The sequence below is a fragment of the Roseivivax isoporae LMG 25204 genome, from assembly GCF_000521865.1.
Taxonomy (GTDB): domain Bacteria; phylum Pseudomonadota; class Alphaproteobacteria; order Rhodobacterales; family Rhodobacteraceae; genus Roseivivax; species Roseivivax isoporae.
The window spans coordinates 1-55,148 of the sequence record NZ_JAME01000005.1 but is presented as its reverse complement, the minus strand read 5'-3'; the positions used below and the strand labels follow the sequence as shown (position 1 = coordinate 55,148).

Here is a 55,148-nt window from a genome sequence, read left to right as displayed (position 1 = left end):
AAGTCGCTGATCCTGATGTGGCAGCGGCATCCCTCGCTCAGCTACCTGTTCTCGGGGCTCTTCATCGGGCCGACCAGCCAGGCGCCGCGGATCGACGAGGCGCGCCACGACAGCCTCTACGAGCTCGAGATCGCGCTGGCCAACATCCCCGCGCCCGACTCGGGCCCGCCGCCGCGGCCCTGGCTCGTCGACCGGCTGCTGCGCAACATCCTGATCGACGTGACCGGCAACACGCACCGCGCCGAGATCTGCATCGACAAGCTCTACTCGCCGGACGGGCCGACCGGCCGGCTCGGCCTCGTGGAGTTCCGCGGCTTCGAGATGCCGCCCGATCCGAAGATGAGCCTCGCGCAGCAGGTTCTGCTGCGCGCCATCATCGCCCGGTGCTGGCAGGCGCCGGTGTCGGGACGGCCGGTGCGCTGGGGGACAGAGCTGCACGACCGCTTCATGCTGCCCTACTATCTCTGGCAGGATTTCCTCGACGTCCTGCGCGATCTCGGCGCGCACGGCTTCGCGCTCGATCCCCTCTGGTTCGAGGCGCAGGCCGAGTTCCGCTTCCCGTTCTGCGGGCAGGTCGACTACGAGGGCACCCATCTCGAGCTGCGGCAGGCGCTCGAGCCGTGGCATGTCCTGGGCGAGCGCGGCGCGATCGGGGGGACGGTGCGTTACACCGACAGCTCTGTCGAGCGGCTGCAGGTGCAGCTGACGACGCAGAACCCCGGTCGCTACGCGGTGACCTGCAACGGGCGGCAGGTGCCGCTGCGACCGACCGTCACCTCGGGCGTCGCCGTCGCCGGCGTGCGCTTCAAGGCGTGGCAGCCCGCCGAGGCGCTGCACCCGACGGTGCCGGTACACGCGCCGCTGACCTTCGACGTCTACGACACCTGGACGGGCCGGGCGCTCGGCGGCTGCCGCTACCACGTGGCGCATCCCGGCGGGCGCAGCTACGAGACCTTCCCGATCAACGGCAACGAGGCCGAGGCGCGCAGGCTCGCCCGGTTCGAACCGCACGGCCACGTCCCGGGAACCTACCGGCCGGGCACCGAGACGCCGCATCCCGAGTTTCCCATGACGCTGGACCTGCGCCGGCCGGCGGGGATGTGACGCCATGGACGACGGGACCGGCTCATCGCGCGACGTCGCGGCGCTGATCGCCGACTATGCCGTTCCGCCCGGGGTGGCGGACGAGATGATCGGGCCGGACGGCCGGGTGCGCGCGGTCTGGCAGCCCTTCCTCGACCGTTTCGCCCGGCTCTCGCCCGAGGACGTCGCGCGCCGTTTCGCCCGCGGCGACCGCTACCTGCGCGATGCCGGCGTGTTCTTCCGCCAGTACCGCGACGACGGGCCGGCAGAGCGTGACTGGCCCCTGTCGCACGTGCCGGTCCTGCTGCCAGAGAGCGAATGGACCGACATCTCGGCCGCGCTGGTCGAGCGCGCGGAACTGCTCGAGCGCGTGGTCGCGGACCTCTACGGTCCCGGCGACCTCGTGCGCGACGGGTTCCTGCCGCCCGAACTCGTGGCGCAGAACCCGGCATGGCTGCGGCCCATGGTGGGGGCGCGGCCGCCCTCGGGCCACTACCTGCACTTCGTGGCCTTCGAGCTCGGCCGCTCGCCGGACGGGTCGTGGTTCGTCCTCGGCGACCGGACCGAGGCGCCGTCCGGCGCGGGCTTCGCGCTCGAGAACCGGGTGGCGACCATGCGCGCCTTCTCGGACCCGTTCGAGCACGGCACGATCCACCGCCTCGCGGGGTTCTTCCGGTCGTTCCGCTCGGCGCTGCAGCGGTCGGCCGCGTCGCTCGAGGGGCGGATGGCCATCCTGACGCCGGGCCTCGGGACCGAGACCTATTTCGAACACGCCTACATCGCGCGCTATCTCGGCCTCATGCTGCTCGAGGGAGAGGACCTGCGCGTCGTCGACGGCCGCGTGATGGTGCGCACGGTGGCGGGGCTGAAGCCCGTCTCGGTGCTGTGGCGGCGGCTCGATTCGGCCTTCGCCGATCCGCTCGAGCTCGACGGCGGCTCGCAGCTCGGCACGCCGGGGCTCGCGGGGGCGATCCGCGGCGGCCACGTGGCGATGGCGAACGCGCTGGGCTCGGGCATCGTGCAGACGCGGGCTTTCCTCGCCTTCCTGCCGCGCATCGCGCGGGCGCTGCAGGGCAAGCCCCTGGCGCTGCCCAACATCGCCACGTGGTGGTGCGGCCAGCAGGCCGAGCGCGACTACGTGGCGGAGAACCTGTCACGCATGATGGTGGGTCCGGCGCTGAGCCAGGACCTGCCGTTCGAGACCACCGACGACACGGTGATCGCGGGCCGCTTCCAGGACGGGCGCGACCTCGACCCGCGCGCCTGGGTCCGGGCGCGGGCGGGCGATCTCGTGGGACAGGAGGCGGTCGCGCTGTCGACGACGCCGGTGCACGAGGATGGGGCGTTCCGCCCGCGGCCGGTGATGCTGCGCGTCTTCGCCGCGCGCACCGCCGAGGGCTGGCGCGTCATGCCGGGGGGCTACGCGCGCATCGGGCCCTCCGAGGACGCCACCGCCCTGGCGCTGCGGCGGGGCGGGCGTGTCGCCGACGTCTGGATCGTGTCAGACCGCGACGTCCCGCCCGAGACGCTGGCCGCGCCGCAGGAGACGTTCCAGCGCGCCTCGGACAGCCTGCTGCCGAGCCGCGCGGCCGACAACCTCTACTGGCTCGGCCGCTACGTGGAGCGAGCCGAGAACCTGATCCGCCTCGTGCGCGCCTACAACCTGCGCCTCGCCGAGACCGGGCGCGAGGACGACCCGCGGGTGGCGCGGGCGGGCGCGCACCTGCGCCGTCTCGGCGTGCCCTCCGAGATCGGGGTTCCGGGGGCCGTGACGCAGTCGCTCGACAGCGCGATCCGCTGCGCCGCCAAGGTGCGCGACCGCTTTTCCATCGACGGCTGGACCGCGCTGCAGGTCCTGCGCGAGGAACTGGGCGACATCGCCGCGCGGGTGCAGCCCGGCGACGAGGCGAGCCGCGCGCTGGGCCAGCTCCTGCGCGGGGCGGCGGGATTCTCCGGCCTCGTGCACGACAACATGTACCGCTTCGCCGGCTGGCGGTTCCTGTCGATCGGGCGCGCGATGGAGAGGGCGCAGAACATGACCGGGATCCTGCGCGACTTCGCCAGCCCGGAGGCGCCCGAGGGCAGTTTCGACATCGCCATCGAGGTCGGCGACAGCGTGATGACCCACCGCCGCCGCTACCAGATCGAGACCAATCGCAACACGGTGATCGACCTGCTGGCGCTCGACCACCGCAACCCGCGGTCGGTGCGCTACCAGGTCAGCCGGATCCTGTCGCTCGTCTCGGAACTGCCGGGGGCCGAGGTCAACGGGGAGCTGTCGCATGTCATGCGCGCGGCGCTGCGGATCGAGACGCGGCTCGCCACCGCCGAGCCCGAGGAACTCGACGCCAAGGGGCTCGCCGCGCTGCAGACCAGCCTCGTGGAACTGTCGGAGCGGCTGACCGCCGCCTACCTGGTGTAGATCATGCGCTACGACCTGACTCTCGGCATTGCCTACGACTACGCCCAGCCGGCGCCGCTCATGCGCAACCTGCTGCGGGTGATGCCGCGGCAGATCGCGGGCGTGCAGCAGGTGCTCGAGGCGCGCATCTCCGTGTTGCCCGATCCCGACGTGATGACCGACCGGCGCGATTTCTTCGGCAACGTGCTGACGGAGGTGGTGCACCAGCGCCCCGCGAAGCGGCTCGAGATCGAGGTGCGCGCGCGCGTCGACCGCACCGAGCCGGCCGCGAGCCTTGACCTGACGCCGCTCCTCGACCGGCTGCCGGCCGAGATCGCGGGCCAGCGCGGGCTCGAGCCGCACCGGCCGCACCATTTCCTCGGCGCCTCCCCGCGGGTCGAGCCCGATGCCGCGATCTCGGATTTCGCGCGCGACTGCCTGCCGCCGGGCGAGCCGGTGCTCGCGGCGGTGCGCGCGGTCGGCCGGGCGCTGCACGGTCACATGCGCTTCGATTCGGGCGCCACCGACGTCAACACCGCGCCGAGCGAGGCCTTCGCCGCGCGGCACGGCGTCTGCCAGGACTTCACCCACATCATGATCGCGGCGCTGCGCAGCCTCGGGATCCCCGCGGGCTACGTCTCGGGGTTCCTGCGCACGCGACCGCCGCCGGGCCGCCCGCGGCTCGAGGGGGCGGATGCGATGCACGCCTGGCTGCGGGCCTGGTGCGGGACCGAGACGGGCTGGGTCGAATACGACCCGACCAACGACCTGATCGTCGGCGCCGAGCACATCGCGGTCGCGGTCGGACGCGACTATTCCGACGTGGCGCCGGTCAAGGGCGCGGTGCGTTCGGCCGGCGGCGCTGCGACGCGCCACACCGTCGACCTCGTGCCGCTCGACTGACCGGACGGGGGAGCCCGCGGGCTCTGGCCAAGCCCGGCGCTTTCGCCCAGACTATGCCCCGCACGCATGCCGCCCGGCCGCGGGCCACGGTCCCGGGCAGGCCAGCGACAGGGCAGGACAGGAGCACGCTCCCATGGCGCATCTCATCTTCAGCGACACCTTGTGCAGCCTCGGCGAGGGGCCGCTCTGGCACCCGTGGGAGGAGGCGCTCTACTGGTTCGACATCCTCGGGTGCCGGCTCTACCGCCGCGACCAGAAGGGCGAGCAGTCCTGGGAGTTCGACCGGCACGTGTCGGCGGCGGGCTGGCTCGACAAGGGGCGCCTGCTGATCGCGTCCGAGACCGACCTCTTCACCTTCGACACCGCGACCGGCGCGGAGGAGCGCGTCGTCGCGCTGGAGGCGGACGTGCCCGAGACGCGGTCGAACGACGGACGCGCCGATCCCTGGGGCGGGTTCTGGATCGGGACCATGGCCAAGGACGCCTCGCCGGGGCTCGGGTCGATCTACCGGCTTTACCGCGGCGAGCTGCGCAAGCTCTTCGGCGAGCTGACCATCACGAACGCCATCTGCTTTGCCCCGGGCGGGGCCTATGCCTATTTCGCCGACACGCCCGAGATGAAGATCCACCGCGTGGCGCTGGACGCGGACGGCTGGCCGGCGGAGGACCCCAAGGTGTTCGTCGACCTGTCGGGCGAACGGCTCCGGCCCGACGGCGCGGTGGTGGACACGCAGGGCAATCTCTGGAACGCGCAATGGGGATCGGGGCGCGTCGCCTGCTACAGCCCTGACGGACGGTTCATGACCGCGGCGGGTTTCGCTGCAGGCCAGATCTCGTGCCCGGCCTTCGGCGGCCCGGACTACACCACGCTCTTCGCCACCTCCGCCGCCGACGGGGCAGGGGCCGACGACCCGCTGGCGGGCGCGACGTTCTCGATCCCCATGGGGTTCACAGGGCAGCGCGAGCACCAGGTGAAGCTCTGACGTCATGGCGCGCTGCGACATCCTCGTGATCGGCGGCGGGATCGCCGGCATCGGTGCGGCCGCCGAGGCGGCGGACGACGCGCGCGTCTGCGTGCTCGAGGCCGAGGCGCGGCCGGGGATGCACGCGACCGGGCGGTCGGCGGCGATCTTCATCCGCAATTACGGCAACGCGGTGCTGCGGGCGCTCAATGCCGCGTCGGAACCCGTCTTCGAGGCGCCGGGCGAACTGACCGACGGCCCGCTCCTGTCGCCACGGGGCGAGCTCCTGCTCGCGGACGAAGACGAGCTCGACGCGCTCGCGGAGTACGCGGAGGGGTCGGACGGCCTCGAGCGGCTGACCGGGGACGAGGCGGCCCGTCTCGTGCCGATCCTGCGCCCCGAGCGGATCGCGGCCGCGCTCTACGAGGCCGCGGCGCGGGACATCGACGTGGACCGGCTGTTGCAGGGCTACGTGCGGCGGCTGAAGGCGCGCGGCGGCACGATCGAGGGCGGCACGCCGGTCACCGCGATCACGCGGGCGGGCGGCGTTTGGCGCGTCGAGACCCCGCGCGGCACGTGGCAGGCGCCGGTCGTGGTGAACGCCGCGGGGGGCTGGGCCGACACGCTCGCCGAGACCGCGGGCGTTCCGCGGATCGGCCTCGTGCCCTGCCGGAGGTCGGCGGCCCTGCTGCCGGCGCCCGGGGGGCACGATATCGGTTCCTGGCCGGTCTTCGCCGCGGTCTCCGAGACCTGGTATGCCAAGCCCGATGCCGGGCGCCTGATGGTGTCGCCTGCCGACGAGGATCCGGTCGCACCGCACGACGTCTGGCCCGACGACATGGTGCTGGCGGAGGGGCTCGACCGCTACGCGCGGGCGGTGAGCGAACCCGTGACGCGAGTCCTGCGGTCCTGGGCGGGCATGCGCACCTTTGCGTCCGACCGCACGCCGGTCGTGGGCTTCGACGGGGCGGCGGAGGGGTTCTTCTGGCTCGCGGGGCAGGGAGGCTACGGCATCCAGACCGCGCCCGCGCTCAGCGCGCTGGCGGGTGCGCTGCTGACCGGTCGGCAGCCGGCGCTAGATCCCGCCACGGTCGCGGCGCTGGCGCCCGGCCGCCTGCGGGCCGCCGCCTAGCGCTTCAGGTCCCGCAGGACGACGTTGGTCTGCGCCGCGCGCACCGCGGGCAGCGCGAACAGGAACTCCTCGAGAAAGCGGTTGTAGGCCGCGATGTCGGTCGTCCTGACCCGCAGGTGATAGTCCGCCTGCCCGGTCGTCGCGTAGCATTCGCGCACCTCCGGACGCGCGGCCACTCCGGAGAGGAACCCCTTGAGCGCGCCCGGGTCGTGCCGGGTCAGCTGCACGTGCACGATCGCGTGAAAAGCCTGTCCCATCGCCTCGGGGTTCAGCACGGCGCCGTAACGCTCGATGACGCCCGCTTCCTCGAAGGCGCGGATGCGCCGCCAGCAGGCGGAGGTGGACATGCCCACCGCCGCGGCGAGCTCCGCGTGGCTCGCGCGGCAATCGCGCTCGATCAGCGCGAGAAGGCGGCGGTCGCGCTCGTCCAGTTCCATGCGGAGTCCTGTTTCAATTCTGCGGAGATCTGCGAAACCTCATACCGCCTCCGGGCGCCATGTGTCAAAAATCTGGAACGGCGCCGCGTCCGTCCCATGTCAGTATGGAGCGGAGGAGGAGCCGCCATGTCCGACCCGGGCCACGATTTCCGCAGCTATGCCCTGTCCGACCGCTACGAGATGACGGAGGGGCGGGTGTTCCTGACAGGCACCCAGGCGCTGGTGCGCATCATGTTCGACCAGGCGCGGCGCGACCGCGCGGCGGGGCTGAACACGGCGGGGTTCGTGTCCGGCTACCGTGGCTCGCCGCTGGGGGCGCTCGACCTCGAGTTCTGGCGCGAGAGCCGGCGCTGCGCCGAGAACGGGATCACCTTCCTGCCGGCGGTCAACGAGGACCTGGGCGCGACGGCGGTCCTCGGCGCGCAGCAGGCGGTGCTCGACCCGGCCTGCGAGGTCGAGGGCGTGTTCTCCATGTGGTACGGCAAGGGCCCCGGCGTCGACCGGTCGGGCGACGCGCTGCGCCACGGCAATGCCTACGGCTCGTCCGCGAAAGGCGGCGTGCTGGTGGTGGCGGGGGACGACCACGGCTGCGTGTCCTCCTCCATGCCGCACCAGTCCGACGTGGCCTTCATGACGTGGTTCATGCCGACTCTGAACCCGGCCTCGGTCGAGGAATACCTCTCCTTCGGGGAGTACGGCATCGCGCTGTCGCGCTATTCGGGCACCTGGGTCGGCTTCAAGGCGATCTCCGAGACGGTGGAATCGGGCCGGTCGGTCACGCTGCCCGCCGACCGCAGCTTTGTCCTGCCCACGATCGTCCTGCCGCCCGGGGGGCTGCACGTGCGTCCCTCGGACCTGCCGTCGCCCGGGATCGAGACGCGGATCGGCCACAAGCTGCGGGCGGTCGAGGCCTTCGTCGAGGCCAACCCGATCGACCGGCGGATCTACGACATCGAGGAAGCGGCTTACGGCTTCGTGACCACCGGCAAGGGCCATCTCGACCTCATGGAGGCGCTGCGGCTGCTCGGCCTCGACGAGGCGGCGTGCCGGCGGCTCGGGATCGACATCTACAAGGTGGGCATGGTCTGGCCGCTGGCGCGCCGCGACGCGCTCGCCTTCGTGAAGGGCAAGAAGGGGGTGCTCGTCGTCGAAGAGAAGCGCGGCATCATCGAGAGCCAGTTCAAGGAATATTTCTACGACTGGCCGGGCGAGAAACCGGCCAAGATGGTGGGCAAGCACGATGCCGCGGCGACCCGCGACCTCGTGCCGTGGACCGGGGAGCTCTCGCCGCTCGGGCTCGTGCCGATCGTGGCGGAGCGCCTCGCGCCGTTCTTCCCCGGGGAGAACCTGCCCGAGCGGGCGGCGGCGCTGGTCGCGCAGGAGCCGCCGGTGCTGAACGTCGCGGGCGCGACGCGGACGCCCTATTTCTGCTCGGGCTGCCCGCACAACAGCTCGACCAAGGTGCCCGAGGGCAGCCGGGCGCTCTCGGGCATCGGCTGCCACGTGATGGCGAGCTGGATGGGCCGCAACACCGGCGGCTATGCGCAGATGGGCGGCGAGGGCGTGCCGCACGCGGTCGCCTCGAGGTTTTCGGGCAAGGGTCACATCTTCCAGAACATCGGCGAGGGGACCTGGTACCATTCGGGCTCGCTCGCCGTGCGGCAGGCGATCGCGGCGGGCGCCAACATCACCTACAAGGTGCTGTTCAACGATGCCGTCGCCATGACCGGCGGACAGCCGGTGGACGGTCCCGTCTCGGTGGACGGCATCGCGTGGTCGAGCCGGGCCGAGGGCGTGCGGCGCATCGCGATCGTGTCCGACGACGTCGGCAAGTTCCGCCGCGGCGATTTCCCGCCCGGCACGACGTTCCATCCGCGCGAGGCGCTCGATCCGCTGCAGCGGGAGCTGCGGGACGAGCGCGGCGTGTCGGTCCTGATCTACGAGCAGACCTGCGCGACCGAAAAGCGCCGCCGCCGCAAGCGCGGCAAGGCGCCGGAGCCCGAGGCGATCCCGGTGATCAACGAGCTCGTCTGCGAAGGCTGCGGCGACTGCTCGGTCGAATCGAACTGCCTGAGCGTAGAGCCGGTCGAGACGCCCTTCGGCCGCAAGCGCCGGATCAACCTGTCGTCCTGCAACAGGGACTATTCCTGCCTGAACGGTTTCTGCCCGTCCTTCGTCACGGTGTCGGGGGCGAAGCGCGACATGCGCGGGGCGGCGCTCGACCCGGGGGCGCTCATGGCGGACATCCCGGCGCCCGCGCTGCCGGGGCTCGAGCGCCCGTTCGACCTGCTCGTGGGCGGCGTCGGCGGCACCGGGGTGGTCACGGTCGGCGCGCTCGTCACCATGGCCGCGCATCTCGAGGGGCGGGGCGCGTCGGTCCTAGACTTCACAGGCTTCGCGCAGAAATTCGGGACGGTCCTGTCCTACATCCGGCTCGGTGCTGCGCCCGAGGCGCTGAACCAGGTGCGGATCGAACGCGGTGCCGCCGACGCGGTGATCGGCTGTGACGTCGTGGTCAGCTCCTCGCCCAAGGCGTCGGCGCATTACCGAACGGGCACGCGCGTCGCGCTCAACACCGCGGCGATGCCCACGGGCGACCTCGTCCTCGACCGCGACGCGGATCTCCGGATCGGCGCCCGCGAGGCGGCCATCGCCGCGGCGGTGGGCGCGGACAACCTGCGGGCCATGGACGCGAACGCCCTGTCCGAGCGGCTGATGGGCGACCAGGTGTTCGCCAACGTGATGATGCTGGGCTTCGCGTGGCAGCTGGGGCTCGTGCCCGTGAGCGAGGTCGCGCTGAAGCAGGCGATCCTCCTGAACGGGGTCGCGGTCGAGAAGAACGGCCGTGCCTTCGACCTCGGCCGGGTGATGGCGGCCGCCCCCGAGCGGCTGGCACCGCCCGAGGCGGCGGCAGACCGGGACGAGACGCTCGACGAGATCATCGCGCGGCGCTCGGCCTTCCTGACCGACTACCAGGACGCGGCCTATGCGCGGCGGTTCGAGACGCGCATCGCCCGGTTCCGGGCCGCGGTGGCCGATGACGAATTGGTCCGGGACGCCGCGCGGTCGCTGTTCCGGCTGATGGCGGTCAAGGACGAGTACGAGGTCGCGCGGCTCATGACCGGACCGGCCTTCGCCGACCCCCTCGCCGCGCGGTTCGAGGGCACGCCGCGGCTGAGCTACCACATGGCGCCGCCGCTCCTGCCGCTGGGACGCGACGCGCGGGGCCGGCCGCGCAAGATCCGCCTCGGTCCCTGGCTCACGCCGGTGCTGCGCGGGCTGGCGCGCGCCCGGCGCCTCCGCGGCACGGCGTTCGACCCGTTCCGCCTCCACGCCGACCGCAGGCTCGACCGGGCGCTGCTCGGCTGGTTCGAGGACGTGCTCGACCGGGTGGAGACGGGCGTGACGCCCGAGACCCGCGAGGCCTGCGCGGCGCTCGTGGCGGCCCCGAGGGACATCCGCGGCTACGGCCCGGTGCGCGAGAAGGCCGCGCGAGAGGTCCGCGCCGCGATGGCGCCGCACCTCGAGGCGCTGGCGCGCTGACCCCGTGACCGCGGGCGTCAGCCCAGCATGGCGGTCAGTTCGCGCATCTGCACGGGCTTGCGGATGAGGTCGCAGCAACGCAGCGCTTCGGGCAGGCGCTGGTTCGAGTGGCCGGTCATGAACACCACGCGGATGTCGGCGTCGATGCAGGCCTGCGCGAAGTCGAAGGAGGTGTCGCGGCCCACGTTGATGTCGAGGAGCGCCAGCCGGAATGTGCCCGTGGACAGGAGTTCGCGCGCGCGCCTCAGGGTCAGCGCGGGCCCGACGACGGTCCAGCCCGCGGCCTCGAGCTCGAGCTGGATGTCGAGCGCGATGATCGCCTCGTCCTCAACCAGAAGTACCGCTTTTTCGACCGCCATTGTTCTCTACCCGCAGTGACATCGTTACAACGAGACCCGTCGGGGCGAAGTCCGTGTGGAGCTCGCCCTTCAGACTTTGCGTCAGCATGATCCGTATGAGGGCCGAACCGAAGCCCGTGGTTTCCGGTTCCGTGACCGGCGGCCCGCCGGCCTCGGTCCACGTCATCGTGATCATCGTTTCGCCCGGCTCGCGCGCGGCGGTCCAGTCGATCGCCACCTGGCCGTCCTCGGTCGAGAGTGCGCCGTACTTGATGGCGTTGGTCAGCAGCTCGTGCACGATGATGCCGACATTGCCGGCAGGGCCCGCGCCGAGCCGCACCCGCGGACCGGTGCAGGTCACCCGCCGCGAGCCCTTGGGGTAATAGATCTCGAACTGGCCCTCGATGATCTCGCGCAGGGTCGTGGTGCCCGCGTCGTTGTCGAAGATACTGTCGTGCGCGCGCGAGATCGCCTGCAGCCGCCCGGTGAAGCGTTCGTGGAAATCGTCCGGATCGCGCGAGGACCTGCGGGTGTGCGAGGACACCGACTGGATGGTCGCGAGCAGGTTCTTGACCCGATGGTTCAGCTCGTCGACGAGCAGGTCGCGCTGCGCCTCGGCCTCCTTCTGGCGGGTGATGTCCTGCAGCACCGAGATCAGGTAGTCGACGGTGCCGTCGGCGCGCCGCACGCAGCCGACCGTCAGGGTCGCCCAGACCACCTGTCCGTCGCGCCGGAGGTAGCGCTTCTGGATGGTGTACTCGTTGTAGTCGCCGTGCAGGAGCCCCGCGAGCTTGTCGAGATCGGTGACGAGGTCCTCGGGATGGGTCACGTCCTGGAAGCGGAGCGAGATCATCTCCTGCTTGGAATAGCCGAGCATCTCGCACAGGCACTGGTTCACCCGCAGCCAACTGCCGTCAGGGCCCACATGCGCCATTCCGACCGCGGCGTTCTCGAAGGTGCTGCGGAACAGTTCCTCGCTCTCGCGGATGGCCGCCTCGTAATGCGCGCGCTCCGAGAGGTCGTAGAAATGGCAGACCACGCCATAGCGGCGGTCGGGCATGAAGATGCGGTCGGCGCGCCACTCGTACGTCTCGACCACGGCGCGGTCCCGGCGCGTGTCGGTCAGGTCGTCGCTGTGATGGCTGCGCCCGGTCTCGAGCACGGACCGCAACTGCGCGACGATGGTGCGCGCCACGGCGTCTGGCCAGGCCGCGTGCATGATCTCGCCGTAGTTGCGGCCGATGAGCTCGTCGTGCTCGACATCGAAGGCCCGCCGCGCGCCGTCGCTCATGAAGCGCAGGACGAGGTCGGCATCGATGACGACGACGCCGAAGGGGCTGCTGCGCACCACCGTCGCGAAGGTGTCGTGCGCGTTCTCGAGCGCGATCTCGGTCCTGCGGCGGTCGCTGATGTCGGTGGCCGAGGGCACCAGCGCGGTCACGCGGCCCTGCGCGTTGCGCTGCGGCGCGATCTGGAAATCGATTGTCATGGGCTGGCCGCCCGCCACGCGCACGTCGGCGTCGAAGCGCACCGTGTCGCCGGCAGCGGCCCGCTCGCAGGCGGTGCGGACCCGGTCGACGAGGGCGGGATCGTGCGCGAACCATGGCGCGTCCCAGAAGATCACGCCGGCGATGTCGTCATGCGCGACGCCGGTCGCCTTCCGGGCGGGCTGGTTGATCTCGACGATCCGCCCGTCCGGCGACAGGACGCCCACGAACGCGATGACCGCGTCGAAGACGTCGTTCAGGCCGGATACCTCCATGGTTTCCATGGGCTTCCTGTATATTCCCTGGGGGTCAGCGACCGGACCCGACGCCTGCTAGCTAGCGTGTCGTACATGGACTGACACAGAGTCGTGGCGGCAACGACAAAAAATTCCGGTTGCGAAAGGTGAAGCGTGGCCGGCAGGCACGGGACGGGCGACGCGGACGGCTTGCACGGGCCGATAATTCCTATATTCTCGAAATATGGAAACCGATATCGTCCTGCAACTGACCACGCTCGGGCATCCGCAGCGGCTCGCGGTCTTCCGCCTGCTGGTGCGGCGCGCGCCGGATGCCGTGCCCGCGGGCGAGATCGCCGCCGCGCTCGGGATCAAGCCGTCGACCCTGTCCTCCTACCTTGCCGCGCTGTCGCGGGCCGGGCTCGTGACGCAAGCGCGCGCGGCCACCTCGCTGCGCTACGCGGTCGACGCGGAGGCGGTGCAGGCGATGGCCGAGACGCTGTTCCTCGAGTGCTGCCGGGGCCGGCCGGATCTCTGCCTCTCCCAGCCGGACGCGCAGCCCGGCATCGCCGCCGCCACGGGCGCGGGCAAGTCCCGGGTCCTCTTCATCTGCAGCGGCAATTCCGCCCGGTCGATCCTCGCGGAATCGATCCTGCGCGCCGAGGCGGGCGACCGGTTCGAGGTCCATTCCGCCGGCACCCGCCCGCGGTCGGAGCTGAACCCGCTCGCCCTGTCGCTGCTCGAGGACGAGGGCCACGACATCTCGATGCTGCACGCCAAGAACGTGGACGCCTTTCGCGGACCCGACGCGCCGCGCTTCGACTTCGTCTTCACCGTGTGCGACCAGGCCGCGAACGAGGACTGCCCGGCCTGGACGGGACAGCCGATCAGCGCGCATTGGGGAGTGCCCGACCCGGTCCGGGTCACGGGAGCCGCGTCGGAACGTGCCGCCGCCTTCCGGCGGGCCTACGGCGCGCTGCGCAGCCGCATCGCAGCCTTCGCCGCGCTGCCGGTCGACCGCCTCGACCGGGTGTCGCTGCAGAAGGCGGTCGACCGCATCGCCGGCATCGACGCCACCGCAGACGCCTGACCGCGCGCCTGACAGCCCACCCGAATCCCGGCCGCCAGAGGCACGGAGAAGGAGACCGACGTGACCCGAACGACCGACACTGCCCCGCCCGCAATGGGCGGGTTCGAACGCTGGCTGAGCCTCTGGGTCGCGCTGGCCATGATCGCGGGGATCGGGCTCGGGCAACTGGCGCCGGGCGTCGTGACGGCGATCGCCGGCGCCGAAGTGGCGCAGATCAACCTCGTGGTCGCGGTGCTGATCTGGGCGATGGTCTACCCGATGATGGTGGGCGTCGATTTCGGTTCGGTCGCGGGTGTCGCGCGGCAGCCGCGGGGGCTGATCGTGACGCTCGTCGTGAACTGGCTGATCAAGCCCTTCACCATGGCGGCGCTCGCGGTCCTGTTCTTCGAGGTCGTCTTCGCGCGCTTCATCGCCCCCGAGGATGCCGCGCAATACATCGCGGGGCTGATCCTGCTCGGCGCCGCGCCCTGCACCGCGATGGTCTTCGTCTGGTCGCAGCTCACGCGCGGGGACGAGACCTACACGCTCGTGCAGGTGTCGGTGAACGACCTGATCATGATCGTCGCCTTCGCGCCCATCGTGGCGCTTCTGCTCGGGGTGACCGAGATCGAGGTGCCGTGGGAGACGCTGGTGCTGGCGACGCTTCTCTACGTGGTGCTGCCGCTCGTCGCGGGCCTGCTGACGCGCCGGGCGCTCGGGTCGCCGGCGCGCATCGACGCCTTCACCGCGCGGGTCAAGCCGGCCTCGGTGGTGGGGCTCGTGGCCACCGTCGCGATCCTCTTCGGGCTGCAGGGCAGCGTCATCCTCGAGCGGCCGCTGACCATCGTCCTGATCGCCGTGCCGATCCTGATCCAGAGCTACGCGATCTTCGCGCTGGCCTACGGCGCGGCGTGGTGGCTGCGGGTGCCGCACCGCATCGCCGCGCCCTGCGCGATGATCGGCACCTCGAACTTCTTCGAGCTCGCGGTGGCGGTCGCGATCAGCCTCTTCGGCCTCAATTCGGGCGCCGCCCTCGCCACGGTGGTGGGTGTCCTCGTGGAGGTCCCGGTCATGCTGTCGCTCGTCGCCTTCGCCAACCGGACCCGTGCCCGGTTCCCCGGGGCCTGAGCCATGGCCACGATCCTGCACGCGTCCCGCACCGCCGCGATGTCGACCTTGTCGGCCGCATGCCCCCCGAATGACCGCGAGAGGGTGATCCCATGACAGACCTTCCGAACATCGATCCGGCGCACCTGCATCCGGTCGATCCCGCGGACTACGCCGCACCGGACGACGACGGCCATCCGCCGCGTATCCTCGTCCTCTACGGATCGCTGCGCGAGAGGTCCTATTCCCGCCTCGCCGCGGAGGAGGGCGCGCGGCTCCTGCGGCGCTGGGGCGCCGAGGTGCGGTTCTTCGATCCGCGCGACCTGCCGCTGCCCGACGGCGCGGCTGCCGACCACCCCAAGGTGGCCGAGCTGCGCGACCTCGCCACTTGGTGCGAGGGGATGGTCTGGTCCTCGCCCGAGCGGCACGGGGCGATGTCCGCGGTGTTGAAGGCGCAGATCGACTGGATCCCGCTCTCGCTCGGCGGCGTGCGGCCGACGCAGGGCAAGACGCTCGCGGTGATGCAGGTCTGCGGCGGCTCGCAGAGCTTCAACGCGGTGAACCAGATGCGCGTCCTCGGCCGCTGGATGCGCATGGTCACCATTCCGAACCAGTCCTCGGTCCCGAAGGCGTGGGACGAGTTCGACGAGGCGGGGCGGATGCGGCCCTCGCCGCTCTACCTGCGCATCGTCGACGTGATGGAGGAGCTGGTGAAGTTCACCTACATGGTGCGCGGTAGACAGGCGGCGCTGACCGACCGCTATTCCGAACGCGTCGAGAGCGCCGCGGATCTGTCGCGGCGGGTCAACCAGTCGCGCCTGTGACGGGTCCCGGCCACGGCATCGGGCGCCGCGGCCGGGAAGGTGCTGCCGCCGGTCACTCCGCCTGGCGCGCCTCGAAGCGCAGCTTCATGGCCGTACGGTTGGGGAACCCGGTCCAGTAGGTGTGGTCCGCGTCGGGCGTGCCGTCCTCGCCCGTCGACCAGGTGCCGTCCTCGGCGGTCTCGACGAGGTCGAGGTAGCCCGCGCGCGTCTCGTCCCCCTTGAGGTGCAGGTCGAGGAACACCGTGGCGAAATGCTGCAGGATGTTGTTCATGCGCACGTTGTCCCACACCGCGTCGGCGTAGTGGTCGAAGGGCGCGCGGCCCAGCGCGTCGGACACCTCCCACGCTTCCGCCGGTGCCGGCATCGGCGCCGCAGCGTTGTGGTTCGCGCCCTCGAAGGTCAGCAGGTGGCGGTTCGTGCCGCTCGTCTCCTCGAAGATCTCGCGGATCGAGTCGTATTCGGACACGTCGTCCGCTCCGCCCGCCACGAGAAGGAGCGGCTTCTCGAGCGTGGCGAGGCCCTCGGCGTCCCAGAAGTCGGTGTTGCGGCCCCAGGGCCCGATGGCCACGAGCGCCTTGACGCGCGGGTCGACGAGCGCCGCGTGCTCCGCGCTGCCCGCCTGGTTGCGCGCGAGGAGACGCTGCGGCGGCACGAACCGTTCCGGTTCGGTGCGCGTGACCGCCGCCTCGGTGACGCCGGCGCCGCCGAAGATCAGGGCGCCGTAGCCGCCCATGGAATAGCCGACGACGCCCGTGCGCTCCGCATCGGTGATGGCGCCGAGATCGTCGTCGAGCGCGGCCATGCTCTCGACCACGAAGGCCTGGTCCACCGGGCGGTTCACGAGCGTCGAGGCAAAGGCGCCGAGATCGGAATAGGTGCTGTCGGGATGGTCGACCGACACCGCGACATAGCCCTTGGACGCGAGGTTCTCGCCCATATGCGCCATGAGGAACCGGTTGCCCGGGTAGCCGTGCGAGATCACAACGAGCGGGAACGACCCCTCGGCCGGCGCGGCGTCGCGGGCGGCCATGCCGGTGAGCGTCACGGAGGTCATGCCGTCGCGCAGGATGGCGTCGTAGGTGCCGCCGGGCTCGGTGCCCTCGGCCGCGGGGTAGAACGCCTCGACCGTGATCTCGCGCGGGGCCACGGGCGGCGTGCCCTCGGCAGTGGTGTTCACCACGTCGATGCGGTCCTCGTCGGTGAAGGTCAGCGTGCGCACGCCGACGACGTACTGCCCGTGCGCGGCCAGTTCGGGCGCGTCGGGACGCACGAGGTCGATGGCGTTCTCGGCCTGTGCCGCCTGCGCGAGGGCCGCGCCGGCGATCAGTACGGCGATCCGGGGTCCGGGTGTCATGGGGTCATCCTCCGTTTCCCCGGACCATGACCCGCGGGGCGGGGGGCTGCAAGCGCATGACACACGCGGTGCGTGTGCGCGCGGGCTGGAGGATCGCCGTCTTCGTCCCGGCGTTCAGGAGGCCGGGAGGTAGAGCAGGACTCGCCGGTCGCGCCGCGTGGCCGAGAGATAGGCCGCCCGGGCTGCCTGCAGCGCCTCGATCGCGCGGAGCCGGGCCTCGTAGGCGCGCCGCACCCGCGATCCGGCCTGGCCCGTGCGGAACACCATCCCCTCGTGAACCTCCGGCACGAGCGACCGGGCGTCCCGGACGAGCAGCAGGAACATCATGTCGGCCTCGGCCCAGCGCCGGTAGGCGCGGACATAGAGCCGCCTCGCGTTTCGCGACATCGGATCAACCCCTCCTCTGCAGATGGGGCGAGCATGCCGCGGCGCGTGCGGGGCCGCGTTGATCCACCGCAAAGTCGCGTCACGACCGCGTGAACGGGTGCCGGTTCGCAAAGAGGGAGAGTGGTGGGCGACCCTGGAATCGAACCAGGCATGGGTCTCCCCGGCGGATTTACAGTCCGCTGCCGCACCTTGCAGCTCGTCGCCCACGCGGCGGCGGGCAGAGCCCGTCGCAAGCGTGAGCGCGTCCTTACAAGCGGCCCCCCGAGGCGTCAAGAGGTGCGCGGGCGAAATGTGCCGGCCCGGCTTGCGTGCGGGGCGGCGGGGTGCCAGAGGGAAGGGGACGACTGGGGGACGGGCGATGAAGAAGCCGAAATGGGTCATCGAGAAGGAGCAGGCCAAGCGGGCGGCGGCGGCCGAGACCGTGTGGCTGTTCGGCCTGCACGCGGTGCGCGATGCCCTGGCGAATGAGCGGCGCGAGCGGCTGCGCCTGATCGTCACGCCCAACGCCGAGACCAAGCTCCGCGCGGCGATCGACGAGGCCGGCATCGTGCCGGAGGTCAGCGATCCGCGACGGTTCGCGGCACCGCTCGACCCGGGATCCGTGCACCAGGGCGCGGCGCTCGAGGTGCGGCCGCTCGACTGGGGCCGGCTCGAGGACGTGGCGCAGGGCGACGGAACACGGCCGCCGCGGGTCGTGCTGCTCGACCGCGTGACGGACCCGCACAATGTGGGCGCGATCCTGCGCTCGGCCGAGGTGTTCGGCGCGCGGGCCGTGATCGGCACCCGCCACCACGCGGCACCCGAGACCGGCGCGCTGGCCAAGACCGCGTCGGGCGCGCTCGAGCGGCAGCCCTACCTGCGCGAGCGCAACCTCGCGGACGCCATGGAGCGGCTGAGGGCGATGGGCTACGTGCTGCTCGGTCTCGATGGCGAGGCCGACGCACGGATCGAGGACGCGGTCGAGGCAGCGGGCACCCGGCCCGTGGGCCTCGTCCTCGGGGCCGAGGGGCCGGGCCTCCGGCCACGCACGCGCGAGATGTGCGACCGGCTTGTCCGGATCGACTATCCGGGCGGGTTCGGCTCGCTGAACGTCTCGAACGCTGCCGCGGTGGCGCTCTACGCCGCGACGCGCGGCTGAACGGCACAACAACGCGGTCAGAAGCTGTCGGGCTTCGCCTCGCGGGCCATGTGGTCGAGCACGCCGTTGACGAACCGGCTCTCGCGGCCGTCGGGATAGAACGCCTTCGCGATCTCGACATATTCGACGATCACCACCTTGGGCGGGGTGTCGGTGGCCACGAGTTCGGCGCCCGCGGCGCGGAAGAGGGCGCGGAGCGTGGGGTCGATGCGCTCGATCGGCCACTTGGCCACCAGCGCCCGGTCGGTCATCTGGTCGATGCGCGCCTGCCAGTTCACCGCCTCGTCGAGCACCAGCCGGAAATGGTCGACGTCGCCGTCGATCATCTCGGCGCCGTCCTCGAGCTCGAGCCCGAAGCGGTGGGCGAGGAATTCCTCGCGCACCTGGTCGGCCGACAGGTCCGAATGTTCCATCTGGAAGAGCGCCTGCACCGCGTGCAGCCGGGCGGCCGAGCGGCGCAGTTTCCTCATCTCGCGCGCGTCGGGCGCGGCGCTGGAGGGGTCGGTGGTCATGCGGTCGAGGGTCCTTCGCTGTCGCCGGCGACGATGGTGTCCTCGCGCGGGGCGCGGAAGCCGACGCCCTTGCGCGAAGCGCCCCACTTGCGCGAAAGCGCGACCAGATGCAAGGCCGCCGCGGCGGCACCGCCACCCTTGTTCTGGCCGTCGGGATCGGCGCGGACCTCGGCCTGCGGCATGTTCTCGACCGTCAGGATGCCGTTGCCGATGCAGAGGCCCTGCAGCCCCAGCAGGGTGAGCCCGCGAGAGCTGTCGTTGCAGACGGTGTCGTAATGCGTGGTCTCGCCTCGGACGACGCAGCCGAGCGCCACGTAGCCGTCGAAGTTCGCCAGCCGCCCGGCTATGCCGATGACGGTCGGGATCTCGAGCGCGCCGGGCACCTCGATCGTCTCGTGGGTGCCGCCCGCGGCCTCGATCTCGGCCCGGGCACCGGCCACGAGGCCGTCTGCGATCGCCCGGTAGTAGGGGGCCACGACGATCAGGATCTTCGGACCGGTGTCGAATTCCGCGCGCGGCAGCGTGTAATGCTCGTGGGAGGAGGCCATCAGCCGAGCTCCGATATCTGGCGGGTGCCGACGATCTCGAGCCCGTAGGCGTCAAGGCCCACGACGCGGGGGGTCGGCGAGTTGGTGAGGAGCACGAGCTTCGACAGCCCGAGCGACGACAGGATCTGCGCGCCGAGGCCGTATTGCCTGAGCGTCTTGGGGCTGACCGTGTCGGGCACGTCGAGCTTCATCGCGGTGTCGCGCAACAGGACGACCACGCCGCGGCCTTCCTTCGACACGGCTTCCATGCAGTCGCGGAACTCGTCGGCGCGGCCGCGCGGGCCGGTGCCCACGACGTCGAGCATCGGGTCCATGGCATGCATGCGCACCAGGACCGGCTCGGGCGTCGACACGTCGCCCTTGATGAGCACGATGTGTTCGTCGCCGTGCGTGGTGTCGGAATAGATCCGCATCCGCCACTCGCCGCCGAATTCCGAGCGCACCGTCTCTTCCTTCTGGACGCGCACGAGGTTGTCGTGGCGCCGCCGGTAGCCGATCAGGTCGGAGATCGTGCCGATCTTCAGCCCGTGGCGCTGCGCGAAGGCGACGAGTTCGGGCAGCCGCGACATGCTGCCGTCCTCGTTCATGATCTCGCAGATCACGCCCGAGGGGTTCAGCCCGGCGAGCCGCGCGATGTCGACGGCCGCCTCGGTGTGGCCGGCGCGCACGAGCACGCCGCCGTCCTTGGCGCGCAGCGGGAAGATGTGGCCGGGCGTCGCGATGTCCTGCGGGCCCTTGGAGCGGTCGATCGCGACCTGAACGGTGCGCGCGCGGTCCGCGGCCGAGATGCCGGTGGTCACGCCCTCGCGCGCCTCGATCGAGACCGTGAACGCGGTCTCGTGGCGCGACGAATTGTTCGAGGACATGAGCGTGAGGCCCAGCTCGGCGATCCGGTCGGAGGTCATCGAGAGACAGATCAGCCCGCGGCCGTGGGTCGCCATGAAGTTGATCACGTCCGGCGTGGTCCACTGTGCGGGAATCACGAGATCGCCCTCGTTCTCGCGGTCCTCGTGGTCGACGAGGATGAACATCCGCCCGTTCCGCGCGTCCTCGATGATCTCCTCGACCGAGGAGATCGCGTCGCGCCAGTTCTCCTCGACCGGTCCGGGGTTCTCGTAATCCGTCATGTGCGCTCCGTCTCCTGCCCCGCGCGAGATAAGCCAGCGAGTCCGGAATGACCAGTGCCGAGATGGGGCGCGAGGGGGCTCAGATCGGCGCGAATTCCGCGCTGGCGAGCACGGGCCCGGTGGGAAGCCCGGTGGGCGACCCGCCTTCGGGTTCCGCACTGACGGCGAGCGCGAGGGGGCCCGCCGCCGCGGCGAGGTCGCCGGGCAGGGCCAGCCGGTGCTCGCCCGGTCCGTCGAGGAGGCCGAGAGCGACAGGCGGCGCGCCCTCGGCAAGAAGCCAGAGCTCGAGCGTGCCGGAGGCGGGCGGGCTGCCCGACAGGACGAGGAGGCGCAGATCCTCGCCGCGCGGCGGGCGCAGCGCGACCAGGTGCAACCCGTGCCCCGCCGCGACGAGGTCGGCGAGGAGCGCGGGTGCGGGTGGCGGGCGCCGCCCTTCCCAGGCCAGAAAGCCCGCGGCGGCCAGCGCCGCGATGGTCAGCCCGCGCCACGGCGCGGCGCGGTGCCAGAGCCCGGCGTCATGTCCGTCGCTGAAGAGGCGCGCCATGAGCCGGCGCCGCACGCGGCGCGCGGGCTTTTGCGGGGGTACCGCGTCGGTGAGGGGGACAAGCCACTCGGTCCAGCGCCGCACCGCGTCGCGGAGCGTCGGGTCGCGTTCCATCCGCTGTTCGAAGGCGGCGTGTTCCTGCGGTCCGAGCAGCCGCAGAACGTATTCCGCGGCAGGCGCGGCCGGGTCCGGTGGGTCGGCTGTGTCCTGCATGGTCTCGTGGTTCCGATGTCGCTGGCAGGCGCGGCCCGCCCGGATCGTTCCGGGCCATCGACGCGCGCGCCATGACGTGAGCCACGCGAATCCCGCGGACGGAGTTTCAGGAGCGCCGCGGGCGCCAGCTGTCAATAAGGGAGAGGAAGGCGGCGGGACCACCACAACCGTGTGGTTATCTCATTCCCGAGGACCTGTATATACAGGTGGGCGCCAGGTAACCGGACCAGGGCCCGGACAGAGCCAGCTCCCTCGGAATTGCTTAAGGCCACCGGAATGCAACCGTGAACGAGAAGGGCAGAACCCGCCTGCGCAGGAGCTAAGCGCTGCGGAGCCCTGCGGCAAGAGGGGCGCGCGAAGATTCCGTCGGGCGCGTCAATCCTCCTCCGCCCCGGCCTCGGGGAGGAAGCCGTAGCGTTCGAGTTCCTCGGGCAAGAGCACGTAGATTTCGTCGGGCGGGGTCGAGAGCGCGTGGGTCATCACCATGGGGTCGATGCCCATCTCGTCGAGGTAGTCCATGACGTCGGCCTGGCCCCTCTGGATGTCCTCGACCGCGAACCGCGCGGGCAGGAGGGTGCTCTCGCCGAAATAGTGCTGGTGGACACCCACGGCGGCATCCTCGGCGATCTCGCGGGTCGCACCGCCGGCGAGGATGTAGGGACAGGCGGAATAGCAGAACTCGCCCGCGAGCATGCGCGTGCCGATGCCCGCGCGGCGGAGCCCCCGGCCGATCGCGAGCGCGTCGGTCACCGATCCGCCCGGCGATTGCAGGATCAGCGTCTCGGGCGGCGGCTGCAGCTCCTCGAGCCGGTCGAGGATGCGTGTCGCGTCGCCCTCGGCCACGCCGCCCTCGAGCCGCCAGGTGGCGCCGTCCTCCTGCGTCAGGACCAATTGCCCGGGCAGGTCGCCCGGGTCGCGCGCGGGCTCCGTCGCGGGGCGCGGCCGGGTCGGCGCGAAGGTGCGGCGCTGGTCCCCGGGCCGCACAGGCTCGGTCAGCTCGGGCGCATCGGGTCCGAAGCCCGGCAGTCGCAGCCCGCCGCCGTTCCGTCCCATGTCGCCCCAGATCAGGAGCGCGCCGATGCCCAGCTGGAAGATCAGCACGCCCTTGAGGACGCGGCCGATGTCTGGCCGCGCGCTCACGGGCGCGTGCCGGTCATGGGCTTCACCTCGCTCACCGGGCGGTCCTCGCGCGGCGGCTCCGGCGCGTCAGGCGCGCGCGCAGGCTCGGGCGCGGCCGGCGGTGCCGGTGCCGTCGCGGCCGGCATGGACTGCATGGCGCCGTCCATGTCGCGCAGCGCCGCCATGGCCGCGCGCAGCTCGGCGAGGGTCAGGCTGTCCTCGATCCCGGTGCCCTCGCGGCCCGCGCGGATCGCGGAATGCGTGACGGCGAGGATGAAGACCAGCACCGCCGGCAGCAGGTCGATGGCGATGGCGCCGGCCCAGGACGGCACGAAGTTCCGCGCGTAGAGGATCACCGCGTCCGCCGATGAGATCGGCGTGTAGGTGACCTCGGCCGCCGGCGCCATGTCCTGCACGTTCTGCGCCGCGCTCTCGAGCGTCTCGGCGCGGCTCGCCAGCACGTCGAGCACCGAGGTGATCGTGGCCTGCTGGCTGCCGCGGCTTTCCTCGGTGCCGCCGTCCAGCTCGGGCAGCACGACCGAGGCTGAAAGATCCTGCGCGGCGCGTTCCACCAGCGGCGCGACGGAGAGCTGCCTGAGCCGCGTGATCAGCCCCTGCAGGCGCACGGCAGCCTCGGAGAACTCGACCGACCGCGCCTCGACGCTGCCCTGTTCCACGGTCAGCGCGCGCATCCGGCTCAGGACCACGTTGCCCTCCGCGAAGGCCTGCTCGACGAGCGGTGTCTGCGACGAGATCTGCTCCTGCAGCGCCGCCAGCTCCTCGGACTTCTGGCGCAGGACGCGGAACACGGCGCCGCGGCCGGCAAGGCCCGAAAGTCCGCCCTCGGCCTCCTGTTCGGAGAGATCCGCGAAGCTCTGCCGCACGCGCGCCACGTCGCGTTCGAGCGCCTGGCCGGACAACGCGACCTCGTGCGCCCGTTCGAGGCTCGCCTGGTAGTCCTGCACGGTCTTGGCGAGGTGCTGTTCGACCGCCGCGGAGCCCGCGAGCGCCGCCGCGTTCAGCCATGACGACATGGCGACTATGGCGAGCGACCCGACGCCCATCGCGACGAGCAGCCCGATCCGCGCGCCCGCCGAGCGCACCGCCGGGAAGAGCCGCATGAGGTAGGACCAGAACACGAAGATGCCGACCGACACCGCGACGGAATAGGCGATCGCGGCGAAGACCGACATCGCGCCGTTGTCCTCGAGCAGCGAGGAGACCCCGAGATAGGTGTAGATGCCCGAGGCGACCGACAGCACGCCGAGCGCGGTGCCCGAGAACGTCTCGAGCCAGGAGACGTGATCCTCGAGTTCGCGGGCATGCGCGACGCCGCGGGCCTCGGCACGGGTCAGGCGGGGGCGGTGCGCTGCCTCCGCGGGCTCGGTCGGGTCGGTCATTGAGGTCCTCGATGGCAATGCGTCGGGCGTCGCGTCCGCGGGCGCGATGCCACAACGTAGGTGCAGAGGCGGTCGCGCGCAAAGACGCTTGCGGAAAAGTGTTCCCTTGCGGATGTTCCGTCAATGTTCTTTACTGCGGTGCCATGACCGGAATGGCGCACACGCTCCCGACGACGATGATGCCCGGCCAGCTGTTGGCACGCGGCGTGGCGCGGCACCTCGCGCTCGCCCACGGCTTTGCCTGCGTCGAGGAATTCGTGCCGGACCGCGGCCTGCGCGTCGACGTCATGGCGCTGGGCCCCAAGGGCGAGATCTGGATCGTCGAGTGCAAGTCGAGCCGTGCCGATTTCATGGCGGACGGCAAGTGGCAGGGATATCTCGACTGGTGCGACCGGTATTTCTGGGCGGTGGACGAGGCGTTCCCGACGGATCTGCTGCCCGACGGCACGGGCCTGATGATCGCCGATGCCTTCGATGCAGAGGTTCTGCGCATGGCGCCTGAGAGCAAGCTGCCCGCGGCGCGGCGCAACGTCCTCGTGCGCAAGATGGCCTTTCACGCGGCGCGGCGCCTGCAGACGCTGCGCGACCCGGACGCGGTCAGCGCTTGGACTTCGGCTTGACTTTGCGCGCGGCGGCCGCGGCGGCGCGGATTTCCTCGCCGATCTCCTCCGCTTCCTCGGGCGAGAAATCCATCGGGATCTCGAGCCCGTCGGCGGCGATGAACAGGCGGACCATGCCCTGGTCGGTCGGACCGATCTGCAGGTTCGCCTCGATGTCGCGTTCGGTGTTGATTCCCATGGCGGGCGTCTCCGGCTGAGGCCGCGGGGCGGGTCCCGCGGTGCCGGCGGATCTACGGTCGGGACCGCTGGAAATCAAGCGGCCAAGGTGCTTTGATCCGTACGATGAGCGTGACGTTCCGCGATATCGTCCCCTCGGACGCCGATTGGCTGGTGCCGGCGCATGCCGTTCACTACGCGCGCGAAGAGGGCTTCGACGACACCTTCGGGGCGCTCGTCGCCGACATCCTCGCCGCGTTCCTGCGCGAGCGCGACCCGGACCGGGAACGCGCCTGGATCGCCGAGGAGGACGGGCGCCCGCTCGGGTCGATCTTCTGCGTCCCGCTCGACGAGCATACCGCCAAGCTGCGGCTGTTCCTGCTGCTGCCCGAGGCGCGCGGGCGCGGGCTCGGACGGCAGATGCTGGCGCTCTGCACCGAGTGGGCTCGGGCGCGCGGCTATGCGCGGATGGTGCTCTGGACTCACGAGAGCCATCGCGCGGCCTGCGCGCTGTATGCCCGCACCGGCTGGTCGCTCGAATCGTCAAAGCCGGTCCACAGTTTCGGTCAGGACCTCGTCGAGCAGCACTGGTCGATCGCGCTGCGCTGAGCCGCGAAAAACCCAGCGGAACGGGTGCCGGAACGGGGTTGCATCGCTCGGCCCGTGGCGCTATTCCGCGCGGACAGTGCCGCCTTAGCTCAGTTGGTTAGAGCGCTAGATTGTGGATCTAGAGGTCCCCCGTTCGAGCCGGGGAGGCGGTACCACCCTTCCAGCATATGTCACAAAGTCGTTCGGTCAGGGGGCCTGATCGATGCGGACGCGCTGGCGCAGCGCGCCGGTCAGGCGGTCGAAGATCACGATCTCGTCCCCGTCGGTCACCACGGCGACCCAGTCGTCGCCCAGGGTTACGGCGAGGGCGCGGGCGCCGTCGGGCAGGGTGATCTCTTCGGGAAGGGGCGGCGCGGGCGCGCGCAGGCGGATGACAAGCAGCGTCGCCACCGTTATCACGCCGACGATCATGACGGCCGTCAGTACCGTGACGAGCGTCTTCAGGTAGCGCAGTTCCGGCGGTGGGGCCGGGTCGGGAGTGTCGTCCATGCCCAGGCAGGTCCTTCGGGTAGTCATCGGGGATGCGCCGCCGCCGCGCCTTGATAAGGCGCTGGCGCGCGATGTGCCAGAGCAGGCGGCCCTGTCGCGCACGCGGCTCGCCCGGCTGATCGCCGAGGGCGCGGTGCGCCGCGCGGGCATCGTGCTGGACGACGCCAAGGCCGCCGTCGCGGCCGGCGATGCCATCGAGATCGAGCTGCCCGAGGCACGCACGCTCGAAACGAAGCCGGAGCCCATCGCGCTCGACATCCGGTTCGAGGACGACGACCTCCTCGTCGTGAACAAGCCCGCGGGCATGGTTGTGCACCCCGCGCCGGGCACGCCGGACGGCACGCTGGTCAACGCGCTCCTGCACCATTTCGACGGCAACCTGTCGGGGGTCGGCGGCGCCCTGCGGCCAGGCATCGTGCACCGGATCGACAAGGATACGAGCGGGCTGCTGGTGGTGGCCAAGTCCGACCGGGCGCATCACGGGCTCGCGGCACAGTTCGAGGCGCACGATGTCGACCGCGCCTATCTCGCCGTCTGCCACGGGATGCCGGATGGCGGCGACCCGCGGCTGCGGGGCCTGCGCGGCGTGTCGGTCGAACCGGGCGGCGTCGTGCGCGTGGCCACCGGCCTCGCGCGGCACCGCACCGACCGGCAGAAGCAGGCGGTCTATTTCGGCGCGGGCCGGCACGCGGTGACGCGGGCACGGGTGCTCGAAAGCTTCGGGGTGCCGGCGGCGGCGGCCCTGCTCGAATGCCGGCTCGAGACCGGGCGCACCCACCAGATCCGCGTGCACATGGCCCATGCCGGCCACGCGCTGCTGGGCGACCCGGTTTATGGCGGGCGTCGGCGGGCGAGCGTCAAGGCGCTGGGGCCCGCGGGCGCCGCGGCGGCGGACGGGTTTCCCCGGCAGGCCCTGCATGCCGCGCGGCTCGGCTTCGTGCACCCGGCGAGCGGCGAGACGCTGAGCTTCGAGGCGGATGTGCCCGAGGACCTGCGCACGCTCATCGACGTGCTGCGCGCCGGTTCGGGTCCACACTGAAACACACAGCACGGGTGCTTGAGAGCACTGAAATCGGGGATCACCCGACGGGCGCATGCGTTATATCCGTGTAAACCGAAGGCGGGCGACGCTCGCTTGAAACCCCGGGCGCGCGACCCCATCTGGATGTTAAAGTGGTAAACATCCACGCGCCCCGACTATGGAGGGATGGTCATGAGCAATTACGGCAATCTTCCCGCGCCGTCCCCGGAAGCGGGCCTGAGCCGCTACCTGCAGGAAATCCGGAAATTCCCGCTCCTCGAGCCGGAACAGGAATACATGCTGGCCAAGCGCTGGGTCGAGGACCAGGACACCGAGGCCGCGCACCAGCTCGTCACCTCGCACCTGCGGCTCGCGGCCAAGATCGCCATGGGTTATCGCGGCTACGGCCTGCCGCAGGCCGAGGTGATCTCCGAGGCGAACGTGGGCCTGATGCAGGCGGTCAAGCGGTTCGATCCCGAGAAGGGGTTCCGCCTGGCGACCTACGCGATGTGGTGGATCCGCGCCGCGATCCAGGAATACATCCTGCGGTCGTGGAGCCTGGTGAAGCTCGGCACGACATCGGCCCAGAAGAAGCTGTTCTTCAACCTGCGCAAGGCCAAGAGCCGCATCGGTGCGCTCGAGGAAGGCGACCTGCGTCCCGAGCAGGTGGAGCGGATCGCGACCGACCTCGGCGTGACCCATGACGAGGTGATCTCGATGAACCGCCGCCTTGCCGGGTCGGACGCGTCGCTGAACGCGACCGTCGGACAGGAAGGCGAGGGGTCCATGCAGTGGCAGGACTGGCTCGAGGACGAGGACGCGAACCAGGCGCAGGACTACGAGGCGCGTGACGAGCTCGAGGCGCGCCGGGCGCTCCTGGCCGAGGCGATGGACGTCCTGAACGACCGCGAGAAGGATATCCTGACCAAGCGCCGGCTGTCCGACCAGCCGATGACGCTGGAGGACCTGTCGGGCGAATACGACGTGAGCCGCGAGCGCATCCGCCAGATCGAGGTGCGCGCGTTCGAGAAGCTGCAGAAGCGCATGCAGGAGCTCGCGCGCCAGCAGGGGATGCTGGCCACGACCTGATCCGCGACACCCCCGAACGACACGAGACGCCGGTCCCGCGAGGGACCGGCGTTTTCGCTTTGCACTCGGGCGGACGGACGGAAAGAATGCCCCCGGAACTCGATATCGAAAGGGGGCCGCCATGGCCGATCACGTTCGCTGGGGCATCCTCGGCGCCGCAAACTTCGCGCTGACGCAGATGGGTCCGGCGATCCACGCCGCCCGGGGCGGCGCGCTGACCGCGCTCGCCACGTCGACCGCCGGAAAGGCTGCGCCCTTCGCCGACTTCGCTCCCGGCCTCATGGTTTTCAACGACTACGACGCGCTGCTGGCGAGCGAGGACATCGACGCGGTCTACATCCCGCTGCCGAACAGCCTGCACGTGGAATACACCCGCAAGGCGCTGGAGGCGGGCAAGCATGTTCTCTGCGAGAAGCCGCTCGCGATGGAGGCCGGGCAGTTCGACGACCTGATCGCGCTGCGCAACCGCACCGGCCTGCTGGCGGCCGAGGCCTACATGATCGTGCACCACCCGCAATGGCAGCGCGCCAAGGCGCTCTACGAGGACGGTGCGATCGGGCGGCTCGTCGCGGTGAACGCGGCTTTCAGCTACAACAACCCCGATGCGTCCAACATCCGCAACCGGCCGGAGATGGGCGGCGGCGGCATTCCCGACATCGGCGTCTACACCTACGGCTCCACCCGCTTCGTGACCGGGGAAGAACCCGAGGAGGTTCTGTTCGCCGACATTGCGCGCGAGAACGGCGTCGACGTGCGCGCCCACGTGGCGGCGCGGTTCCCGTCGTTCCTGTTCACCGGCTACACGTCCATGCGCATGGCGCCCTATCAGGAGATGGTGTTCCACGGCGAGCGCGGCATCCTGCGGCTGACCGCACCGTTCAATCCCATGGTCTACGGCCAGGCGATGGTGATCCTGCAGGATTCGGAACAGCGCGTGACGACAGAGCGTTTCCCGCGGGACAATCACTACGTGCGGCAGGTGGAGGCATTCAATTCCAGCGTGCGCGACGGGACGCCCTATCCCTGTCCGCTGGAGTTCTCGCGCGGCACCCAGGCCATGATCGACATGGTCTTTGCCGCCGAGCGCTGAGACGCCGCCGCGCGCCAGGGGAGGGGCGCGATGGCACGGGATGGTTCAGGTCGGCTGGATGGCCGCGCGCCCGCCGGACCGGGCGCGCGCATGGCGTCAGTTGACGACGGTCAGCCCGCTGCGGGGCAGGGGGCCCTCGGAATTGCGCCCGATGAAGTCCAGCACCAGCGGCCGGATGTTGTTGCGCCAGCTCTTGCCCGCGAAGATGCCGTAATGGCCCGCGCCGGGCTCGAGGTGGCTCGCCTTCTTCTCGGCCGGAAGGCCGGTCAGGAGGTCGAGCGCCGCGATGCACTGGCCCGGCGCCGAGATGTCGTCGTTGGCGCCCTCGACCGTCTTGACCGCCACGGTGGTGATCTTGCCGATGTCCACGCGCTTGCCCTCGACGGAGAAGACGTTCCGCGCGATCTCGCGGTTCTTGAATATGCGCTCGACCGTCGAGAGGTAGAACTCGGCCGGCATGTCCATCACGGCGAGGTACTCGTCGTAGAACTTGTTGTGCGGGTCGTAATCCGACGCCTCGCCCCGTGCCACGCGCAGGATCTGCTCGGTGAAGGCGGAGGAATGGCGGTCGGCGTTCATCGACATGAAGGACGCGAGCTGCAGCAGGCCGGGATAGACCCGTCGCCCGACGCCCGCATGCTTGAAGCCGACGCGCTGGCACATCGTCTCCTCGAGCTGGCCCATGGTGACGCGCCGGCCGAAATCGGTGACGTCGGTCGGCGTCGCGTCGGGGTCGATCGGCCCGCCGATGAGCGTCAGCGTCCGGGGCTGCGCCTCGGGCGCCTCCTCGGCGAGGTAGGCGGTCGCGGCGAGTGTCAGCGGCGCCGGCTGGCAGACCGCGATCACGTGGGTGTCCGGGCCCAGATGCTTCATGAAGTGAACGAGATAGAGGGTGTAATCCTCGACGTCGAACTTGCCCGCGCTGACCGGAATGTCCCTCGCATTCTTCCAGTCGGTGACATAGACTTCACAATTGACGATCAGGGATTTGACGGTCGAGCGGAGGAGCGTCGCGTAATGGCCCGACATCGGTGCCACGAGCAGGATCTTGCGCGGCTGCGGGGCGCGTCCGGCCACCTCGAAATGGATCAGGTCTCCGAAGGGAAGCTGCACCACGGTGCGCGGATGGACCAGGTGATCGCGTCCGTCGTCGCAGGTGAAGCTGCCGATGCCCCAGTCGGGCTTGGCGATCATGCGTTCGAACGTGCGCTCCGTCACCTCGCCCCATGCCGCCATCCAGCGGATCATCGGGTTCGGAAGCAGCGCGAAATGCGGGTAGGATGCGATCGTTCGCGCCGTAGCGCCGAGCCACTGGTTCGTGTTGCGGATGGTTTCCATCAAATCGTAAGTGGCCATGTAGCGCATGGTTTGCCGCTCCTTTCCCCGAACCGGAGCCCGGGCCATGAGGTCGCTTCGCTTGTCCGGCGGCCGGCGACCGTTTCTGCACAGCAGCGAATCTTAGGGGGGAACGCCTCGGATGACAACTGAGATGAAAGCAGCAGACGCCAACAGCGAAAGGCTGAAAGCAAATCTCAAGCGGGTCGAGGAACTGTCCCAGCGCCTGATCGGCGCCATGGCCCAGAAGAAGATGGTGAACCCGTCCCTGAGCGGCCCGAGCCAGGAGCTCTATGCCAAGGCGCTGACAGCGTACTGGCAGGAATGGATGCAGAACCCCGCCAAGGTGATGGAGCACCAGATCGAGTACTGGTCGAAATCGGTCACGCATTTCGTCGAGGCACAGCAGGCGCTGGCCAAGGGCAAGCTGCAGGCGCCCGAGGATCCGGGTCCGCGGGACCGCCGGTTCGCCAACCCGCTCTGGGACAGCCATCCCTATTTCAACTTCATCAAGCAGCAATACCTGATCAACTCGCAGGCGATCGAGCAGGCGGTCGCCGACATCGAGGACATGGAGCCCAAGGAGAAGCGGCGGCTCAAGTACTTCACGCGGCAGATCGTCGACATGATGGCGCCCACGAACTTCCTCTCGACGAATCCGGACGCGCTCGAGAAGGCGATCGAGACCGAGGGCGAGAGCCTCGTGAAGGGGCTCGAGAACCTCATCAGCGACCTCGAGGCCAACAACGGCGAGCTGGTCGTGCGGCTGGCGGACGAGGAAGCCTTCCGGATCGGCGAGAACATCGCCACCGCCGAGGGCGAGGTGGTCTACCGCAACCGCATGATGGAGCTGATCCAGTACGCGCCCACCACGGACAAGGTGAAGGAGACGCCGATCGTCCTCTTCCCGCCGTGGATCAACAAGTTCTACATCCTCGACCTCAAGCCCGCGAACAGCTTCATCCGCTGGGTGGTCGACCAGGGCTACACCCTGTTCGTGGTCAGCTGGGTCAATCCGGACGTCGCCTATCGCGACGTGGGCCTCGACCAGTACATCGAGGAGGGTTACCTCGAGGCGATCCGCGTGGCCCGCGAGGTCACCGGCCAGGACCGGGTGAACGCGATCGGCTACTGCATCGCGGGCACCACGCTGGCGCTGACCCTCGCGCTGATGAAGCGCCGGGGCGACAAGTCGGTGAAATCCGCGACCTTCTTCACGACGCTGACGGACTTTTCGGACCAGGGCGAGTTCACGCCGTTCCTGCAGGACGATTTCGTCGACGGGATCGAGGCGGAGGTCGAGCGCTCCGGCATCCTGAAATCGTGGATCCTGGGGCGGACCATGTCGTTCCTGCGCTCGAACGACCTGGTCTACGGGCCCGCCATCAAGTCCTACATGATGGGCGAGACGCCCCCCGCCTTCGACCTGCTCTACTGGAACGGGGACGGGTCGAACCTGCCGGGCCGCATGACGGTGCAGTACCTGCGCAAACTCTGCCAGGACAACGCCTTCATCGAGGGGGGCGTGGACCTAATGGGCGAGAGGCTGCAGATCGGCGACGTCGACCTGCCGCTCTTCGCGGTGACCTGCCAGAACGACCACATCGCCGCGTGGAAGGACTGCTACCGCGGCATGTCGCGGACCGGATCGCGCAACCGCGTGTTCCTGATGTCCGAATCGGGGCACGTCGCCGGGATCGTCAATCCGCCCTCGCGGGACAAGTACGGCCACTACGTGAACGACGATCTCACCGGCAGCGCCGACGAATGGCTCGAGGGCGCGACCTATCACAAGACGTCCTGGTGGCCGGTCTGGGAAAGCTGGCTGTCCAAGCGGTCGGGCAAGTGGGTCGAGCCGCGTGCGCCCGGCAGCGCGGAGCACCCGCCGATCTGCCCGGCGCCCGGCGAATACGTCAAGGTGAAGGCGCAGCGGTCGAACCGCTGAGCCGCTTTCCCCTGCGTCAGCACTTTTTTGCTGCGGCGCAGCAACGGGGCTTGAAATGCTGCGCTGCAGCAGGCATATTCACGTCAGCTTAGGAACAACCGGTGGGGTGGGCCCGCCGCTCTGAAGCAAAGGGTGAATGACATGGCTGCCAAGACGCAAGACTTCGCATCGATGATGAAAGACATGATGGGCGCCTTCCCGGTGGATACCGCCGCGATGGAAGATGCCTTCAAGACCACCGCGACGCTCAACGAGAAGCTGTCGGGCGTGGCTCTCGAAGCCGCGGAGAAGTCGACCGAGATTTCCGCCAAGTGGACCAAGGACACGCTGACCCGGCTCAGCGAGATGTCCAAGGCGAAGGCGGAGCCGGCCGACTATGCGAAGGCGATGACCGATTTCGCGTCGGCGCAGGCCGAGATGACCGCCGAGCACATGGCGGCCTATGCCGAGATCGCGAAGAAGGTCCAGATGGATACCGTCGAGCTGATGATGGCTGCCGGCAAGGACATGACCGAGGACGCCGCCGCCGCGATGAAGAAGGCGACGACGGACATGACCGCCAACGCCAAGAAGGCCACCGCCGCGGCCACCGCGAAGTGACCTGACGACAGATTGCGCCACACCTCCTCCCATTCGTGGCGCGATTCTCTGGCGGGCTCGTAAGAGCCCGCCTTTTTTGTGCCCGGGCACCCGGAAAGGTTGCTGTGCGAGCGCGGCATTTCGGGCGGCGCGAACACGCTCACGCTGCGTCTATGTATTACAACAAGCTGAATTTAAATGATAAAAATTATGCTGCAACGCAGCAAAAATTCCTTGAAACGACTCGCGCCAAGGCCCATATCGGTGGTGGATGACGCGGGGGCACCCGCCAGCACACCGCCGCAGACGCACTGAAAGGAGACCGATCATGGTCAAGCAGACGCAGAACTTCGAAACGATGATCCAGGACGCCATGAACGCATTTCCGGTCAAGGCCGACGCGTTCGAGAACGGCTTCAAGCACGGCGCCGAGCTGAACGAGACGCTGACGAACATCGTCGTCGACGCCGCCGGCCGCAGCACCGAGCTGAGCGCCCAGTGGACCAAGCAGACGCTCGCCGACACCGCCGAGCTGACCCGCGCGAAATCGGACCCGGCCGCCTATGTCGAGGCGATGAGCCGCTTCGCCACCGCGCAGACCGAGGCCGCGTCCGAGCGGTTCATGCAGTTTGCCGAAGTCGCGAAATCGGCGCAGCTCGCGACGGTCGAGGCTCTGATGTCGGCTGGCAAGACCTGGACCGATGCCGCCGAGGCCGCACCGAAGAAGGCCGCGACCGCGACGAAGCGCGCGGCAAGCGCCGCGGCCGCCGCACCGGCTGCCGCTGCGGACGCTGCGTCCAAGTAAACGCGCATAAGGGCGCGCGGTGCGGTCCCCCGGGATCGCCCGCGCACCGCCCCGCTTGCACAGGCGCACCGCCCCGGCGGCGCGCCTTTTTTTGCATCGGCAGCGCGGGATGCACGAATTCCTTGCAGGTGCGGCAAGGGCTGGCCTAAGGTTTTCTGCACCTGCTCTGTCGATGGGAGTCCGACCGTGTCCGACGCCGAAAAGCCGCTTCTCATAAAGCGTTACGCGAGCCGCCGGCTCTACAACACGGAAACCAGCGACTACGTCACGCTCGAGGACATCGCGGGCTTCATCCGGGAGGGGCGCGACGTCAAGATCGTCGACCTGAAGTCCGGCGACGACCTGACGCGGCAATACCTCCTGCAGATCGTGGCCGAGCACGAAAGTCGCGGCGAGAGCGTGCTGCCGATCAACGTTCTGACCGACCTCGTGCGCAGCTACACCACGCAGGCGACCTCGGTCGTGCCGCAATTCCTCGCTGCGAGCTTCGAGATGTTCCGCGACAGCCAGTCGAAATGGGTCGAGAACATGAGCTCGATCAACCCGATGGTGAAGATGCCCGGATTCGAGGCCATGCAGGCGCAGCAGGAGGCCTTCCTCAAGGCGATGACCGGCGGCAACGCGGGCTGGCCGAGCGGACCCAAGGACGAACGCGAAGAGGGTGAGGATCTCGACGAGATCAAGCGCCAGCTCGCAGAGCTGCAGCGCAAGCTCGCGCGCATGAACAAGTAGCGCACGCGGGACCGCTCAGGTCCCGTAGGCGCGCACCTGTCCCATCACCAGATCCGCGGCGGCGATCAGCACGTCGGCGACGGCGTCGCAGTCCTGCAGCGACAGCCGCGCGGGCAGGCGGGTGTCGCAGGCGCGCATGAGCATGGCGCGGGTCTGTGGCAGCTCGGGCAGGTCGGGAATGAACGTCCAGTTCCAGAAGGCCCGGGCATTGTCGCGGCTCATGCCGAAGACCTGCACCTTGACGCCGCTCGCCTCGGACGCGGCGGCGAAGGCCGTGACCTCCTCGTCCGACATGCCCACAAGGTTGAACTGGAGCGAGTCCGGCGCGCGCTGCTCGGGCCCGAGCTTTTCGGGCACCCGCAGCCACGGCGAGGCCGCGAGCCGTGCCGCCACGTGGTCGTGGTTGCGCCGGCCGCGGGCCACCCGCTCGGGGATCAGCGGCAGCTGCGGCCGGATGACCGCGGCGGACAGGTTCGACAGCCGCGTGTTGTAGAGCGGCAGCCGGTTCTGCCAGCGCGCGAAGGCCTCGTGCAGGACCGGGTGCTTCTTCCAGTTGTGCTCGTAGGCGCCCGACATGATGACCGCGCGCGCCATGAGGTCCGCGTCGTCGGTGACGAGAAGCCCGCCCTCGCCGGCATTCACGAGCTTGTAGCTCTGGAAGCTGAAGCAGCCGATGCGCCCGATCGTGCCGATGGTGCGCCCGCCCCAGGTCGTCCCCAGCGAATGGGCGGCGTCCTCGATCACCGGGACGCCGGCGGCATCGCAGAGCGCCATGATGCGGTCCATGTCCGAGGTGTGGCCGCGCATGTGGCTGATGAGGACGGCATCGACGCCCGGCAGCTTGGCCGCGAAATCGTCGAGGTCGATGCGGTAATCCTCGCCCACCTCGCAGAGCACCGGCCGGCATTCCGCGTGCAGCACGGAGGACGGCACCGCCGCGAAGGTGAAGGCCGGGATCATGACCCGCGCGTCGCGCGGCAGCCCGAGCGCCTTCATCGACAGGAACAGCGCGGCCGAACAGCTCGAGACCGCGAGCGCGTAGCGCGCGCCCAGCAGGTCGGCGAATTCCTGTTCGAGGAGCGCCACCGGGCTCGCCGCCTCCGACGTGTAGCGGAACAGGTCGCCCGACAGCATCAGGCGCTCGATCTCGGCACGCGCGGCCGCCGGGATGGGCTCGGCCTCGTGCATGTCGGGGATCAGGGTCATGTCCGCGTCCTCGTGAAAATCCTCCGAACGTCTTAAAGCGGGCCGCGCGATGCGCCAAGTCCTAACGGACCGGGCGACATCGGGCCGCAACCCGGGCGTGGCGCCGCTGCGTCAGGCGGGGCGTCCGCGCTCAGAGCCCGAGCCGGTCGCGCAGGGCGAACCAGCTCATGGCGAGCGCGAGGAGCGGCGCGCGCAGCGTCGTGCCGCCGGGAAAGGCCGGCGCCGGCACTGCGGCCAGCGTGTCGAAGCCCGAGGCGTCGCCGCGGAGCGCCTCCGCCATCAGCCGCCCGGCATGGACGGCGGTGCCCACCCCGTGGCCCGAATAGCCCGAGGCCGACAGCACTCCCTGCGCCGGGCGCCCGAGATAGGGCAGCCGCTTCATGGTGATGGCGAGGGTTCCGCCCCAGGCATAGTCGAGCCGCACGTCCTTCAGCGTCGGGAACACCTTGAGGAGCGGCGCGCGCACCGTCCGCCGGATGTCGGGGAAACGGTAGCCGTAGCTCTCGCCGCCGCCGAACAGCAGGCGTCCGTCGTGGCTCATGCGGAAGTAGTTCACGACGAAGCGCGCGTCGGCCACCGCGATGTCGCGGGTCAGCACCTCGGCCCGGCGCTCGCCCAGGGGTTCCGTCGCCACGATGAAGTTGTTGATGGGCATGACCCGCGCCGCCACACCGGCATCGAGGCTGCCCAGGTAGCCGTTCGCGGCGAGGATCACGTGGTCGGCGGTGACGGTGCCGCGGTCGGTCTCGACGCGCGGCCGCGTCCCGGGCACCACGCGGGTCACGTGCGTGCCCTCGTGGATGCGCGCACCCGCGCCCGCCGCCGCGCGGGCGAGCCCGAGCGCGAGCCGAAGCGGGTGCAGGTGCGCGGCGTCGGTGTCGACGATCCCGCCGCAATAATCCGGCGAGGGGCAGATCGCACGCCAGCTGTCGCGGTCGTGCACCTCGCAGGCGGTGTAGCCGTAGCGGTCCGCCAGATGCGCGGCGTAGCGGTGCAGTCCGCGCACCGAGGCGGCATCCGACGCCGTCCAGGCCACGCCGGGCGTCAGGTGGCAGTCGATCCCGTGGCGCGCGACCAGGTCCTTCACCAGCCGCTTGGCATCCTCCGCCAGGTCCCAGAGCCGGTCGGCCGCGTCCGCCCCCACCATCTTCTCGAGTGCGAGCTGGTCCTGCCGCTGGCCGGAGCCGAGCTGCCCGCCATTGCGTCCCGACGCGCCGAAGCCCACCCGGTGCGCCTCGACCAGGACCACGTCGAACCCCGCCTCGACGAGGTGCAGCGCCGCCGAGAGCCCGGTATAGCCCGCGCCCACCACGCAGACATCCGCGCGCGCGTCGCCGTCGAGGGGCGGGAAGGGCGGCAGCGCCTCGGCCGTCTCGGCATACCAGCTCGGCGGGTATTCCCCCCGCCGGTCGTTGGAAAAGAGAAGGTCCACTTGCGCCCCCTGCTTCTTCTTGGTGGAATTATCCCGGGACAGGCGAGGGCAGAGCCTTCGCCTGTCCCGGTGCGGCCTTCGGCTCAGACGTTGAGCAGCAGGTGCTCGCGTTCCCACGGGCTGATCACCTGCAGGAACTCCTCGTATTCGGCGCGCTTCACGATGGAATAGACGCGCGCGAACTCCTCGCCCAGCACGCCGTGCAGCGCCTTGGCCGCATCGAAGAGGTCGAGCGCCTGGCCCTGGACGCGGGGGATGTCGCCCTCGCCCTCGTAGGCATCGCCCTTGAACTGCTTGGACGGCCAGCGCTCCTCCATGAGGCCGAGATAGCCGCAGGCAAGCGAGGCCGCGATCCCGAGATAGGGATTGCAGTCCATGCCCGCCAGGCGGTTCTCGACCCGCCGGCTCTCGGGGCCGGACAGCGGGATGCGGATGCCGGTGGTGCGGTTGTCGCGTGCCCATTCGAGGTTGATGGGCGCCGCGTGGTCGCGCACGTAGCGCCGGTAGGAGTTCACGTAGGGGGCGAGCACCGCGATGGCCGAGGGCAGGTGCGTCTGCAGGCCGCCGATGAAGTGGAAGAAGGCGTCGGTCTCGCCGCCCTGCGGCCCCGAGAAGATCGACCGCCCGGTCTCCATGTCGTTGACCGAATGGTGCACGTGCATGGCCGATCCCGGCTCGTCGGCGATGGGCTTCGCCATGAAGGTGGCAAAGCAGTCGTGCCTGAGCGCCGCCTCGCGGATGAGCCGCTTGAAGTAGAACACCTCGTCGGCAAGCCTGACGGGGTCGCCGTGGCGCAGGTTGATCTCGAGCTGCCCCGCGCCGCCTTCCTGCGTGATGCCGTCGATCTCGAATCCCTGCGCCTCGGCGAAGTCGTAGATGTCGTCGATCACCGGCCCGAACTCGTCCACGGCGGTCATGGAATAGGCCTGACGCGCGGCGGCCGGCCGGCCTGTCCGCCCCATCATCGGCGCGATGTCCTTGGCGGGATCGGTGTTGCGCGCGACGAGGTAGAATTCCATCTCTGGCGCCACCACCGGCTGCCAGCCCTGCCGGTGGTAGAGCTCGACCACCCGCTTCAGCACGTTGCGCGGCGCGCAGGCGATCGGGCGGTCCTTGCGGTCGTAGGCGTCGTGGATCACCTGCAGCGTCCAGTCGCCGGTCCAGGGCGCCGCGGTGGCGGTGCCCATGTCGGGCCGCAGGATCATGTCGCGCTCGATGAAGCCCTCGGCCTCGTCCGCGGCCTCGCCCCAGTCGCCGGTGATGGTCTGGTAGAAGATCGAGTCGGGCAGGTGGAAATATTTCTGCCGCGCGAACTTGGACGCGGGCACCGCCTTGCCGCGCGCGATGCCCGGCAGGTCGGCGATGATGCACTCCACCTCGTCGAGCCGTCGTCCCTCGAGATAGGCGCGGGCGGCATCGGGCAGCTCTTCGGTCCAGTCGCTCATGCGAGGCTCCGGGTCTTGAGGAAACGGGCAAGCTGGTCGCCCACGGCGGCCGCGCCCGTGGACTGGCCGAGCCGCGCGCGCGCCGCGTCGAGCAGCGCGTCGGGCACCGTGCCGCGGCCGCGGCTGTCGATCAGGTCGCGCGTGAAGGCGTCGGTGAACTCGGGATGCGGCTGCACCGAATAGGCGCGGCCCGCATAGAGCAGCGCGGCGTTGGCGCAGAAGTCGCTCGAGGCCACCACCTCGGCCCCCTCGGGCGCGGCTGTCACCTGGTCCTGGTGCCAGGCCGTCACCGCAAGCGGACCCTCGGGAAAGTCGTAGACCTGCGGCCCGACCGACCAGCCGGCCGGGAACTTCTCGACCCGGCCGCCGAGCGCCTGGGCGATGATCTGGTGGCCGAAGCAGACGCCCACCAGCGGACGCTCCGCCGCGACGATGTCGCGGATCAGCGCCTCGAGCGGCGGGATCCAGGGGTGGTCCTCGTAGGCGCCGTGGCGCGAGCCGGTGATGAGCCAGCCCTCCGCCGCCTCGGGGCCGTCCGGAAAGGCGCCCTCGACCACGCGCCACGCCTCGAACTCGAAGCCGTGCCCGTCGAGGAGCCGCGCGTAGAGGTCGGGATAGTCGCCATGTGCCGAGATCAGGGTGTCGGGCAGGAGGCCGGTCTGCAGGATGCCGATTTTCATGGGTCACCGATGTGGATTGCGCGGACGGTAGGGAAGGGACCGCGTCGGGGCAAGGCTCCGGCCGCGCCCCGGGCCTACCGCCCCATCTTCTTCTTGGCGGAAATATCCCGGGGAGTGTGAGGGGCTGGCCCCTCACGTCCCCGGGGCGGGTCCGGGCGCAGGCGGCTCAGACCGTGTCGAGGTAGATCGTCACCTGTTCCGCCGGCGAGAGCTCGTTCATGTAGTGCACCTCCTGCCGCTTCGTCAGGAGCAGGTTCCGGATCAGCTCCTCGGAGAAGATCCGCGGCACGACCGTGCTCTTCTCGAAGGCGTCGATGGCCGAGGACCAGTCGCCCGGGATGTGTCTCAGGCCCTGGGCATAGGCGTTGCCGGTGATGGGCTCGGGGGGCTCCTCGCGATCCTCGATCCCGTTCAGCGCCGCCCCGAGGATCGCCGTCAGCAGCAGGTAGGGGTTCACGTCGCCGCCCGCGACCCGGTGCTCGATCCGCCGCGCCTTGGGATTGCCCGAGGGGATGCGGATGGCCGAGGTGCGGTTCTCGTAGGCCCAGGAGATGCCCGTGGGCGCGTGGGATTCCGGCACCAGCCGGTCGTAGCTGTTGAGGTGCGGGGCGAAGATCAGCGTCGAATCGTGCATCGCCGACAGGCATCCCTGCACCGCGTGGCGCAGCGTGTCGGTGCCCTTCGGGCCGCCGTCGTCGAAGATGTTGCGCCCCTGCGCGTCGAGCACCGAGAAATGCGTGTGCAGGCCGGACCCGGGATAATCCTCGTAGGGCTTCGCCATGAAGGAGGCGGCGAAGCCGTGGCGCCGGGCGAGGCCCTTCACCAGCATCTTGAAGAGCCACGCGTCGTCCGCCGCGCGCAGCGCGTCGTCGCCATGCATCAGGTTGATCTCGAACTGGCCGAGCCCCGCCTCCGAGATCGCGGTGTCGGCGGGAATGTCCATCGCCTCGCACGCGTCGTAGAGGTCGGTGAAGAAGAGGTCGAACTGGTCGAGCGCGCGGATCGACATGGTCTCTGCCGCCTTGCGGCGCTTGCCCGAGCGCGGGCTGACCGGGACCTCGAGGTTGCGTCCCGAATCGTCGATCAGGAAGAATTCGAGCTCCACGGCCACGACCGGAGTGAGCCCCTGCGCCTTGTAGCGGTCGATCACGCGGCGCAGCGCGTGGCGCGGGTCGCCGTCGAACGGGCGGCCGTCGTCGCGGAACATCCAGATCGGCAGAAGCGCGGTCGGCGCCTCGAGCCACGGCATGGGCAGGAAGCCGCGTTCGGTCGGCCAGAGGATGCCGTCGCGGTCGCCGCTCTCGAACACGAGCGGGCTGTCGTCGATGTCCTCGCCCCAGATGTCGAGGTTCAGCACCGAGAGCGGAAAGCGCGTGCCGTCCTCGAGCACCTTCTCCGCGAAGCGCGAGGGCACCCGCTTGCCGCGCGGCTGGGCGTTGAGATCCGCGGCCGCGACGCGGATCGTGCGTACCTGCGGGTTCTTGCGCAGGAAATTCTTCATCGGGGCGGAAACGAACATCGAAACACCGGAGGGGCAAAGGTCAGGTTAATTTGATCAAATTACGGATAACGGGCCGCGACGCGTCTGGCAAGGGGGGCAGGTGCCGCCGGGGCTCAGCGCACGATCTGCGGGCGCAGGCGCATCCGCGGGCGCGTGCCCTGCGGCAGGTGCCGGTTCAGGCGCCGGTTGACCAGTCCGAAGAGGCCGATGATCGCGAGCGTCAGCAGGATGAAGTAGAAGGCGAGGATCGGGTAGGGCACGAACGGGTTGAAGGTCTTGTCGGCGAAGTAGTTCGCGTAATAGAGCGCGTCGCCCTGCTGCTGCCGCGCCGGGAAGCCCGAGAAGAAGACGAGCGCCGTGGCATGGAAGAGGAAGATCGCCTCGTTGGTGTAGGCGGGCCAGGCGAGGCGCAGCATGGTGGGCCAGGTGATGCGCCGGAACTTCCTCCAGCCCGAGAAGCCGTAGGCATCGGCCGCCTCGAGATCGCCCTTCGGCACCGACAGGAGCGCGCCGTAGAAGATCTCGCCCGAATAGGCGGCGGTGTTCAGGAACAGCACGATCAGCGCGCCGAGCCAGGCCGAGGTGAACGGGTCGAAGAACGGGTAGGCCGACTTGAGCGACAGGAACGCGAAGTAGGCGAAGAAGAACTGGATGAAGAGCGGCGAGCCGCGGAAGACGAAGATGAACCATTCCGAGGGCTTGCGCAAAAGCGGATGCGCCGACGCCTTGCCGAGCGCAACCGCTGTGGCGAGGACGAAGCCGCTGACGAGCGCTACCGCCCCGAAATAGATGTTCCAGAGCATCCCCGAGCCGATCAGCGTGAACTGCTGGCAGACGGTGAAGTCCGTCCGCGGCAGCAGGCGTTCGCCGAAGCCGAGGCTGCGGAAGGCGTAGTCCGCGATGGTCTCCCAGCAGCTCATGCCCGGGCGTCCTTTCCTGCGGCGCGGTCGGGCCGTGGATATTTGTGCCAAGAAGAAGCGGGGGGGCGGGGCGCGGGGCCGGGCGTTCGGGCATGGGTCATGCGGCGGCCTTTCGCTGTGCCTCGCCCGCGAGCGTGGCCTGGCCGTGCGTCAGCCGGACCATGAGCCGCGACAGCACGATCTCGGAGACGCGCGTGAAGCCGAGGTAGAAGACGAGGAGCGCGAGGAAGTACCACATGCGCCAGTCGCCGTGCGGGTAGGCGGTGAATTGCGGCGTCTTGGTGCCGCCGAGGTCGCGCGCCCAGTAGACGATGTCCTCGACGCCGAGCAGGAACAGGAGCGGCGTCGCCTTGATCAGCACCATCCAGAGGTTCGAGAGCCCGGGCAGCGCGTAGACCCACATCTGCGGCACGAGAATGCGCCAGAAGGTCTGCCGCGCCGTCATGCCGTAGGCCTCGGCGGTCTCGATCTGGGCCCGCGGCACCGCGCGCATGGCGCCGAAGAGCACGTTCGCGGCGAAGGCGCCGAAGACGATGGCGAAGGTCACGACGGCGAGCAAGAAGCCGTAGACCTCGTGCATCCATTGCGGCGCGGTCGAGAGCGGCAGCTTGGCCGCGGCGCAGACCACGAAATCCGAGCCCTGCCGGATCGGCTGGTCCCAGTCGGGGCACTTCACCTGGTGGCGGAGCCATTCGAACGCCTGGTCGAGCGCGATCACGAAGAAGAGGAAGAACGCGATGTCGGGCACGCCCCGGACGAGCGCGATGTAGACGCGCCCGATGCCGCTGACGAGCCAGAGGCGCGAGCGCGCAGCGACCGCGCCGAGGAACCCGAATGCGAGTGCCGTGGGCGCGGTGACGGCGAGCAGCAGCAGGACGGTGCCGAAGGCGCCGTAGAACGCCACGTGCTTGCCCGTGGTCAGGTAGCACGCCATCCACGCGGCGCGGTTCAGCGTCTCGGGGTCGGTGCAGAAGGCGAACATGGGAATACCGCGCGGGCAGGCAGGGGGGCGGGGCGAACCCCGCCCGGTGCGATCAGTAAGTGCCGACCTCGTCGCCGAACCACTTGACGAGCAGCTCGTTCAGCGTGCCGTCCTCCTTCATCGACCCGATGGCCGCGTCGAAGGTCGCCTTGAGCTCGGCATCGCTCTCGCGCAGGCCCATGCCCACGCCGCCGCCCAGCGGCACGCGGTCGCCGACGAAGGTCAGCTCGCCGCCAGAGGCGTCGACGATGGGCTTGAGGTAGTCGTAGTCCGCGAAGACCGCGTCGGCCTCGCCGTTGCGCACCGCCGCGATGGTCTCCTCCGGGGTGGCGAACTCGATCAGCGCCGCGCCGCTCTCGGCCACGTGCGCGGCCTGGATGGTCGCCGCCTGCGCCGAGACGACGCCGGCGGTGACGTCCGCGTCGGCCATGGTCGAGACATAGGCGCTTTCCGTCGGCGGGTAGTAGTTCTGCGTGAAGTCGATGACCTCCTCGCGCTCGTCGGTGATCGACATGCCGGCCATGATCGTGTCGTAGTTGCCCGAGACGAGGTTCGGGATGATCGAATCCCACTCGTTCGTCACCCACTCGCAGGTCAGTTCCGCGCGCGCGCAGAGCTCGTTGCCGAGCTCGATCTCGAAGCCGTCGACCGCGCCCGAGTCGTTGATGAAGTTGTACGGGGGGTAGGCGCCCTCGGTGCCCATGCGGATCACGTCCTGGGCGAAGGCGGTGCCGGCGGTCAGCGCGACGGCGGCGGTCACGAATGCGAGTTTCTTCATGGTGGACTCCCTGTCTTTCTTTCTTTTTCGGGTTCGGGTCGGTGATGCGGGCGGGCCGCCCTTTCAGCCCTGCGTCGAGGAGAGGAAACCGCGCAGCCGTTCGGAGCGCGGCGCGCCGAACAGCGTCTCGGGCGGGCCTTCTTCCTCGATCAGGCCCTGGTGCAGGAACACGACGTGATCGGACACGTCGCGCGCCATCTTCATGTCGTGGGTGACGAGGATCATGGTCCGGCCCTCCTCGGCCAGCGCCTTGATCACGCGCACGACCTCCTGTTCGAGCTCGGGGTCGAGCGCCGAGGTCGGCTCGTCGAAGAGGATCGCCTCGGGTTCCATGCAGAGTGCCCGCGCGATCGCCGCACGCTGCTGCTGTCCGCCCGAGAGCTGAGCAGGGTAGGCGTCGCACTTCGCGCCGATGCCGACCTTGTCGAGATATTCGCGCGCCTTTTCCTCGACCTCGTCGCGGGGCCGGCCCATCACGGTGACCGGCGCCTCCATCACGTTCTGCAGGATGGTGAGGTGGGACCAGAGGTTGAACTGCTGGAACACCATCGCGAGCCGGGTTCGGATGCGGATCACCTGCTTCTGGTCCGCCGGTCGGCGCGCCCCGTCGAAGCCGCGCCAGGTGACGGGTTCGCCCTTGAAGACGATCTCGCCCTGCTGGCTGTCCTCGAGCAGGTTCGCGCAGCGCAGCAGCGTCGACTTTCCCGAGCCCGACGACCCGATCAGCGACACGACATCGCCGCGGGAGGCGGTGATGTCGACGCCCTTGAGAACCTCGAGAGCGCCGTAGCGCTTGTGAAGATCACGGATCGCGATGACGGGCGGGCTGGCGGTCACGAGTTCTCTGTCTGGCTAGGGGCGCGGTCGGCTGCGACAGAGAATGGAGGGAATGTTCCGGGCAATGCAACGTGCAAAGCGGGGGATCCGGGCGCGGATCCGCCGCTCCGGAGGCATTTCAGCCCGATTCGGCGCCGTTCCGTGGCGTCACGCGTCCCGTCCGGCCTGCACCCGCTGACGCGCCAGCGCGCTGTCGCGGTCGCTGACGCCGAGGAGGCTCGAGACCAGCCGGAGGAGGGAATCCTCCTCGGGATCGCGCACGCCGTCAGCCAGCACCACCGACCAGAGCGCCTCGATCACGGCGGTGCGGTGCTCGTAGTCCACCGCGTCCTTGATCGCCCGGGTGAAGCGCACGGTGTCGGGCGCCTCGGCCTCGAGGGCCTCCGCGTCGCCGCGGAGCGTCTCGGCGTCCTCGGGAGAGAGCCCGTAGCGGGCGGCGGCGATGCGGTCGATGCGGGCCCGTTCGGCGGCATCGTAGTCGCCGTCAGAGCGCGCCACGCGCACGAGGAGCGCGGTCAGCGCGAGACGCGCGTCGGCATCGGGCAGCGGGCGCGGGTTCGGCGCGACGAGGCGGGAGAGGAAATCAGCGAACATGTCGGCACATATAAGGCGGCAGCGGCCGGCAGCAATCCGCGGGAGGCGCGCAACGTCAGTTAAGCGGCGCCAGCGTCTCGTCGCCGAGGCCGAGCCCCCGTGACAGGGCGGCCGCCGCCGCCTCGTTGCGCGTCTCCGCGGTGCTGCCCGCGAGCGCCCAGAGGCATTGCGCGAGCGCCGCGCGTTCCGCCGCGCAGACATGGGCCTGCACCAGCCGCATGTAGGCGGGGCCGTCGGGCAGGCGGCGCGCCACGTCCTCGCAGGCGCGCCGCATTTCCGCGGCCTCGCTCCTGGTCAGGTCGTAGCGGCGGGCCAGGACCTCGTCGATGCGGTCGGCGGCGGGCAGGAGCGCCGCGAGCTCCTCGCGCGCCATCAGCACGAGGAGCGCGCCGAGCGCGAGCGGCGTGTCGGCCGGGTCGAGCCAGGCTGCGTCCGGGTGCGAGGCCCAAAGGATGAGGCGCGCGGACATGGGCTCAGCCGCGCCGTAGGGCGTCCCGGGCGGTGCCGGTGCCGGAGGCGCGGTGCGCCGGGCGACACGTTGTCATGGCTGGATCTCCTCGTCCATCGTCCAAGATTGGCGAAGCCGTGGCCGCTTGTCCATGCCCGTATGGGGGACAGCGCGCGCCCGGCCGCTCAGCCCGCCGCGCCGGCGAAGGCCTGGCCGAGCCGGCGCGCGGCCGCGTCGAGCCCGTAGGGCGGGCGGGTCACGAACATCCCCGAGCCCACCATGCGGTGCCCCTCGCGCACCGGGGGAAAGCGCACCTCGTGGCGCAGCGCGTCCGGGAACGCGGCCTCGAGATCGGCCATCATCGTCCCGTGGCGCGGGTCGGACAGGATCGGGTACCACAGCGCGAGGATGCCCACGTTCCAGGATTTCGCGATGCGCTTCAGGGCCTTGGGGACCTCGTCATAGTCTGCCGGGCGCTCCCACGAGGGATCGCAGAGCAGGAGCCCGCGGCGCGGCTCGGGCGGCGCGAGGGACAGCGCGAGCGCGAGCCCGTCGGCCTTCTGCAGGGAAACGTTGCGCCCGGACACGGCCTCTGCAAGTGCCGCGTGTTCGGCCGGATGCAGCTCGGCCAGGTGCAGCCGGTCGGTCGGGCGCAGGAGCGCCTGCGCGATGAGCGGGGATCCGGGATAGGCGTCCCGGCCGTGGCGGGCGCGGATTTGGGCGAGCACGCGGGTGTAGGGATGGTCCTGCGGGAACCAGCCGAGCGCGCGGGCGATTCCCTGCTGCGCCTCGCCGGTCTTGCGCGACGCCGCGCCGGAAAGGTCGTAAAGTCCCCGTCCGGCGTGGGTTTCGATGTAGGTGAGGGGCTTCTCCTTGCGTGTCAGGTAGTCCAGCATCTCCGACAGGAGCGCGTGCTTGTGCACGTCGGCGAGGTTCCCGGCATGGTAGGCGTGCTGGTAGGACAGCATGGCTGGCTTCCGTATGGCTTCGGTATGGCTTCGGGCCGGCGCCGCTCAGGGGGCGACGCTGTCCGCGATCCAGGCGAGATAGCCCGCGGAGCCCTCGGACACCACATGCGACCAGAGCGCCGGCTCGTCGTAGGGATGGGCCTTGAGGATGAGGGCGGCGAGCGCCGGATAGCCCGCGCGCGTGGTCTTGAAGAGGAGCCGCCACTCGCGGTCCTCCTGCACGCCCTCCCACGTGTAGACCGACGCGATCTCGGAGATCTGCACGCAGGCGGCGCGCCGCTCGGTCACCGCAAGGCGGGCGAGGGCGCGGGCACTGTCCGCGTCGGGCAGCGTGGTGAACACGGCGAGGATGTCGGTCATCGGGTGCTCCGTCTGAGCCAGAGTTCGAGGAGGAGGAGGTAGGGCAGGTAGAAGCCCACGAAATTCGCGAGGTCGAAGGGTCCGGTGAAGTCCGGCGTCGATCCCGCGCCCCCGGTCGCCGCATACCAGACCCAGTAGTGCAGCCGGTAGAGGAACGAGCCCACCGCGAGGACCGCGAGCCGCAGCGCCCAGGCGCGGTGGGCCGCGAGGTTCCGGTCGAGCGCGTGGTAGACGGCGTTCGCCGCCGCGACGAGGAGGAGCACGCCGTAGAGCGCGAAGCCCGCCGACATGAGCGGCCCGCCGATCGTGCCGCGCAGCCCGATGTAGCCGAGCCCGAACGTCCCCGTCACCGCGGCGAGCGCCAGGATGACGTAGCCGAGCCGCCGGTGCAGCCGCGCGCCGCCCCGCCGCGTCGCGGGCAGGAGCTGGAGCGGCGCGAGCAGCGTCAGGAGCGCGCCCGCAGCCATGTGCCCGAAGATCAGGACCGTCGGCAGGGGCGTGGTGAAGAACCGCGTCTGCCCCGAGAGGTCGGCCGACAGCCCGCGCAGCCCGAACGCCGCCGCGTGGAGCACGAAGGGCAGGGCGAGGAGCGTCAGGGCGAGGATCGCGAGGGTCGGCGCGCGCGGCATGGCGCGGAGGATGGGGCGCGGGGGCGTGCTCGGCAAGGCGGGGGCGGCGCTTTCGCTCAGATCTCGGTCGGCGCGCCGAAGCCCGTGCCGGGCAGGCCGCGGATGCGCCCGAGGAAGGCGTCGAAATGCGCGGCCGTGGTCTTGTGGATGTCGTGGGCGATCACCACCGATTCCGTGCGCGCGCGGACCTGGTCGAGCCCGTGCTGCACCCACTTGTCGGGCTTGTAGGCGCGGTTCCAGTCGAGCGTGTCGACCGACCACAGGATGGTGCGGTAGCCCATCTCGGCCGCGACCCGGTCGACGGTGGCATTGTGCGCGCCGTAGGGCGGGCGAAAGAGCGTGGTGCCGCCGGGATGGTCCGCGATCGCGTCGCGGGTGCGGGCAAGCTCGTCGCGGATCGTGGCCGCCGGCTGCCGCGCGAGGTTCGGATGCGTCCAGGTGTGGTTGCCGACCAGGTGCCCCGCCCCGGCCATCTCCGCGAGGAGCCCCGGATGCGCGCGGGCATTGCGCCCGATGACGAAGAAGACCGCCCGCACGCCGTGGGCGTCGAGCGCGCGCAGGATGGTCGGCGTGTGTGCCGGATGCGGGCCGTCGTCGAGGGTGATCCAGACGGTCTTGCGCCCGCGCGCGAGGTAGCGCGGTTCGGCGGGCGCGGGATCCTGCGGGGCGTCGGGCATGGCGGGCACGTCCTCGGGGGGAAGCGACGCGGCCAGGATAGCACGGTCCGCGCGCGCTGGCGCGCGGGACGTTTCGGGACGGCGGCGGCGGGATCGCACGCCCGCCTTCCGCGTCAGTGGCAGTGCAGGGGGTTCGACCCGGCGTGGCAGCATTGTCCCGCCGGCGAGCTCTTGCGGCAGCCGCCGCTGTGCCCGACGAGCTTTGCGCCCGGCGCCGAAACGGTGGCCGGCCCCGCGGCCGGGACGGCGCCTGCGGGGAGTGCGAGTCCGAGGGTGATGGCGAGCATGGAAACGATCTTCAAGAATTCTCCGGAATTAATTGAATTTTAACCGTTTCCCGGTGAGCCGCGGGACGCAATCCTTCATCACGCCGAGTGCGAAATGGGTCGTGCCAATCGTGCGACTATTCGACGTGGCTCTTCGTGCTGCACCTGCCCATCACGTCTCGATAGGGGCCCTGTCCAGAATTTCCTGTGAACGTTCATCAATGTCCTGGCGGTGAAATACTTGTGCTTCCGAATGAACGATTTGTCCTTGTTGGCAAAACTGTGTCGTGAAGTCAGTTCAAGAGCCCATCCTGGACTATGGCCCACCAAAAGATGTCGTCCAATTGAACGACGGGCAGAGCGCTTTTCAGTGGAAAATGGACAATTTCGGCGTCATCCCAGTGACCACGCCCGGACCTGCAACGGTCTACGGAAGTAGCGGACCTGCTTCAATAAATACGGATTCCACATCCTACATCGCGTATGGCGACGAATGTATCTATACGCTGCTCGCGCGGGAAAGCAGGAACGATTGGGTCATCACGGGCTTCCGAAAACCCCGTCTGGCATGTGAATGACCATGAATTAAGGCTTTATGCGGCACTTTGTGGTCAACTGACACACGTTGACATTTCAGCGGGCACGCATTTCGTTTCTTGCTTCCGGTCGGCCTCGTTCGGTTTGCGGCCAGCAGCTTCACACCAGCCGCGAGACCTCTTTCGCCGCTCGCACGAAATCCCGGAACAGCGGGTGCGGGTCGAAGGGTTTCGACTTGAGTTCGGGATGGAACTGGACGCCGATGAACCAGGGGTGATCGGACCATTCCACGATCTCGGGCAGGCGGCCGTCGGGGGACATGCCGGAGAAGCAGAGGCCGGCTTCCTCGAGGGCCTTCTTGTAGGTGATATCCACCTCGTAGCGGTGGCGGTGGCGCTCGTCGATGGCGGTGGAGCCGTAGACCTGCGCCACGCGGCTGCCCTCGGACAGGACGGCGTCGTAGGCGCCGAGGCGCATGGTGCCGCCCTTGTCGTCGTCGGGGCGGCGGTTGACCTTGGCGTTGCCCTGCACCCATTCCTTGAGGTGGTAGACCACCGGCTCGAAGCGCTTCTTGCCGGCCTCGTGGTCGAATTCCTCGGACCCGGCGCGGGCGACGCCGGCGACGTTGCGGGCGGCCTCGATCACCGCCATCTGCATGCCGAGGCAGATGCCGAGATAGGGCACCTTGTGCAGGCGGGCGAACTCGGCCGCGCGGATCTTGCCCTCGGTGCCGCGCTCGCCGAAGCCGCCGGGCACGAGGATGGCGTGGAAGCCCGAGAGGTGGGCGGCGGGATCCTCGCGCTCGAAGATCTCGGCGTCGACCCACTGGATGTTGACCTTGACCCGGTTGGCGAGCCCGCCATGGGTGAGCGCCTCGGCGATGGACTTGTAGGCGTCCTCGAGCTGCGTGTACTTGCCGACGATGGCGACGTTGACCTCGCCCTCGGGGTTGTGGATGCGGTCCGACACGTCCTCCCACCGGCGCAGGTCGGGACGCGGGGCGGGGCTGATCTGGAAGGCGTCGAGCACCGCCTGGTCGAGCCCCTCGCGGTGATAGGCGAGCGGCGCGTCGTAGATCGACGACAGGTCCTGCGCGGCGATCACGCTGTCGGGGCGCACGTTGCAGAAGAGCGCGAGCTTTTCCCGTTCCTTCTGCGGGATCGGCCCCTCGGAGCGGCAGACGAGGATGTCGGGCGCGAGGCCGATGGAGCGCAGTTCCTTGACGGAATGCTGCGTCGGCTTGGTCTTCAGCTCGCCCGAGGCCTTGATGTAGGGCAGCAGCGTCAGGTGCATGAAGATGCACTGGCCGCGGGGCTTGTCCTGGCTGAACTGGCGGATCGCCTCGAAGAAGGGCAGGCCCTCGATGTCGCCGACGGTGCCGCCGATCTCGCAGAGCATGAAGTCGACCTCGTCCTCGCCGATGGAGATGAAGTCCTTGATCTCGTTGGTGACGTGCGGGATGACCTGGATCGTCTTGCCGAGGTAGTCGCCGCGGCGCTCCTTCTCGAGCACGTTCATGTAGATGCGGCCCGAGGAGATGGAATCGGTCTTGCGCGCCGGCACGCCGGTGAAGCGCTCGTAATGGCCGAGGTCGAGATCGGTCTCGGCGCCGTCGTCGGTGACGAAGACCTCGCCGTGCTCGAAGGGCGACATCGTGCCCGGATCGACGTTCAGGTAGGGGTCGAGCTTGCGCAGCCTGACCGAGAAGCCGCGCGCCTGCAGGAGCGCCCCGAGCGCGGCCGAGGCGAGCCCCTTGCCAAGCGAGGAGACCACACCGCCGGTGATGAAGATGAAACGTGCCATGTGCTCGAACCCCGTGATTCTCGTCTGCTCGGTCGATGCCGCGGCTGGGCTGGCACGCGGGATCACGGGATTCAAGCTATAGCGCAAGAGCCGCATCCCCGCAATACGGCCGCAAGATGTTGTTGCGCGCCAAGCCGCATCCCAAGGTGTTGTGATGAAGGGGACAGGTTCAGCCCGGACGCCGCCCGGCGTCCGGCAGGGACCGCCGATCGGGCGGCGGTCAGTCGGCGCGCGGCACCAAGGGTGCGTCGCCGTCGCCCGCATCGCCCGCCGACGGCGGGGGCAGCAGGCTGTCGGTGTCGATGCCGCCCGGGGCCGCACCGTCGTCCTCGCTCGCGCCGCCCGGGGTCAGCCGGTCCATGATCGAGCTGCCCGAGCTGTCGGCCGCGGCGAGAATGGTCAGCACCAGCGAGGTGCAGATGAAGGCCGCCGCGAGGAACCACGTCACCTTGCCCAGGGCCGTGGCCGCGCCGCGGGCGCTCATGACGCCGCCGCCGCCGCCGCCCATGCCGAGCCCGCCGCCTTCGGAGCGCTGCATCAGCACCACGCCGATCAGCGCGAGCGCGAGCAGCAGGTGGACGATGAGGATGACGTTCTCCATGGGGCGGGGCCTCTCGGTTGCTGCGGGCTATCTAGGGAAAATGTCGGGGCACCGCAAGGCGGGTGTCCGGCTGTGCGTGCGGTGCCGCGTCCGGGGCGGAAAACGGTTTCACCCCCGGACGCGCGCCTATATGAGGAGCGCGTTTGGAAGCCGCAGGCGGAAAGAGGTCAGCAGATGGCAAACGTGGTCGTCGTGGGCGCCCAGTGGGGCGACGAGGGCAAGGGCAAGATCGTCGACTGGCTGTCCGAGCGCGCCGACGTCATCGCGCGGTTCCAGGGCGGGCACAATGCCGGCCACACGCTGGTCGTGGGCGGCGTGGTCTACAAGCTGCACGCGCTGCCCTCGGGCGTGGTGCGCCGGGGCAAGCTCAGCGTGATCGGAAACGGCGTCGTGCTCGATCCCTGGCACCTTGTGAAGGAGATCGAGGGCATCCGTGCGCAGGGCGTCGAGATCACGCCCGAGACGCTGATGATCGCGGAGAACACGCCGCTGATCCTGCCGTTCCACGGCGAGCTCGACCGCGCGCGCGAAAGCCAGAACTCGGTCGCCAAGATCGGCACCACGGGCCGCGGCATCGGGCCCGCCTACGAGGACAAGGTGGGCCGGCGGGTGATCCGGGTCGCGGACCTGGCCGACGACCGCACGCTGGAACTGCGGGTGGACCGCGCGCTGGTGCACCACAACGCGCTGCGCTCGGGCCTCGGGCTCGACCCGGTGGACCGTGACGGGCTGATCGCGGAGCTGCGCGCGATCGCGCCCGAGATCCTGCAATATGCCGCGCCGGTCTGGAAGGTGCTGAACGAGAAGCGCCGCGCCGGCCGGCGCATCCTGTTCGAGGGAGCGCAGGGCGCGCTGCTCGACATCGATTTCGGCACCTATCCCTACGTGACCTCGTCGAACGTGATCGCGGGGCAGGCGGCGACCGGCACCGGCATCGGCCCGGGCGCCATCGATTTCGTGCTGGGCATCGTCAAGGCCTACACCACGCGGGTGGGCGAGGGGCCGTTCCCGACCGAGCTCGAGGACGAGGACGGCCAGCGGCTGGGGGAACGGGGTCACGAGTTCGGCACCACCACGGGCCGCAAGCGGCGCTGCGGCTGGTTCGACGCCTGCCTCGTGCGGCAGACCTGCGTGACCTCGGGCGTGACCGGCATCGCGCTGACCAAGCTCGACGTGCTGGACGGGTTCGAGACGATCCGCATCTGCACCGGCTACGAGCTGGACGGCGCGCGGATCGACTACCTGCCGACGGCGGCCGAGGCGCAGGCGCGCTGCGTGCCGATCTACGAGGAGATGCCGGGCTGGTCGCAGTCGACCGAGGGCGCGCGCAGCTGGGCCGACCTGCCGGCCGAGGCGATCAAGTATGTCCGCCGGGTGGAGGAGCTGATCGAGTGCCCGGTGGCGCTGCTGTCGACCTCGCCGGAACGTGATGACACGATCCTCGTCACCGATCCATTTGCGGATTGATGCCGGACCTGACGCACAAGACCCGCCGCCGCCTCGCCCTGCTCGTGCTGGTCGTGGGGCTGCCGCTCTACATCGTGATCGCCTCGTCGGTGGTCACGATGTTCGAGCGCCCGCCGATCCTCGTGGAACTGCTGATCTACGTGGTTCTGGGCGTGCTCTGGGCGCTGCCCTTGCGGTTCGTGTTCAAGGGCGTCGGGCGCGAGCCGCCGCCGGACGACCCGCAGGGCTGATGTCCGTCTAGGGGGCGGGCCAGCGCGGCGCAGCGACCAGTGCGCGCGCCAGCGCGGGCGCGCTGGCGACCGGCAGCATGAGCAGGAGACGCGGCACGTCGGGCGCGAGCGTGACGGGGCCCAGGGCCTCGTTCGAGGTGCCGGTGATGCCGTCGGGCGCGAGCGTCAGCCCGTCGATCGGCCATTTCAGCCCGCGGGAACGGCCGGTCGCCGCGGCGAGCGGCCAGAGCGACACGCGCGTGCCGGGCGTGAGATCGAGGTCGAGGACCGGCGGCACCAGCGCCACCGCGTCGTCGGGCCCGACCAGCAGGCAGGGCCGGTGCGGGTGGCGGGCGAGCGTGTTCAGCACCGCGAGCGAATGGTCGAGCCGGGCGCCGAGGAAACCGTGCGCCTCGACCAGAGGGGCCGCGACCGAGCGCAGGCACTTGTCGAAATCGGTGGTGTCCTGCTCGTCGATGCGGTGCACGCGGTCGGGCGGGAGCCGGGCGAGCGCGGCCTCGGACACCGAATCGAGATCGCCGATCAGGGCATCGGGCACGCGGCCGAGCGCCAGCAGCCGGTCGGCGCCACCGTCCGCCGCGATTGCGGTCGAAAGGCGGTCGAGCGCCGCCGACAGTGTCGCATCTTCGCACGCTCCGCCGCCCACGAGCAGGACCGTTTCGGCGCTCTCAACAATCAGGGACTTCATGGCGCATTAATGGCCGGCTGAGACAACCACCACAATCCGGTCATGAAATGATACGGTGCACGGCACAGATTCGTGCCGCTTTGGTCGCGCTCATCATGATAAACGGTGTGTTGCGAAAAGGCTGAAGGTGGGTTGCGACATGGTCAGTTCCAGCAAGATTCTTACGGTGTCCTACGGGACGTTCTCCTGCACGCTGGAGGGTTTCGACGATTCGTTCGACACGATGAAGGCCATCGCGGAATATTTCCGGGATCTTGCCCGGGATGACCGGTATTTCGGGGCCGAGCCGCCGACGCCCGACGCCGAGATGCTGGCGCGGATCGCCGAGCGCGAGATCGCCCGCCGCGTCGAGGCGCGCGTCCAGGACGGCGCGGTGGTGCTGCGGGCCTCGGGGGACCGGGCAGGGGGCCAGGCGATGACGGCGCTCGCCGCCGCCTCGGGCTTCGGCGGCACGCCGGCGGCACCGGCCGCGGCGCCTGCTCCTGCTCCTGCGGCTGCCGCCGAGGCGCCGGATGCGGGCGAGCCCGAGGCGCCGGCGGAAGCGGCGCCCCTGCCGGAGGTCCCGGAGGACACGGACGCGGAGGCGGTGCCGATGCCGGCAGCCGCGCCCCAGGCCGAGCCCGCGAGCGTCGCGGAGAAGCTGAAGCGCATCCGCGCCGTCGTGTCGACGGCCCCCGCGCAATATACCGAGGACGAACATGCCGAGCTGCCCGAGCCCGTGCCTGCGGCCGTGGCGCCCTCGGCGGACGCCGACGCCGGCGACGACGACGCGCTTGCCGGGGCGATCGCGGGCCTGATGGCGGACGAGACCGTGCCGCCCGTGGCCGAAGCCGCCTCCGAGGATGCACCCGACGACGCGGACGAGGCGCCCGCGACGCCGCGCGTGCAGGTCCTGAAGGTGAAGCGCGCCGATTTCGACGCGGCGGTCGCCGGTGGCCTGCTGGAGCAGGTGGACGAGGACGACGACGCGGACGCGGCGGAGACCGTGCCTGCGGCACCCCTCGCCGCTGCGAGCACGCTGTCCGACGAGGACGAGGCCGATCTGGCCCGCGAGCTGGCCGAGCTCGAGGCGGAGCTGGGCCGCGATGCAGCGGACGCGGCGGTCGCGCCGGAGGCCGAGGACGAGGACGAAGACGACGGTGCGGCGGCGTGGCTGGACGACGCCGACGGGGATGACGACGAGGCCGAGGACGCGGCGCTTGCCCGCGACGTGCGCGACACCTTCGGCGACGAGGCCGAGGACAGCGAGGACAGGCTGGCGCGCGAGATGAGCGACGCCTTCGCGGAGGACGACGCGGACGGCGATGCCTCCTTTGCCCGAGAGCTCGAGGCGGCGTTCGGCGCGGCCGCGGACGACGACGACGCGGAGACGGATCCGCGCGACCGCGCGGCGGCCGGGGCGGAGCTCGACGAGGAAGAGGAGGAGCTCGCCGCGGCGGCACGCGCGCTGACCGAGGACGACGACGCCGATCTCGACGCGGATGACGCGGCCTTCGAGCAGGCGCGGCGCACGGTGAAGCTCGCGAGCCCCGCGCGTGCCATGCTGACCGAGACCCAGATCGAGGACGACGAGGGGTCGGTGTCGCGGATCATGGACCGCACCGACAGCCAATTCCAGGAGCCCGAGGGCAACCGCCGCCGGTCGGCGATCGCGCACCTGCGGGCCGCCGTGGCCGCGGCGCGTGCGGATCGCCTGCTCGGCCGGCGCAAGTCCACCGAGGAGGAGGCGACGCCCTACCGCGAGGACCTCGCGACCGTGGTGCGCC

The 55,148-nt window shown here is 70.1% G+C and carries 53 protein-coding genes, 2 tRNA genes and 1 pseudogene (1 of these 56 running past the window's edge); 23 read left to right on the top strand and 33 right to left on the bottom strand.

The features are described 5' to 3' along the window. From RISW2_RS04280 to RISW2_RS04260, 5 genes are all read left to right on the top strand, one after another. Positions 1-1,104, top strand: partial view of a transglutaminase family protein gene (locus RISW2_RS04280; protein ID WP_043767136.1) — the final stretch only. The gene continues 2,235 nt to the left of window position 1, outside the view; the window shows 1,104 of its 3,339 coding nt (coding positions 2,236-3,339); the start codon falls outside the window, past its left edge; its stop codon occupies positions 1,102-1,104. Between the two features lie 4 nt (positions 1,105-1,108). Beyond that, positions 1,109-3,505, top strand: a complete 2,397-nt coding sequence (locus RISW2_RS04275; RefSeq protein WP_043767134.1) for a circularly permuted type 2 ATP-grasp protein — start codon at positions 1,109-1,111, stop codon at positions 3,503-3,505. A gap of 3 nt (positions 3,506-3,508) precedes the next feature. Further along, entirely contained in the window at positions 3,509-4,387 is an 879-nt protein-coding gene (locus tag RISW2_RS04270) for a transglutaminase family protein (RefSeq protein ID WP_043767133.1), read from the top strand. Between the two features lie 133 nt (positions 4,388-4,520). Next, positions 4,521-5,369 (top strand): SMP-30/gluconolactonase/LRE family protein, encoded by an 849-nt coding sequence (locus tag RISW2_RS04265; RefSeq protein ID WP_043767131.1) that lies wholly within the window; start codon positions 4,521-4,523, stop codon positions 5,367-5,369. Between the two features lie 4 nt (positions 5,370-5,373). After that, positions 5,374-6,480 (top strand): NAD(P)/FAD-dependent oxidoreductase, encoded by a 1,107-nt coding sequence (locus tag RISW2_RS04260; RefSeq protein ID WP_043767130.1) that lies wholly within the window; start codon positions 5,374-5,376, stop codon positions 6,478-6,480. Here the strand turns inward: RISW2_RS04260 and RISW2_RS04255 are convergent. Continuing rightward, a complete protein-coding gene (locus RISW2_RS04255; RefSeq protein ID WP_043767128.1) occupies positions 6,477-6,917 on the bottom strand; it encodes an Lrp/AsnC family transcriptional regulator in 441 nt (146 codons plus the stop codon). The two genes, RISW2_RS04260 and RISW2_RS04255, sit on opposite strands and share 4 nt — an antisense overlap. 126 nt (positions 6,918-7,043) lie before the next feature. Here RISW2_RS04255 and RISW2_RS04250 point away from each other — a divergent pair, with 126 nt between their 5' ends. Further along, positions 7,044-10,460 (top strand): indolepyruvate ferredoxin oxidoreductase family protein, encoded by a 3,417-nt coding sequence (locus tag RISW2_RS04250; RefSeq protein WP_043767127.1) that lies wholly within the window; start codon positions 7,044-7,046, stop codon positions 10,458-10,460. Positions 10,461-10,477: 17 nt separating this feature from the next. On the opposite strand, the gene RISW2_RS04245 is transcribed toward RISW2_RS04250, so the two are convergent. Both RISW2_RS04245 and RISW2_RS04240 read right to left on the bottom strand, forming a co-directional pair. After that, complete coding sequence (locus RISW2_RS04245) at positions 10,478-10,819, bottom strand: response regulator (protein WP_051491793.1); 342 nt, start codon at positions 10,817-10,819, stop codon at positions 10,478-10,480. After that, positions 10,788-12,569, bottom strand: coding sequence for a PAS domain S-box protein (locus RISW2_RS04240; protein ID WP_043767125.1), 1,782 nt, complete (start codon positions 12,567-12,569; stop codon positions 10,788-10,790). Before RISW2_RS04240 ends, RISW2_RS04245 begins: the two co-directional genes overlap by 32 nt. Positions 12,570-12,765: 196 nt before the next feature. On the opposite strand from RISW2_RS04240, the gene RISW2_RS04235 reads away from it, so the two are divergent. The 3 genes from RISW2_RS04235 to arsH all read left to right on the top strand — a co-directional run bounded on the left by RISW2_RS04235 (position 12,766) and on the right by arsH (position 15,521). Next, complete coding sequence (locus RISW2_RS04235; protein WP_043767123.1) at positions 12,766-13,611, top strand: arsenate reductase/protein-tyrosine-phosphatase family protein; 846 nt, start codon at positions 12,766-12,768, stop codon at positions 13,609-13,611. A 93-nt stretch (positions 13,612-13,704) separates the two neighbouring features. Further along, positions 13,705-14,718: an ACR3 family arsenite efflux transporter gene (gene arsB, locus RISW2_RS04230; RefSeq protein ID WP_043767121.1), complete on the top strand. Its 1,014-nt coding sequence runs from the start codon at positions 13,705-13,707 to the stop codon at positions 14,716-14,718. A gap of 92 nt (positions 14,719-14,810) precedes the next feature. Further along, positions 14,811-15,521, top strand: coding sequence for an arsenical resistance protein ArsH (arsH, locus tag RISW2_RS04225; RefSeq protein ID WP_043767119.1), 711 nt, complete (start codon positions 14,811-14,813; stop codon positions 15,519-15,521). 52 nt (positions 15,522-15,573) lie between these two features. On the opposite strand, the gene RISW2_RS04220 is transcribed toward arsH, so the two are convergent. The 3 genes from RISW2_RS04220 to RISW2_RS24470 form a co-directional block, all read right to left on the bottom strand. Then, positions 15,574-16,875 carry an alpha/beta hydrolase family protein gene (locus RISW2_RS04220; RefSeq protein ID WP_043767117.1) on the bottom strand — a complete coding sequence of 434 codons (1,302 nt, stop codon included), beginning with the start codon at positions 16,873-16,875 and terminating at the stop codon, positions 15,574-15,576. A gap of 114 nt (positions 16,876-16,989) precedes the next feature. After that, positions 16,990-17,262, bottom strand: coding sequence for a hypothetical protein (locus tag RISW2_RS04215; protein WP_043767116.1), 273 nt, complete (start codon positions 17,260-17,262; stop codon positions 16,990-16,992). A gap of 121 nt (positions 17,263-17,383) precedes the next feature. Continuing rightward, positions 17,384-17,467, bottom strand: a tRNA-Tyr gene (locus RISW2_RS24470). A gap of 153 nt (positions 17,468-17,620) precedes the next feature. On the opposite strand from RISW2_RS24470, the gene RISW2_RS04210 reads away from it, so the two are divergent. Next, complete coding sequence (locus tag RISW2_RS04210; protein WP_043767114.1) at positions 17,621-18,400, top strand: TrmH family RNA methyltransferase; 780 nt, start codon at positions 17,621-17,623, stop codon at positions 18,398-18,400. Positions 18,401-18,417: 17 nt separating this feature from the next. On the opposite strand, the gene nusB is transcribed toward RISW2_RS04210, so the two are convergent. The 6 genes from nusB to RISW2_RS04180 all read right to left on the bottom strand — a co-directional run bounded on the left by nusB (position 18,418) and on the right by RISW2_RS04180 (position 23,863). Beyond that, complete coding sequence (gene nusB, locus RISW2_RS04205) at positions 18,418-18,912, bottom strand: transcription antitermination factor NusB (RefSeq protein ID WP_043767113.1); 495 nt, start codon at positions 18,910-18,912, stop codon at positions 18,418-18,420. Continuing rightward, the gene (locus tag RISW2_RS04200; RefSeq protein WP_043767111.1) at positions 18,909-19,460 is read right to left on the bottom strand and encodes a 6,7-dimethyl-8-ribityllumazine synthase; all 552 of its coding nucleotides are present in this window, start codon (positions 19,458-19,460) and stop codon (positions 18,909-18,911) included. The genes nusB and RISW2_RS04200 overlap by 4 nt, the downstream gene beginning before the upstream one ends. Next, positions 19,460-20,587 carry a 3,4-dihydroxy-2-butanone-4-phosphate synthase gene (gene ribB, locus RISW2_RS04195; RefSeq protein ID WP_043767109.1) on the bottom strand — a complete coding sequence of 376 codons (1,128 nt, stop codon included), beginning with the start codon at positions 20,585-20,587 and terminating at the stop codon, positions 19,460-19,462. Before ribB ends, RISW2_RS04200 begins: the two co-directional genes overlap by 1 nt. Positions 20,588-20,666: 79 nt before the next feature. After that, the gene (locus RISW2_RS04190; RefSeq protein WP_051491792.1) at positions 20,667-21,344 is read right to left on the bottom strand and encodes an anti-sigma factor; all 678 of its coding nucleotides are present in this window, start codon (positions 21,342-21,344) and stop codon (positions 20,667-20,669) included. Between the two features lie 375 nt (positions 21,345-21,719). Then, positions 21,720-22,484, bottom strand: coding sequence for a COG3904 family protein (locus RISW2_RS04185; RefSeq protein ID WP_043767108.1), 765 nt, complete (start codon positions 22,482-22,484; stop codon positions 21,720-21,722). Next, a complete protein-coding gene (locus RISW2_RS04180; protein ID WP_051491791.1) occupies positions 22,481-23,863 on the bottom strand; it encodes an AAA family ATPase in 1,383 nt (460 codons plus the stop codon). Before RISW2_RS04180 ends, RISW2_RS04185 begins: the two co-directional genes overlap by 4 nt. A gap of 152 nt (positions 23,864-24,015) precedes the next feature. On the opposite strand from RISW2_RS04180, the gene RISW2_RS04175 reads away from it, so the two are divergent. Next, a complete protein-coding gene (locus tag RISW2_RS04175) occupies positions 24,016-24,483 on the top strand; it encodes an MmcB family DNA repair protein (RefSeq protein WP_244437506.1) in 468 nt (155 codons plus the stop codon). Here RISW2_RS04175 and RISW2_RS04170 read toward each other — a convergent pair. After that, complete coding sequence (locus tag RISW2_RS04170; protein WP_043767106.1) at positions 24,461-24,661, bottom strand: DUF6324 family protein; 201 nt, start codon at positions 24,659-24,661, stop codon at positions 24,461-24,463. The two genes, RISW2_RS04175 and RISW2_RS04170, sit on opposite strands and share 23 nt — an antisense overlap. A gap of 104 nt (positions 24,662-24,765) precedes the next feature. Here RISW2_RS04170 and RISW2_RS04165 point away from each other — a divergent pair, with 104 nt between their 5' ends. Further along, entirely contained in the window at positions 24,766-25,248 is a 483-nt protein-coding gene (locus RISW2_RS04165; protein WP_043767104.1) for a GNAT family N-acetyltransferase, read from the top strand. Between the two features lie 78 nt (positions 25,249-25,326). Further along, positions 25,327-25,403 (top strand) — tRNA-His (locus tag RISW2_RS04160). Between the two features lie 31 nt (positions 25,404-25,434). Here the strand turns inward: RISW2_RS04160 and RISW2_RS04155 are convergent. Next, entirely contained in the window at positions 25,435-25,737 is a 303-nt protein-coding gene (locus RISW2_RS04155; protein WP_043767102.1) for a DUF6476 family protein, read from the bottom strand. Here RISW2_RS04155 and RISW2_RS04150 point away from each other — a divergent pair. The 3 genes from RISW2_RS04150 to RISW2_RS04140 all read left to right on the top strand — a co-directional run bounded on the left by RISW2_RS04150 (position 25,736) and on the right by RISW2_RS04140 (position 28,937). Further along, positions 25,736-26,776 (top strand): RluA family pseudouridine synthase, encoded by a 1,041-nt coding sequence (locus RISW2_RS04150; protein WP_043767099.1) that lies wholly within the window; start codon positions 25,736-25,738, stop codon positions 26,774-26,776. The genes RISW2_RS04155 and RISW2_RS04150 overlap by 2 nt on opposite strands. Before the next feature lie 174 nt (positions 26,777-26,950). After that, positions 26,951-27,847: an RNA polymerase sigma factor RpoH gene (gene rpoH, locus RISW2_RS04145; RefSeq protein ID WP_043767097.1), complete on the top strand. Its 897-nt coding sequence runs from the start codon at positions 26,951-26,953 to the stop codon at positions 27,845-27,847. A 121-nt stretch (positions 27,848-27,968) separates the two neighbouring features. Further along, positions 27,969-28,937 (top strand): Gfo/Idh/MocA family protein, encoded by a 969-nt coding sequence (locus tag RISW2_RS04140; protein ID WP_043767095.1) that lies wholly within the window; start codon positions 27,969-27,971, stop codon positions 28,935-28,937. Between the two features lie 96 nt (positions 28,938-29,033). Here RISW2_RS04140 and phaZ read toward each other — a convergent pair whose 3' ends face one another. Beyond that, the gene (phaZ, locus tag RISW2_RS04135; protein WP_043767094.1) at positions 29,034-30,302 is read right to left on the bottom strand and encodes a polyhydroxyalkanoate depolymerase; all 1,269 of its coding nucleotides are present in this window, start codon (positions 30,300-30,302) and stop codon (positions 29,034-29,036) included. Positions 30,303-30,414: 112 nt separating this feature from the next. Here phaZ and phaC point away from each other — a divergent pair, with 112 nt between their 5' ends. From phaC to phaR, 4 genes are all read left to right on the top strand, one after another. Further along, complete coding sequence (phaC, locus tag RISW2_RS04130) at positions 30,415-32,217, top strand: class I poly(R)-hydroxyalkanoic acid synthase (RefSeq protein WP_043767092.1); 1,803 nt, start codon at positions 30,415-30,417, stop codon at positions 32,215-32,217. Positions 32,218-32,358: 141 nt separating this feature from the next. Next, entirely contained in the window at positions 32,359-32,817 is a 459-nt protein-coding gene (locus RISW2_RS04125) for a hypothetical protein (protein ID WP_043767091.1), read from the top strand. 307 nt (positions 32,818-33,124) lie between these two features. Next, a complete protein-coding gene (locus RISW2_RS04120; protein WP_043767089.1) occupies positions 33,125-33,601 on the top strand; it encodes a hypothetical protein in 477 nt (158 codons plus the stop codon). Positions 33,602-33,787: 186 nt separating this feature from the next. After that, entirely contained in the window at positions 33,788-34,333 is a 546-nt protein-coding gene (phaR, locus tag RISW2_RS04115; RefSeq protein ID WP_043767087.1) for a polyhydroxyalkanoate synthesis repressor PhaR, read from the top strand. A 15-nt stretch (positions 34,334-34,348) separates the two neighbouring features. Here the strand turns inward: phaR and RISW2_RS04110 are convergent, their stop codons facing one another. The 17 genes from RISW2_RS04110 to secG form a co-directional block, all read right to left on the bottom strand. Beyond that, positions 34,349-35,539, bottom strand: coding sequence for a DegT/DnrJ/EryC1/StrS family aminotransferase (locus tag RISW2_RS04110; protein ID WP_043767086.1), 1,191 nt, complete (start codon positions 35,537-35,539; stop codon positions 34,349-34,351). 130 nt (positions 35,540-35,669) lie between these two features. After that, the gene (locus tag RISW2_RS04105) at positions 35,670-36,971 is read right to left on the bottom strand and encodes an NAD(P)/FAD-dependent oxidoreductase (RefSeq protein WP_043767084.1); all 1,302 of its coding nucleotides are present in this window, start codon (positions 36,969-36,971) and stop codon (positions 35,670-35,672) included. An 83-nt stretch (positions 36,972-37,054) separates the two neighbouring features. Further along, a complete protein-coding gene (locus tag RISW2_RS04100; RefSeq protein ID WP_043767082.1) occupies positions 37,055-38,416 on the bottom strand; it encodes a glutamine synthetase family protein in 1,362 nt (453 codons plus the stop codon). Then, positions 38,413-39,096 (bottom strand): type 1 glutamine amidotransferase, encoded by a 684-nt coding sequence (locus RISW2_RS04095; protein ID WP_043767081.1) that lies wholly within the window; start codon positions 39,094-39,096, stop codon positions 38,413-38,415. Before RISW2_RS04095 ends, RISW2_RS04100 begins: the two co-directional genes overlap by 4 nt. A gap of 166 nt (positions 39,097-39,262) precedes the next feature. After that, a complete protein-coding gene (locus RISW2_RS04090; protein ID WP_043767380.1) occupies positions 39,263-40,597 on the bottom strand; it encodes a glutamine synthetase family protein in 1,335 nt (444 codons plus the stop codon). Between the two features lie 113 nt (positions 40,598-40,710). Next, a complete protein-coding gene (locus tag RISW2_RS04085) occupies positions 40,711-41,517 on the bottom strand; it encodes an ABC transporter permease (RefSeq protein WP_043767079.1) in 807 nt (268 codons plus the stop codon). A gap of 97 nt (positions 41,518-41,614) precedes the next feature. Next, complete coding sequence (locus RISW2_RS04080) at positions 41,615-42,499, bottom strand: ABC transporter permease (protein WP_043767077.1); 885 nt, start codon at positions 42,497-42,499, stop codon at positions 41,615-41,617. 52 nt (positions 42,500-42,551) lie between these two features. Beyond that, entirely contained in the window at positions 42,552-43,277 is a 726-nt protein-coding gene (locus tag RISW2_RS04075) for a transporter substrate-binding domain-containing protein (RefSeq protein WP_043767076.1), read from the bottom strand. 63 nt (positions 43,278-43,340) lie between these two features. Continuing rightward, the gene (locus RISW2_RS04070; RefSeq protein ID WP_043767074.1) at positions 43,341-44,114 is read right to left on the bottom strand and encodes an ABC transporter ATP-binding protein; all 774 of its coding nucleotides are present in this window, start codon (positions 44,112-44,114) and stop codon (positions 43,341-43,343) included. A 147-nt stretch (positions 44,115-44,261) separates the two neighbouring features. Beyond that, positions 44,262-44,708: a tellurite resistance TerB family protein gene (locus RISW2_RS04065; protein WP_043767073.1), complete on the bottom strand. Its 447-nt coding sequence runs from the start codon at positions 44,706-44,708 to the stop codon at positions 44,262-44,264. A gap of 55 nt (positions 44,709-44,763) precedes the next feature. Continuing rightward, on the bottom strand, positions 44,764-45,177 hold the full coding sequence (locus tag RISW2_RS04060) for a TerB family tellurite resistance protein (protein ID WP_051491790.1): 414 nt from the start codon (positions 45,175-45,177) through the stop codon (positions 44,764-44,766). Between the two features lie 164 nt (positions 45,178-45,341). Continuing rightward, positions 45,342-46,124 carry a 23S rRNA (adenine(2030)-N(6))-methyltransferase RlmJ gene (locus RISW2_RS04055; protein ID WP_043767071.1) on the bottom strand — a complete coding sequence of 261 codons (783 nt, stop codon included), beginning with the start codon at positions 46,122-46,124 and terminating at the stop codon, positions 45,342-45,344. 45 nt (positions 46,125-46,169) lie between these two features. Beyond that, positions 46,170-46,484, bottom strand: a complete 315-nt coding sequence (gene cutA, locus RISW2_RS04050) for a divalent-cation tolerance protein CutA (protein WP_043767069.1) — start codon at positions 46,482-46,484, stop codon at positions 46,170-46,172. Beyond that, positions 46,481-47,149, bottom strand: a complete 669-nt coding sequence (locus RISW2_RS04045) for a DUF2306 domain-containing protein (protein WP_244437505.1) — start codon at positions 47,147-47,149, stop codon at positions 46,481-46,483. Before RISW2_RS04045 ends, cutA begins: the two co-directional genes overlap by 4 nt. Before the next feature lie 20 nt (positions 47,150-47,169). Then, positions 47,170-47,790, bottom strand: coding sequence for a polysaccharide deacetylase family protein (locus RISW2_RS23420; RefSeq protein ID WP_051491789.1), 621 nt, complete (start codon positions 47,788-47,790; stop codon positions 47,170-47,172). Between the two features lie 962 nt (positions 47,791-48,752). Continuing rightward, positions 48,753-50,396 (bottom strand): CTP synthase, encoded by a 1,644-nt coding sequence (locus RISW2_RS04035; RefSeq protein ID WP_043767066.1) that lies wholly within the window; start codon positions 50,394-50,396, stop codon positions 48,753-48,755. Positions 50,397-50,616: 220 nt separating this feature from the next. Next, a complete protein-coding gene (gene secG / locus RISW2_RS04030; RefSeq protein WP_043767063.1) occupies positions 50,617-50,997 on the bottom strand; it encodes a preprotein translocase subunit SecG in 381 nt (126 codons plus the stop codon). Positions 50,998-51,171: 174 nt separating this feature from the next. Between secG and RISW2_RS04025 the strand changes: the two genes are divergently transcribed. Next, the gene (locus tag RISW2_RS04025) at positions 51,172-52,464 is read left to right on the top strand and encodes an adenylosuccinate synthase (protein WP_043767060.1); all 1,293 of its coding nucleotides are present in this window, start codon (positions 51,172-51,174) and stop codon (positions 52,462-52,464) included. Beyond that, positions 52,464-52,694, top strand: a complete 231-nt coding sequence (locus tag RISW2_RS04020) for a DUF2842 domain-containing protein (RefSeq protein ID WP_043767057.1) — start codon at positions 52,464-52,466, stop codon at positions 52,692-52,694. Before RISW2_RS04025 ends, RISW2_RS04020 begins: the two co-directional genes overlap by 1 nt. 7 nt (positions 52,695-52,701) lie before the next feature. Here RISW2_RS04020 and RISW2_RS04015 read toward each other — a convergent pair whose 3' ends face one another. Continuing rightward, positions 52,702-53,382: a thiamine diphosphokinase gene (locus RISW2_RS04015; RefSeq protein WP_043767054.1), complete on the bottom strand. Its 681-nt coding sequence runs from the start codon at positions 53,380-53,382 to the stop codon at positions 52,702-52,704. Between the two features lie 139 nt (positions 53,383-53,521). Here RISW2_RS04015 and RISW2_RS04010 point away from each other — a divergent pair. Beyond that, positions 53,522-55,148: pseudogene (locus RISW2_RS04010) on the top strand (hypothetical protein); the annotation flags it as partial.

Bases quoted from the DNA above. Each gene is read 5' to 3' on its own strand.
- RISW2_RS04125 (WP_043767091.1), top strand. From the start codon at position 32,359: ATGGCTGCCAAGACGCAAGACTTCGCATCGATGATGAAAGACATGATG.
- RISW2_RS04085 (WP_043767079.1), bottom strand. From the start codon at position 41,517: ATGAGCTGCTGGGAGACCATCGCGGACTACGCCTTCCGCAGCCTCGGC.
- phaC (WP_043767092.1), top strand. From the start codon at position 30,415: ATGACAACTGAGATGAAAGCAGCAGACGCCAACAGCGAAAGGCTGAAA.
- RISW2_RS04215 (WP_043767116.1), bottom strand. From the start codon at position 17,262: ATGTCGCGAAACGCGAGGCGGCTCTATGTCCGCGCCTACCGGCGCTGG.
- RISW2_RS04265 (WP_043767131.1), top strand. From the start codon at position 4,521: ATGGCGCATCTCATCTTCAGCGACACCTTGTGCAGCCTCGGCGAGGGG.
- RISW2_RS04270 (WP_043767133.1), top strand. From the start codon at position 3,509: ATGCGCTACGACCTGACTCTCGGCATTGCCTACGACTACGCCCAGCCG.
- RISW2_RS04055 (WP_043767071.1), bottom strand. From the start codon at position 46,124: ATGCTGTCCTACCAGCACGCCTACCATGCCGGGAACCTCGCCGACGTG.
- rpoH (WP_043767097.1), top strand. From the start codon at position 26,951: ATGAGCAATTACGGCAATCTTCCCGCGCCGTCCCCGGAAGCGGGCCTG.
- RISW2_RS04155 (WP_043767102.1), bottom strand. From the start codon at position 25,737: ATGGACGACACTCCCGACCCGGCCCCACCGCCGGAACTGCGCTACCTG.
- RISW2_RS04220 (WP_043767117.1), bottom strand. From the start codon at position 16,875: ATGACACCCGGACCCCGGATCGCCGTACTGATCGCCGGCGCGGCCCTC.
- RISW2_RS04250 (WP_043767127.1), top strand. From the start codon at position 7,044: ATGTCCGACCCGGGCCACGATTTCCGCAGCTATGCCCTGTCCGACCGC.
- ribB (WP_043767109.1), bottom strand. From the start codon at position 20,587: ATGACGGATTACGAGAACCCCGGACCGGTCGAGGAGAACTGGCGCGAC.
- phaZ (WP_043767094.1), bottom strand. From the start codon at position 30,302: ATGCGCTACATGGCCACTTACGATTTGATGGAAACCATCCGCAACACG.
- RISW2_RS04170 (WP_043767106.1), bottom strand. From the start codon at position 24,661: ATGGGAATCAACACCGAACGCGACATCGAGGCGAACCTGCAGATCGGT.
- RISW2_RS04175 (WP_244437506.1), top strand. From the start codon at position 24,016: ATGGCGCACACGCTCCCGACGACGATGATGCCCGGCCAGCTGTTGGCA.
- RISW2_RS04240 (WP_043767125.1), bottom strand. From the start codon at position 12,569: ATGGAAACCATGGAGGTATCCGGCCTGAACGACGTCTTCGACGCGGTC.
- RISW2_RS04060 (WP_051491790.1), bottom strand. From the start codon at position 45,177: ATGTCCGCGCGCCTCATCCTTTGGGCCTCGCACCCGGACGCAGCCTGG.
- RISW2_RS04245 (WP_051491793.1), bottom strand. From the start codon at position 10,819: ATGGCGGTCGAAAAAGCGGTACTTCTGGTTGAGGACGAGGCGATCATC.
- nusB (WP_043767113.1), bottom strand. From the start codon at position 18,912: ATGACCACCGACCCCTCCAGCGCCGCGCCCGACGCGCGCGAGATGAGG.
- RISW2_RS04260 (WP_043767130.1), top strand. From the start codon at position 5,374: ATGGCGCGCTGCGACATCCTCGTGATCGGCGGCGGGATCGCCGGCATC.
- RISW2_RS04150 (WP_043767099.1), top strand. From the start codon at position 25,736: ATGCCCAGGCAGGTCCTTCGGGTAGTCATCGGGGATGCGCCGCCGCCG.
- RISW2_RS04020 (WP_043767057.1), top strand. From the start codon at position 52,464: ATGCCGGACCTGACGCACAAGACCCGCCGCCGCCTCGCCCTGCTCGTG.
- RISW2_RS04200 (WP_043767111.1), bottom strand. From the start codon at position 19,460: ATGGCCTCCTCCCACGAGCATTACACGCTGCCGCGCGCGGAATTCGAC.
- RISW2_RS04120 (WP_043767089.1), top strand. From the start codon at position 33,125: ATGGTCAAGCAGACGCAGAACTTCGAAACGATGATCCAGGACGCCATG.
- secG (WP_043767063.1), bottom strand. From the start codon at position 50,997: ATGGAGAACGTCATCCTCATCGTCCACCTGCTGCTCGCGCTCGCGCTG.
- arsH (WP_043767119.1), top strand. From the start codon at position 14,811: ATGACAGACCTTCCGAACATCGATCCGGCGCACCTGCATCCGGTCGAT.
- RISW2_RS04180 (WP_051491791.1), bottom strand. From the start codon at position 23,863: ATGACCGACCCGACCGAGCCCGCGGAGGCAGCGCACCGCCCCCGCCTG.
- RISW2_RS04210 (WP_043767114.1), top strand. From the start codon at position 17,621: ATGAAGAAGCCGAAATGGGTCATCGAGAAGGAGCAGGCCAAGCGGGCG.
- RISW2_RS04255 (WP_043767128.1), bottom strand. From the start codon at position 6,917: ATGGAACTGGACGAGCGCGACCGCCGCCTTCTCGCGCTGATCGAGCGC.
- RISW2_RS04035 (WP_043767066.1), bottom strand. From the start codon at position 50,396: ATGGCACGTTTCATCTTCATCACCGGCGGTGTGGTCTCCTCGCTTGGC.
- RISW2_RS04015 (WP_043767054.1), bottom strand. From the start codon at position 53,382: ATGAAGTCCCTGATTGTTGAGAGCGCCGAAACGGTCCTGCTCGTGGGC.
- RISW2_RS04165 (WP_043767104.1), top strand. From the start codon at position 24,766: ATGAGCGTGACGTTCCGCGATATCGTCCCCTCGGACGCCGATTGGCTG.
- RISW2_RS04090 (WP_043767380.1), bottom strand. From the start codon at position 40,597: ATGAAGAATTTCCTGCGCAAGAACCCGCAGGTACGCACGATCCGCGTC.
- RISW2_RS04100 (WP_043767082.1), bottom strand. From the start codon at position 38,416: ATGAGCGACTGGACCGAAGAGCTGCCCGATGCCGCCCGCGCCTATCTC.
- RISW2_RS04025 (WP_043767060.1), top strand. From the start codon at position 51,172: ATGGCAAACGTGGTCGTCGTGGGCGCCCAGTGGGGCGACGAGGGCAAG.
- RISW2_RS04075 (WP_043767076.1), bottom strand. From the start codon at position 43,277: ATGAAGAAACTCGCATTCGTGACCGCCGCCGTCGCGCTGACCGCCGGC.
- RISW2_RS04275 (WP_043767134.1), top strand. From the start codon at position 1,109: ATGGACGACGGGACCGGCTCATCGCGCGACGTCGCGGCGCTGATCGCC.
- RISW2_RS04190 (WP_051491792.1), bottom strand. From the start codon at position 21,344: ATGCAGGACACAGCCGACCCACCGGACCCGGCCGCGCCTGCCGCGGAA.
- RISW2_RS04235 (WP_043767123.1), top strand. From the start codon at position 12,766: ATGGAAACCGATATCGTCCTGCAACTGACCACGCTCGGGCATCCGCAG.
- RISW2_RS04095 (WP_043767081.1), bottom strand. From the start codon at position 39,096: ATGAAAATCGGCATCCTGCAGACCGGCCTCCTGCCCGACACCCTGATC.
- RISW2_RS04080 (WP_043767077.1), bottom strand. From the start codon at position 42,499: ATGTTCGCCTTCTGCACCGACCCCGAGACGCTGAACCGCGCCGCGTGG.
- arsB (WP_043767121.1), top strand. From the start codon at position 13,705: ATGGGCGGGTTCGAACGCTGGCTGAGCCTCTGGGTCGCGCTGGCCATG.
- cutA (WP_043767069.1), bottom strand. From the start codon at position 46,484: ATGACCGACATCCTCGCCGTGTTCACCACGCTGCCCGACGCGGACAGT.
- RISW2_RS04065 (WP_043767073.1), bottom strand. From the start codon at position 44,708: ATGTTCGCTGATTTCCTCTCCCGCCTCGTCGCGCCGAACCCGCGCCCG.
- RISW2_RS23420 (WP_051491789.1), bottom strand. From the start codon at position 47,790: ATGCCCGACGCCCCGCAGGATCCCGCGCCCGCCGAACCGCGCTACCTC.
- RISW2_RS04110 (WP_043767086.1), bottom strand. From the start codon at position 35,539: ATGACCCTGATCCCCGACATGCACGAGGCCGAGCCCATCCCGGCGGCC.
- RISW2_RS04140 (WP_043767095.1), top strand. From the start codon at position 27,969: ATGGCCGATCACGTTCGCTGGGGCATCCTCGGCGCCGCAAACTTCGCG.